Consider the following 57,671-nt stretch of genomic DNA (forward strand, 5'->3'; position numbering starts at 1 on the left):
GTGGGGGATCGCGGTGACCAGGTCGATGAAGTGCCAGCCGGAGCGGTAGGCGGTGGCCATTTCGCGTCGGAAGGACCGGTCGTCGGGAGGGGTGGTCATGTCAGCGTGACCGCCTCAATGGCGTCCCAATGAAGGTCGGTCACCGCCGATTGAGTGGTTGAATCAGCCGGCGCCGTGTCCCAGTGGAGGTCCAGCGTGCCGATCGTGCCGAAGACCAACCCTGCCGAGAAGGCCACAGCAAGTACCGAGCGAAGCATTCTCTTGCACATAGTGGGCTTCGTCCTCACTTCCCCAAGTCTTCTCCCCCGCCCTGAAGACGATGGCTCATCCAGGCACGTCAAAGCCACAGAAGCGATGCATCATGTTCCTGCACGTTCAGGACCCTGGGGGGTGGAGATTTGACGAATAGCAGCACAAAGGGGACACATCGACATGGTCTGGCAGATCTATGCGTCGAGGGAAAGCGTCTTTATGCCGACGCTTTGCGCCTAGGGCGCATCTCTCGCGCAGAGGTCGATCCAGCACCGTGCCTCGAGGAGTTCGGTCTTCTGCACACCGATCCCGACGATGCGAACTGGCTGCGTCCGGTTCCGCCCGTGGCGGCTCTCGCACAACGCCTTCACCCCATCGAGCGCGAGATCCAGGAACGCAGGCATGTGGCCGTCGAGCTGGCCGACGCCTTCGAACCGTTCATGGCGATCAGCGCCCAGGCACGGCCCACCACCCATGCCATCACGGTGCTGGAGGGCTTCAGCCGGATCAACGCGGCCATAGAACAGGCCACCGCCGAGTGCCAGTCCGAGATCCTGACCGTCCAGCCGGGGGGCGGGCGCAGCGAGAACGCCCTCAACGCGGCGCTCGAACTCGGTCGCAATGTGATCGAACGCGGCATCACGATGCGCACCCTCTACCAGCACACGGCTCGGCACAGCCAGGGAACCCTCGCGTACGCCGAGCAGATGCAGCAGGGCAACGTCGAGATACGCACCCTGGAGGAGCTCATCGAGCGCCTCATGATCTTCGATCGCACGGTGGCGTTCATCCCCGCCCGGGACGACCGCAGGGTCGCGCTCGAACTGCGCCATCCAGGTCTGGTCGAGTATCTGGTCAAGGTGTTCGACCAGCAGTGGCAGCGGGCTGTTCCCCTCCTTGAGGAGACCCCGTACGCTCCCCCCACCGACGGCATCACCGGCGTCCAGCGCTCCATCGCCAAGCTTCTGATCGAAGGCCACGTCGATGAGGCGATAGCCCGACGGCTCGGTATGAACGTGCGCACCTGCCGGGCCCACATCGCGAAACTGGCGGCCGCCCTCGGCAGCGGCAGCCGCGCCCAGCTGGGGTTTCTCATAGCTCAGTCGGGGATCCTGGACCACGATCACGAGAGTTGAGGCCAACCCGCCGGCAACCGAACATCACGAAGGGAACGGTCGAGTGACCCCGGCGTCGCACCCGGAGCACGGTGTCGATGAACTCTGCGCGGCAGGAACAGAGCTGTACCGACGTGCCCTGCGCCTGGGAAGCGTGAGCCGCGCCGACCTCGACACGGCTCCCTGCCTGCTGGATCTCGGGCTGCTGCACCCTGCCGTCGGTGACGGGGACGACCTGGAGCCCGTCTCCCCTGCCGTCGCGCTGCACCGCCTCCTGCGCACCACCGAAGAGCGGATCGCGCGCGAGCGCAGGCGAGAGGAGCGGATGGCGGAGTTCTTCGCACCGCTGATGCGCCTCGACAGTGAGGTCACGGCCGCCCTGAGCACCCCACCGATCACCGTCCTCAGCGGGCTCGACCGGATCAACGGGGCCATAGGCGAGACGATGGCCGACGCGACCACGGAACTCCTCGCCATCCAGCCCCACAACAGGGCCCCGGCGGAACGGCTGGCCGCCAGCCTGGAGCGCGACCAGGCCCTCCTCGACCGCGGGGGCCGGATCCGCGCCCTCTACCAGCACACGGTCCGCCACTCGGCCGCCGTCGTCGCCCGCTACGAACAGCTCACCGGCGACGCCGAGGCCCGCACACTGGACGAGATCACCGACCGTCTCATCGTCGTCGACCGGACCGTCGCCTTCATCCCCGCCAGCAAGGACCGCACACTCGCCCTCGAGGTCCGCCACCCCGCCCTGATCGACTACTTCGTCACGACCTTCGACCGCCTCTGGCGCCTGGCGACTCCGATGTACCCCGAGGCCGTCCAGCAACCCACCCTCAACGGCATCACCCCCCGCCAACGGGCCATCGCCGCGCTGCTCATCGAGGGCCACACCGACGCCGTGATAGCCGACCGCCTCGGCCTCAACATCCGCACCGCCCGCGAACACATCGCCAAACTCGCCTCCACCCTCGGCAGCGACAGCCGCGCCCAACTCGGCTACCTCATCGCGGAGTCAGGCATCCTCAAGCAGGGAGGAAGAGTCGAGTGAGCCGGGTTACCTCATCGGACGCTCGGGGATCCTTGATCAGGAACAGTGAGCCCGTGCCCGCCGATCTCGGCCGAGCGGGTCGGGCCGTCCAGGCCGACCTGGGCGATGCGGACGCCCAGTTGGGTGCGGCTCGCAGCGCCCAGGGTTTCTGACAACCTCGCGATATGGGCCCGGCACGTCCGGACGCTTATGCCAAGACGCTCCGCGATCACCGCGTCCTGGTGGCCCTCCGCCAGCAGGGCGGCGATGGACTGCTCGCGGTGGGAGATGCCCTCGATGCCCGTGTCCGGCAACGGGGCCGTCAGCGGGATCGCCAGGCGCCACAGGCGTTCGAAGACCGTCGCGAGGAACCCCACCAGCGCCGGGTGGCGGAGCTCCAGCGCCAGCGTGCGGTCCTGGTTCGCGGGGATGAAGGCGACCGTGCGGTCGAAGAGGATGAGGCGGTCGATGACCTCGTCCAACGAACGGGCCTCCACCGCTTCGCCCATCAGCTCCAAATAGTTCAGCAGGCCCTGGCCGTGCCTCGCCACGTGGGTGTACAGGTCCCGCATGCGGACGCCCCGGGCGCGTAGGGCCAGCGCGCGGTGCAGGCCTTCCGTGAGCTCATGCTCAGGCCGGATGCCGCCGGGCTGGACGGTGAGGACCTCGGTCGTGCAGGCCTCCGTCGCGGCGTCCATGGCGGCCTGGATGCGGGACAGGCCGTCGAGGACCCGGATCGCCGAGCCGCCCTCCCCGGAGGACGTCAGCGCCTGCGGGCCCAGGCCCGCGTACCACTCGAACGCCGCCACCGCCGAGCCCATCCGCCGCTGGCTCTCGCTCACCTCGTCGTAGACCCCGCGCAGGAGCCTGGTCATGACCTCCTGCGGGGACGTCGGGACGAGGTAGTCCATGTCGTCCGGGTCCGGGTGCAGCAGCGCCAACTCCAGGAGGCAGGGCACCGGTTCCGCGTCCACGCGCGGCACGCGGCCCCGTCGTACGGCCCGGGAATACACGCGATCCCCGGCCTCGCACAGTCGGTCGGCACCGTGGGGATGCTCCTCCGTCCCGTGCCCGGCCATCGCCCAGTCCACCCCCGGTTCCAGCCTCTCGTGCCCGGTGTGCCGACGCTCGTGGCAGCAGCACACCCCTTCGGCTCCGCAACTATGCGCGGACCGGACCTGCTCCGCAACACGGCTCCGCCCCCTGTGACCGAGGGAAACCACCGATATACGGCGGTATATACGCGCCTCCGGCCGTCGAGTTGCAACAAGCTGATGCCCCTCGGACCGGTTCGCCAAAGCCCCGCCAACGATCAGCAAAGAGCCGGCGAAGACCCCGCGAACAGCCTGCGAAGGGCCCGCGAAGAGCCCACCCCATGTTCCCGCAAAGGGAACTCCGCTCTCCGCGTGCGCTGCCGGAAATCGGCCAGTGATCGGCCCGTTACCTCCCGCATCTAACGTCCCCTCATGGCGGACATATTTGACGCATACGCGTTGGCCGACGCGTGGGACGAGATGTTTGTGCGGCCGGGTGAGGTCAGGACCGCCTATGAGCCGGTGCTGGCGGCACTTCAGCCGATCGAGCCGAGCGAACTGCGGTTCCGGGCCGACCAGATGGCCCGGGCCTTCACCGACCGGGGTGTGACGTACGCCTTCGCGGGCGAGGAGCGGCCGTGGCCGCTCGACCTCGTGCCCCGGATTCTCGACGCGATCGAGTGGGATCTCATACAACGGGGGGTCGCGCAGCGGGTGCGGGCCCTGGAGGCCTATCTCGCCGACGCCTACGGGCACTGCCGGGCCTTCGAGGACGGTGTCGTGCCCTGGCGGCTGCTCCTCAACTCCCCCCACTTCCACCGGGCCGCCCACGGGGTCGAGCCTCCCGGCGGGGTACGGATCCACGTCGCCGGCATCGATCTCGTACGGGACGAACAAGGCGACTTCCGGGTACTGGAAGACAATGTGCGGGTGCCCAGCGGGGTCTCGTACGTCATCGAGAACCGGCGTGCGATGACCCGTATCTTCCCCTCGCTCTTCGCCGAGCAGCATGTGCTCCCCGTTGACGCGTACGGGCAGCGGCTGCTCTCCGCGCTGCGCGCCGCCGCGCCGCAGGGGACGCAGGATCCCCGGGTCGTCGTGCTCACCCCCGGGCCCAGCAACGCCGCCTACTTCGAACACGCGCTGCTGGCCCGGCTGATGGGCGTGCAGCTGGTCGAGGGGCACGACCTGGTGTGCCGCAACAACCGGGTGTGGATGCGGACCACACGCGGCGAGGTGCCCGTCCATGTCGTATACCGGCGGCTCGACGACGACTTCCTCGATCCGCTGCACTTCCGGCCCGACTCGGTGATCGGCTGCCCGGGGATCATGAGCGCCGCGATGACGGGGAACGTCACACTCGCGAACGCCGTCGGCAACGGCATCGCGGACGACAAGCTGCTCTACACCTACGTACCGGATCTCATTCGGTACTACCTCGGGGAAGAACCGATTCTTCCCAACGTCGAGTCCTTCCGGCCCGATGAGCCGGGGCAGTTGGACGCCGTGCTCGACCAGATCGACCAGCTCGTCATCAAGCCCGTCGACGGGGCAGGCGGGCAGGGGATCGTCATCGGGCCCAAGGCCGACAAGGACACCCTCGAACGCACTCGCAAAGCCGTGATCGCCGATCCGCGCGGGTTCATCGCGCAGCGGCCGGTCGCCCTGTCCACCTCCCCCACCCTCGCCGGTGAGCGCATGGCACCCCGCCACATCGACCTCAGACCGTTCGCCGTCAACGACGGCAACGATGTCTGGGTCCTGCCCGGTGGTCTCACCCGGGTCGCCCTCCAGGAGGGCAACCTGATCGTCAACTCCAGCCAGGGCGGCGGCTCCAAGGACACCTGGGTACTGGCCGAGGGGCCGGCGGAACATCTGGAGGAGCAGAGCACCGGCGGACTCCCCGAGGTGGCGCCCCGCCAGCTCGGACCCGACGGCAACCCCACCTTCGTACAGGAAGGGGCACAGCAGCAGTGAGCGATGTGATCCTCTCCCGGATAGCCGAGGCGCTGACCTGGACCGGGCGCTATGTCGAACGGGCCGATGCCACCGGACGCATCCTCGACGCCTACCTCCACCGGATGCTGGAGGACCCGTGGCGTGACGAGGACGCGGCCTGCCGGTCGTTGTACGCGATCCTCGGCGTCGACGCGGGCGACCAGCGCGTCGACATGCAGCAGGTCCTCGACCAGCTCGCCTTCGACGCCCGCTCCACCTGCTCCATCGAGGGCGCGCTGGGCGCGGCCCGGCTCAACGCGCGCAGTGCCCGCGAGGCCGTGTCCTCCGAGATGTGGGAGTGCCTCAACTCCACCTGGCACGCGCTCGCCGACCAGCGGCGCGCGGCCCGGCGGACCGGCCCGTACGCCTATCTGGAGCTGGTACGCGCGCGTGCCGCGCTGTTCTTCGGGCTCGCGGACTCGACCATGAGCCGCGACGACAGCTGGCGGTTCGTGGTGCTGGGGCGGAGCCTTGAGCGGGTGGACATGACCGTACGGCTGCTGTCGGTACGGGTGCTGGACGCCGCGCACGCGCCCGACTGGACGACACTGCTGAGCGCGTCGGGCGCCGATGAGGCGTACGCGCGCGTGCACAGCGGGTTCGGGGACAGTGCGCGGGTCGCCGAATTCCTGCTCCTGGACCGGGACTTCCCGCGCTCGGCGCTGCACGCGCTGACCACGGCGGAGGAGTGCCTCAGCGCGCTCGGCCGGCCCCGCCAGGATCCCGCCCGCCGTCCGATCGGCCGGCTGCGCACCCGTCTCGAATACCTCGACCTCAGCGCCCTCCAGGATCAACTCCCCGCCCTGCTCAGGGACTTGCAGCAGGCCTGCATGACCTCGGCGGAGGCGGTGGCGGAGCGGTTCTTCCCGTACCAGGGGCCCGTCGAGTGGGCCCAGGAAGGAGCGTGAGCATGACCCGCCGCCTCCGTATCAAGCACGTCACCCGCGTCTCGTACGCCCAGGCCGCCGTCTCCTCGCACAACGAGGTCCGGATGACCCCGCTGACCCTGCCCGGCCAGACCACGCTGGACTCCCGGGTCACCGTCACCCCGGCCGCCTCGACCTGGTCGTACTGGGACTACTGGGGCACCCAGGTCACCGGCTTCGACCTGATGGACCCGCACGCGGACCTCACGATCACCGCCTCCAGCCTGGTCGAGACGTCCCCTGCGGACCCGCTGCCGGCCGCCCCCGCGTGGGAGGTGGTGGCCGAACGGACCAGGAACTCCCGCCTGTTGGAGTTCGCGGGCCCCACCGCCCGTACGACGGTCCCCGCGAAGCTGGTGAAGAAGGCGCGGAAGGCCTCGGCCGGGCTCGACCCGCACGAGACCGCCGTCGCCGTGTCCGCGCTGGTCGCCGACCGGGTCACCTACCTGCCCGGCGCCACGAGCGTGAACACCTCCCCCGCCGAGGCCTGGGAGCAGGGCGCGGGCGTCTGCCAGGACATCACCCACCTCACCCTCGGCCTGCTGCGCGGCGTCGGGCTTCCGGCCCGGTACGTCTCCGGCTACCTCCACCCCGAGCGGGACGCCGAACTGCACCGGCCGGTCGCCGGGCAGAGCCACGCCTGGATCGAGTACTGGGCGGGCGACTGGTGCGGCTACGACCCGACGAACCGGACCCGGGCCGACGAGTCGCACGTCGTCGTGGGGCGCGGGCGGGACTACGACGACGTCACCCCGCACAAGGGCATCTATCGGGGGGTGCCGGGCGGGCCGCCGGAGGTGACGGTGGAGTTCACGCGGGTGGCGTGAGGGCGGCGAGCGCGGTGACGGCGGTGACGGCGGTGACGGCGGTGACCGGGGCGCGTCGGCCTTCTCCCTTTTCCGGGGCCGAGGGCGCACAATCGCCGCTATGCCGACAGCGCGCCCGGTTCACCTGGTCCTGACCGCACTGACCGCACTGACCGCATTGGCCTGCGTCGCGGGCTGCGGCGGGGACGGGGACGGGGGCTCCACCGGTTCCCCGTCCTCCGCGTCGCCCTCCCAGGCGCCCTCGCGCCCCCACAAGGACGGGCATCTCACCTTCACCGTCCTGTCCCTGCGCTGCGGGATCACCGGCGTGACGGGCTCGCACGCCGACGCGCCGCCGCAGGGGCAGTTCTGCTCGGTCCGGCTGCGGGTGGAGAACAAGGACCCGAACTACCACGTCTACGAGACGGAACGGCAGCACCTCGCGGGCGTCACCGGGGACCGGGCCCGCCCCGACTCCTTCGCGATGGCGGTGCGCCGCCAGTCGGAGAAGGTGAAGATGGGCGGCCACACCTTGATGGAGGTCGAGCTCTGGTACGACGTCCCCAAAAACGCGGAGATCACCGGTCTGCGCGTCTCCGGGGACAACGACCCGTCCAGCTTCACCAGCACCGTACCGATCGGGCGGGCGCCGAACGGGGTGCTGGTGCCGATGAAGCCGGTGGTGACGAAGTAACCGAAGCAGCCGAAGCGGCTGCCGCTGACGGCTACTTGAGCTTGGCGTCCGCGCAGGCCGTGGCGAACTTGGCCGTGCAGATGTCGGACACCTTGAAGATGCCGTCCGCGACGACCGTGCTCTTGATGTTGCTCTTCGTCAGCGCGGACACGGACACCAGCTGCGCCGGGATGTCCTTGGTCGTCGGGCTGTCGACGCTGTCCTGGGTGAGGGACTCGAACAGGATGTCCTTGCCCTGGACCTTGGCGACGGCCATCTCCGCGGCGGCCTCGGCCTCCAGCGGGTAGGACTTGTACACGCTCATGTACTGGTCGCCGGTGAGGATCCGCTGCACGGCCTCCAGCTCGGCGTCCTGGCCGGTGATCGGCGGGATCTTGGTCATGCCCGCCTCCTCCATCGCCTCGATGGCGGCGGCGGCCATGGCGTCGTTGGCGGAGTAGACGGCGGCGATGTTGCTCGCGCCGATCGACTTGATCGCCTGGGCCATGTCCTTCTTGGCGGTCTGCGGCTTCCAGCCGTCGACGTCGTACGTCTCGGCGAGCGTCACCTTGCCGTTGAGCTCGGAGAGCGCGCCCGCCTTGAACTGGCCGGCGTTCGGGTCGGAGGGCGAGCCGTTGAGCATGACGATCTTGTCGGAGGTGTCGATGTCCGAGCCGAGCGCCTCGACCAGGGTGCGGCCCTGGACCTCGCCGACGAGTTCGTTGTCGAAGGAGACGTACGCGTCGATCGGGCCCTCGGCGAGACGGTCGTAGGCGATGACGGGGATGCCCGCGTCCTTCGCCTTCTTGACGGTGCCCGCGATGGCGTGCGAGTCGACGGCGTCGAGCAGGATCACATCGACCTTGTCGTCGATCATCTTCTGCATCTGGGACGCCTGCTTGGCGGCGTCCGCCTCACCGTTGGCGTAGACCGTCCTGCCCTTCTTCTCGGTGAGCTCGGCGACCTTGGCCTTGATGATCGGGTAGTCGAACTTCTCGTACCGGGTGTTCGTCGTCTCCGGCATCAGCACGCCCACCGTGATGTCGTCGCCCTTGGTCGGGCTCGCGTCGGCACTGCTGCTGGACACCCCGAGCGCCCCGCAGGCGGAGAGCGAGAGGGCCATCGAGGACGCGGCCAGACATATGGCGGTACGACGCATTGGGAAGCTCACTTCTGGTGCCTTTTGGGACGCGGGCGCAATTGCGACCATGGTGTCCGAAAAGCCAACGCGGCCCTCCCCTCCGCCGTCAAGCGGAACCACTTAACGAGTAAGCAACGCCACGCTCCGCATCACATGTGAAGAAGAGACGGAACCACCTTCAAACGCCCTTTACGGACTCTCCATTCAACGGGAGCCCATGGGGAGACCAAGATCCGTACAACCAATGCCAATCCTCGCGAGTCGTGATCACAGCGGCCTCCAGCCGCTGTTCCAGTCCCGATCAGAGGATCGAATGAACCCAGCCAGACGTACGACGGCCCTGGCCTCCACCGCCGTCGTGCTCGCCACCGCGGGCACCCTGCTCACGATGACGCCCGCCTCCGCCGCGACGACCTGCACATCCCCGGTCTTCAAGCGCCAGCTCTTCGCCAACACCACCTTCTCCGGCACCCCGAAGAAGACGGACTGCGACAACGCCGTCGACGAGAACTGGGGCACGGGCGCCCCGGCTTCGGGCCTGCCGTCGAACAACTTCGGCGTGCGGTGGTCGGTGACACGGGACTTCGGCTCGGGAGGCCCCTTCGCCCTCGCGGCCTCCGGGCTCGACGGCATCCGCGTCTACGTCGACGGCGTACGCAAGATCGACCTGTGGAAGAACGTGTCGACGACGGTGAGCAAGACGGTCAATGTCACCGTCCCCTCCGGCAAGCACACCCTCCGCGTCGACTACGCCAACTGGACCGGATCGGCGAAGGTCAAGTTCGGCTACACGCCCCGCACTTCGGCCACCGTGGACCAGGTCAAGCCGCTGACGCCGACGGGCGCCTCGGTGTCGTACGACTCGGCGACCGGCAAGGCGAAGGTCTCCTGGGCGAAGAACAAGGAGATGGACCTCGCCGGGTACAAGCTCTACCGGCGGCTCAAGGGCGCGTCCTTCGGGAGTACGCCGCTCGCGACGACCACCTCGACGTCGTACACGGACGCGACCCTTCCGGTGACCGGTGACGCGTACTACTACGAGGTCCGCGCGTACGACAAGGCGGGCAACACGTCGTCCGGCAGCGCGGATCAGCTGGTCACCACGGTCGACCGCACCGCGCCCGCCGCGCCCACCGGCCTGGAGGTCACGAGCCAGTCCGACGAGCTGGCGCTCGGCTGGAGCGCGGTGCCGGGGGCGGCGTCGTACCGGGTGTACCGGGCGGCGAGTTCGACCGGCACGTACAGCGCCATCGGGAGTACGGCCACGCTCGCCTATCAGGACCTGACCGGTGAAGAGGGGGTCACGTACTACTACCGGGTGGCGGCCGTCGACGCCGCGGGCAATGTGTCCGCGCGGTCCGCCGCGGTCTCCGGCTACCGCCGGGACGACACCCCGCCGTCCGCGGTGACCGGGCTGGTGGCGACGCCGACCGAGTACGGCTTCGCGCTCAGCTGGGACGCGAACCCCACGCCCGATCTGCACCGCTATGTCGTCTACGGCGGTGAGCTCATCGGGGACGAGGAGGAGCAGGTCTGCTACGCGGGCGAGGTGGAGTGGCTGTCCGCCGACACCACGTCGTACGAGTACCAGACCACCCCGGACGGGGAGGAGCGCTGCTTCTGGATCGACGCCGTCGACGACAACTGGAACTCCCACTACGAGTGGACCCGTTCGCCGAACATCGTCGTGGCGACCGAGCTGGATCTGTCCACCGGGACGACCTCCTGACCCCGTCCTGACCCCGTCCGCCACCCCGGAAGGAACCGATCCCCTGCCGACAGGCGACTGGACAGGCAGAGCACCGAACTCCTGACGACCCCACGAGGACGGTATGACCATCACCGAGAGCCCCGTCACGGACGCCCTGTTCGGCCCGCTCACCGTCCGCCTGAACACCTGGCGGGGTGAAGTCGTCGTCGAGGGCGAGGCGATACCGCGGGTCGTGCTGAGCAGGGCGACCGGCACCAAGGCCAACGGGGACATCCCCATCGGCACCCGGAACGCCGGTCTGCTCGTCCTCACCGTGGGAGGGGAGGCGGCGGCCCTGTCCCCCGGCCGGGGGCGGCTGACCCGGAGTTCGTACCGGGTCGACGTCCGGCACGCGGGCCGGCACTGGCGGCTGGTCCCGCACTCCATGCCGGCCAGCCGCCTCCTGCGCGACGGGCGCCGGCTGGGCGACTTCCGCTCGAAGGGCGACGGCGAGGTGAAGCAGGCCGAGTGGCGGTCGGACGCCAAGCCGGACGCCATGGACGCGGCCGTCGGCTACGCGCTGGCCGCCGCGTTCGGCACGGGCGCGGAGTCGCTGTGGTCGGAGGCCGCCGACCTGGTCCTCGACCTGTTTCCCTGAGGCTCAGCCCGTTTCCCGGAGATCCGCTTCCGCCGTACAACCAATCGACGTTCCGGTGGGTCCTGATCATCAACGGCTTTGCCTGCTGTTGACGATCAGGACCGAAGGAACCGATGAACCCAGCCAGACGCACGACGGCCGCGACCTCGGCCGCCGTCGTGCTCGCCACCGCGGGCACACTCCTCGCCATCACGCCCGCGTCCGCCGCGACCACCTGCAACTCTCCGGTGTTCAAGCGGCAGTTCTTCGCGAACACCACCTTCTCCGGCGCCGCGAAGAAGACGGACTGCGACAACGCCATCGACCAAAGCTGGAGCGGCGCCCCCGCCACCGGCCTCCCCTCGAACAACTTCGGCGTGCGGTGGTCGGTGACACGGGACTTCGGCTCCGGCGGACCCTTCTCCCTCGCCGCCTCCGGGCTCGACGGCATTCGCGTGTACGTCGACGGCGTACGCAAGATCAGCCTCTGGAAGAACACCTCGTCGACCGTCTCCAAGACCGTCAACGTCACCATCCCGTCCGGCAAGCACACCCTCCGCGTCGACTACGTCAACTGGACCGGCGCCGCCAAGGTCAAGTTCACGTACACCCCGCGCACGTCGGCGTCCGTCGACAAGGTCAAGCCCCTCACCCCGGCCGGGGTCTCCGTCTCGTACGACAAGAGCGGCAACAAGGCCAAGGTCGGCTGGGCGAAGAACAAGGAGATGGACCTCGCCGGGTACAAGCTCTACCGGCGCCTCAAGGGCACCTCGTTCGGCAGCAAGGCGCTCGCGACGACCACCTCCACGTCGTACACCGACAGCCCGCCGCCCACCGGCGCGACGTACTACTACGAGGTCCGCGCCTACGACAAGGCGGGCAATGTCTCGGCCGGCACCGCCGACCAGGCGGTGACGAGCGTGGACACCACCCCGCCCGCCGCGCCGTTCGTCGAGATGGACGCGTGCCCGGTGGACCAGCCCTACGCGGCCCCGGAGTTGATCACGACCGCCGAGAACAAGGCCGACATCGCGCTGTACGAGATGCAGCGGCTGAACACCTCCACCAACACCTGGACCACCGTCTACACCGGCACCAAGGGCGCGATCTGCGACACCGGTTACGCCGCCGACGGCAGCAAGGTGACGTACCGGGGCCGGGCGCGGGACGCGGTCGGGAACTGGTCCGCGTACTCGCCCGCCGCCACCTTCACCACCTCGGACCTGACGCCGCCGGCGACCGCGGCCGACGCGCACGTCGAGTACACGGCGGGCGTTCCGCACGTGGTGTGGTCGGCGGTCGACGGGGCGGCCTCGTACCAGGTCCTCCAGTACGACGCGGTGACCGGCGGCTGGCTGGACGCGCTGCCCGGCGCCACGGACGACTCCTCGGCCACCACCCCGACCACCACCACGGGCACCGACGCCGTGCCGCAGCAGCGGGTCGCGGTCGCCGACAGCTACCGGTACGCGGTGCGTTCGGTGGACGCGAAGGGCAACGCGGCCGCGCCCGTGGAGGTCACGCTGACGATGGCGGACCGGCCGGAGGCGATCGCGCCGTTCCGCACCACCGCGAGCCGGTTCGACGAGGGGGTGATGATCGAGTGGAGCAGCGCCGACCCGTGGACGTTCGGCGACGGCGACCCGCTCCTCACCTACCGGATCACCCGCACCGACAAGGCGACCGGCGAGAGCAGCACGGTCACCGCCTGCAAGCCCAACAGCTCGCAGGACCTGCCGCTGACCGACCCCGAGACGTACTGGACCTGGAACACCGGCGACGCCCCCGACTACGCCGGCGCCCGGCAGATCAACGGCGTCTGCTGGGACGTCTCCGGCGCCTCCGAGACGACGTACGACTACACGGTCGTCACGATCGACCCGTACGGCCATGAGTCGGGGCCCGGTCCCGCCGCCACCGCGACCACGCCGGACACCGTGCGCCCGGCCCCGGTGGAGAACCTGGCCGCCGAGCAGATCCCGCTCGGGGTGCGCCTGACCTGGACGCCGCCGGCCGACGACGACGTCACGGGCTACAAGGTGTGGCAGGGCGTGACGGACCCGGAGACCGGTGAGACGGAGTGGAAGGAGAACTGCTGGACCGGCAGTTCCCTGGCCGCGACCGAGATCCTCTGCCCGACCGTCCCCGACGGCGCCGCGCACACATACAAGGTGGCCGCGACCGACGGCTCCCCTCTGATCCCCTGGTACGCGGGCCCGGAGGCCTACCACCCCGCCGAGCTGTCCGTCACCCTGCCCGACACCCGCCCGCCGGGCTGGACGGGGACCGACATCAACGAGGACCAGTACCCGGAGCTCTACGTCGGCTGCTCCGAGAGCTCCGGCCTCGGCGACTGCTCCCGCTTCGCGACCTACCGCGTGGAGCGCTGGGACCCGACGTCGACCTCCTACGTCACCCTCACCGAGGGCACGATGTACGACGCCGTGTTCTACATGGACAAGACGGTCCACGAGGACACGCTCGGCCTGTACTACTACCGCGTGGTCCGCCTGGACGCGACCGGCGCGGAGGCCGCGACCACGCCGACGGCGTACGGCATCTGGGACTCCTGGCTCTGAGCCCGCACGCACAAAGAGAAGGGGGCCCGGAGAGAGATCTCCGGGCCCTCGCCCTCCGTTGACCACTCGTAACCACCTGGACCGAAAGAACCGATGAACCCAGCCAGACGCACGACCGCGGCCACCGCGACCGCCGTCGTCCTCACCACCGCGGGCACACTCCTCGCCATCACGCCCGCCTCCGCCGCGACCACCTGCACCTCCCCGGTCTTCAAACGGCAGTTCTTCGCGAACACCACCTTCTCCGGCACCCCGAAGAAGACGGACTGCGACAACGCCATCGACCAGACCTGGAGCGGCGCCCCCGCCTCCGGTCTGCCGTCGAACAACTTCGGCGTCCGCTGGTCGGTGACACGGGACTTCGGCTCCGGCGGACCTTTCACCCTCGCCGCCTCCGGCCTGGACGGCATCCGCGTCTACGTCGACGGCGTCCGCAAGATCGACCTGTGGAAGAACGTGACGAAGACGGTGAGCAAGACCGTCAACGTCACCATCCCCAAGGGCAAACACACCCTCCGCGTCGACTACGTCAACTGGACCGGCGCCGCCAAGGTCAAGTTCACGTACACCCCGAGGACGTCGGCGTCCGTCGACAAGGTCAAGCCGCTCGCGCCGGCGAACCCCACCGCCGACTGGTGGGACGAGGAGTACTCCTCCAGCGCCATCCTCGGCTGGGCGAAGAACAAGGAGATGGACCTCGCCGGGTACCGCGTCTACCGGCGGGTGCAGGGCACCAGCGCCTGGACGAAGGTCGCCACCACGACCGGTACCACGTACACGGACGTACCGCCGCAGACCGGCCAGTACTACATGTACGAGATCCGCGCCTACGACAAGGCGGGCAACGAGTCCTCCGGCAGCACCGACGTGGGGCCGATCAGCACCTGGGACACGACCGCGCCCGCCGCTCCCGTCGTCACCGCCGAGGGCGTGGAGGCATCCAACAACCTCACCTGGACGGCCTCCACGGACGCGGTCACGTACCTGGTCCTCCGCAAGAAGGCCACCGCGACCTCGTACACGCAGCTCGCCGAGACCACCTCGACCGCCTACGCCGACACCACCGCGAGCTACGGCACCGCCTACAACTACAAGGTCACCGCGGCCGACAAGGCCGGTAACCAGGCCACCTCCGCCGTGGTCAGCAGCACCCGTACCATCCTCCCGCCGCAGAACGTGACGGCGACCGTGCCGAGTTACGGCGCGGTGTTCACCTGGACCGAGGCGGCCGGGGGCGACACCGCCGACTACGAGGTCTACCGGTCGACGACCTCCCCGGTGGAGATCAGTTCGGAGAACCTCACCGCCTGCCGCAGCCGCAAGACGAGCACGGACGCGGCCGGCAACACGGTCCGCTCCTGCGTCGACTACGACGGCGACCAGGGTGCCACGTACCACTACGTCATGATCCGGAAGAACACCGCGGGCCGCTGGTCCACGGGCTCGGCGGACCTGACCGTCACCCGCCCCGGCGACGAGATCCCGCCGCCGAACGTGACCGGCCTGACCGCGGAGCCACTGGCGTACGGCGTCAGGCTGGACTGGGACGACAGCACGGCCACGGACCTCGCGAAGTACTGGATCTACGAGCAGCCGAATTCGTGGCAGGACCCGGAGTACATCGGCAGCGCACCGGCAGGCACCTCCGAGTTCGTCGTGGGCCCCGAGCGGGCGGACGGCGAGTCCACGACCTACGTCGTGGTCGCAGTCGACATCTACGGCAACTCCCGTACCTACGAGGACTCGAACGATCCCGACGTCACCGCGTGGAGCCAGCCCGTATCCAAGGTCGCCGTCACCGAACTCGACCTCACCCCGACGGTGATCCCCGAGGACACCGCGCCCTGCACCCTGACCGCATGGACGGTCCTCGGCAGCGAGGGCGGCATGTACATCGACTGCGCCGACTCGGTGGCCACCGAGGCCACCGGCATCAACGTGTACCGCTGGGACCCCGCGACGAGCACCTACGTCCGCGTGACGGACACCCCACTGGCGCCCACGGTCACCCGTTACGTCGATTCCACCGTGCCCCGCGGCACGACCGTCTACTACGTGCTCTCGGTCGTCGCCGCGGACGGCTCGGAGACCTTCAGCAACGTGGACTCCAGCGTGTCCCTGCCGAGCGGAGCCTGACCCCAGATGAGACCCACCCTCCCCGCAGCCGCAGCCGTGGTGCTCGCCACCACGGGCGGCCTGCTCACCCTGGTCGCCGCGCCCGCGTCCGCCGCGACGACCTGCAACTCCCCGCTCTTCAAGCGGCAGTTCTTCGCGAACACCACCTTCTCCGGCACCCCGAAGAAGACCGACTGCGACAACGCCATCGACCAGAGCTGGAACGGGGCACCCGCCTCCGGCCTGCCGTCGAACAACTTCGGCGTCCGCTGGTCGGTGACACGGGACTTCGGCTCCGGCGGACCTTTCACCCTCGCCGCCTCCGGCCTGGACGGCATCCGCGTCTACGTCGACGGCGTCCGCAAGATCGACCTGTGGAAGAACGTGACGAAGACGGTGAGCAAGACCGTCAACGTCACCATCCCCAAGGGCAAACACACCCTCCGCGTCGACTACGTCAACTGGACCGGCGCCGCCAAGGTCAAGTTCGCGTACACACCCCGGACGTCGGCGACCGTGGACAAGACCAAGCCCCTTTCCCCGACCGGGACTTCGGTCTCGTACGACTCCGCCACCGGCAAGGCGAAGGTCTCCTGGGCCAAGAACAAGGAGATGGACCTCGCGGGCTACCGCGTCTACCGCCGCCTCAAGGGCAGTTCCGCCTGGACGAAGGTCGCCACCACGACGTCCGTCTCCGCCACCGACGCCACCCTCCCGGTGACCGGCGCGGCGTACTACTACGAGGTCCGCGCCTACGACAAGGCCGGCAACGAGTCCGCGGGGACGGCGGACCAGCTGGTCACTACCGCCGACCGCACCGCGCCCGCCGCCGCGACCGCAGTGGCGGCCACGGGGACGACCGCGGGCAACGCCCTGACGTGGCAGGCGTCTTCGTCGACGGACGTGGACCACTACCTGGTGTGGGCCGCGCCGGTGGGGCAGAGCGACCCGGACGGGCCGCAGCCCGTGTTCGGGACGTCGTACACGGATGTCATCGCGGACGCCGGTACGGCGTACTCGTACACCGTGCAGGCCGTCGACGCCGCCCAGAACCTCTCTCCGGTCTCCGAGGCCGTGACGGTCACGCGCCCCGTCGCGTCCACGACGCCCGCCCCGACCGCCCTGGAGGGCGAGCCCGGCGACGCGTCCACCCATCTCACGTGGACGCCGTCGGAGGACGGCACGGTCACCGGGTTCCACATCTACCGCCGCACCTCCGCGAACGGCGCCTGGGCGCTCCTGGGCAGCACCGGGGCGTCGGCCTGGTCGTACGAGGACACCTCGGCGCCGAAGGGGGCCGCGTACTACTACGTCGCCGCCGTCGACGCCTCGGGAGTCGAGTCGGTACCCGGCGCCCAGCTCACCGTCGACCGCCTCACCCCCGCCACCCCGACCGGCCCCACAGCCCCGCAGCTGACCGTGGTCTCCGAGGGCGGCACCCGGGTCCCCATCCAGGTCGGCATCAAGCCCGGCGCCGGTGACGAGGGACGCGTGCTCCAGGGGTACTCCTGGGAGATCAGCGGCGCCTGCGGCTCCAGCGGCACGCGGACCACGACGTCGGACTCCCTCTCCTGGACCCCGCAGTACACCGGCCCGTGCACGGTGACCGTGTCCGCTGTGGACGCGTACGGCCGTACGGGCGAGTCGGGTTCCGTGGAGGTCATGGTCTACCGGTGAGTCACCGGCTCCGGTAATTCACAGGAGATCGATTACAACCAACTCCCGTCCCCACAGGTCGTGTCCGTCGGCGGCGCGTTCTCCGCGCGTCACCGACGGACACGACCGAGGGACGGAATGAACCCAGCCAGACGTACGGCGGCCATCACCTCCACCGCCGTCGTGCTCGCCACCGCGGGCACCCTGCTCACCGTCACACCCGCATCCGCGGCGACGACGTGCACTTCTCCCGTCTTCAAACGGCAGTTCTTCGCGAACACCACCTTCTCGGGCACCCCGAAGAAGACGGACTGCGACAACGCCATCGACCAGAACTGGGGCACGGGCGCCCCGACTTCGGGTCTGCCGTCGAACAACTTCGGCGTGCGGTGGTCGGTGACACGGGACTTCGGCTCCGGCGGACCCTTCTCCCTCGCCGCCTCCGGGCTCGACGGCATTCGCGTGTACGTCGACGGCGTACGCAAGATCAGCCTCTGGAAGAACACCTCGTCGACCGTCTCCAAGACCGTCAACGTCACCATCCCCAGCGGCAAGCACACCCTTCGCGTCGACTACGTCAACTGGACCGGCGCAGCCAAGGTCAAGTTCACGTACACCCCGCGCACGTCGGCGTCCGTCGACAAGGTCAAGCCCCTCACCCCGACCGGGACTTCGGCGGCGTACGACGCCGCGACCCGCAAGGCCAAGCTCACCTGGTCCAAGAACAAGGAGATGGACCTCGCGGGCTACCAGGTCCACCGCCGTCTCAAAGGCAGCGGCTCCTGGACGAAGGTCGCCACGACCACCGCCACGGCCACCTCGTACACCGACACCCCGCCCGCGACCGGCGAGACCTACTACTACGAGATCCGCGCCTACGACAAGGCCGGCAACACCTCCCCCGGTACCGCCGACAAGCCCGTCACCACGGTGTTCGCCGCACCGCAGGGGCTGACGGCGACGTCGTCGAACAAGGCGAACTCCCTTACCTGGCAGGCCGCTTCGGGTGTGAAGTCGTACGAGGTGTACCGCGCCTTCGGGGACACCGGGAACTTCGGGCTCCTCGCGGTGGTCGACTCCCCCGCGTACGCGGACTCCGAGGTGACCGCCAACGTGCCCTACACCTACAAGGTGCGGTCGCTGAACGCCGCCGGCGCCGCGTCGCCGTACTCGAACGTCGTGTCGGCCACCGTGGACACCGTCGCGCCGCTGAAGCCCGAGGGCCTCACGGTCGCCTCGGCGGACGAGGGCGGGATCACGCTGACCTGGCAGAAGCCGGGTGCGGACACGGTGAAGTACAACGTCTACCGCGGGACTTCACCGCTCAGCGGAACCCTGATCGGGTCGTCGTCCACCACGGCCTACCGGGACACCGGCGCCGAGGCCGGGCAGCTCTACTCCTACATGGTCACGGCCGTGGACGCGGCGGGCAACCAGTCGAGCGTGAGCACCCCCGTCAACGCCACGCGGCCTGTCGGACCGAGCAGCGTTCCCCGGAAGCCCTCCATCATGAACCCCCAGATCGTGGGCGACCAGCTCTCCATGAGCTTCGAGAACTCGGGGTACGTCCCGGTGTCGTCGTACGAGGTGTACCGCTCCCGCACCACCCCCGTGGACACGACCGTCGCCGCCAACCACTTCGGCGGTTCGACCGGGACGTTCACGGCCACGGTCGCCGAGGACGAGCGGGACTACTACTACGCCGTCGTCGCGGTGTCGTCGTACGGTGTGCGGTCCGCGCCCTCGAACTCGTTCAAGCCGCAGGTGGTGGAGGTGTCGGACACTCCGCTGCCCACCGCGGTGTCCGATGTCATCCCGGGTGACGGGCAGGTACGGCTGATCTGGGGCACCCCGCCGAACAGCCCGGGCAACCCGGCCGTCGTCGCCTACCGCGTGTACCGCTCGACGACCCCCGGGGTCACCAAGGAGAACGCCGAGTCGGCCGTCCTGACCCAGAGCAGCGACTACACCGACTCCGGGCTGACCAACGGCACGACGTACTACTACGCCGTCGCCACCGTCAGCGTGTACGGCGTGGAGTCCGCGCTGTCCGCCGAGGTGTCGGCCACCCCGGCGGCCTGACCAGCAAAAAGAAAGGGGCCCGGCGCGATGGCGCCCGGCCCCTTTCACCTACTGCTCACGTCAGTCCTGGCGCCCCTTGGGCCGCCACACCACCAGCGCGCTGGTCTGCTGCACTTCCTGATACGGCACCAGATCCCGTCGGTACGACGCGTGTACCGCCGCCTCCCGTTGCTGCATCGCCGCGGCGGCGCCCTCCAGGGCGGCCTCCATCTCGGCTACGCGGGACTGGAGGGCGGCTACCTGGTTCTCCAGCTCGATGATGCGTTTGATGCCGGCGAGGTTGATGCCCTCGTCCTGCGACAACTGCTGGACGGTGCGCAGCAGTTCGATGTCGCGGGCCGAGTAGCGGCGGCCCCGCCCTGCGGTGCGGTCGGGGGAGACCAGGCCGAGGCGGTCGTACTGACGGAGGGTCTGCGGGTGCAGGCCGGACAGCTGGGCCGCCACCGAGATGACGTAGACCGGGGTCTCCTCGGTCAGTTCATACGGGTTGCGTCGACGGCCGTCCATCTCGATCATGCTCCCTTCGCGGCCTGGAACAGCTCCGCCCGCGGATCCTCGTCCGCGGTCGCCTCGCGATACGCCTCCAGTGCGTCACGAGCCTTCCCCGTCAGGTCCTTCGGGACACTCACCTCGACGGTGACCAGGAGGTCGCCGCGGGTGCCGTCCTTGCGGACCGCGCCCTTGCCGCGGGCGCGCATGGTGCGGCCGTTGGGGGTGCCGGGCGGCAGTTTCAGGGTGACCGGCGGTCCGCCCAGGGTCGGGACCCTGACCTCGCCGCCGAGGGCCGCCTCCGTGAAGGTCACGGGGACGGTCACCGTGAGGTTGTCGTCCTTGCGGCCGAAGACCGGGTGGGCGTCGACGTGGACGGTGACGTACAGGTCACCGGCCGGGCCGCCGCGCTCGCCCGGCGCTCCCTTGCCGCGCAGCCGGATGCGCTGGCTGTCCGTCACCCCGGCGGGGATGCGGACCTGCATCGTGCGGGACGACTTGGCGCGGCCGCTGCCCTTGCACTCCAAGCAGGGGTGCTCGGCCATCAGTCCGCGGCCCTTGCAGTCCGGGCAGGGGTCGGTGAGGGAGAACCCTCCGCCGGAGCCCCTCGCCACCTGACCCGTGCCGACGCAGGTCGGGCAGACGCGCGGTGTGCCGTTCTTGTCGCCGGTGCCGGAGCATGCCTTGCAGGGGGCCTGCGAGGACATCCGCAGGGGGACCGTGGCGCCCTCGATGGCCTCCGTGAAGCTCAGCGTGACCTCGGTGTCGATGTCCTGGCCGCGGCGGGGCTGGGTACGGGTCGTCCCCGCGCCGCCGCGGTTGAACAGACCGCCGAAGACATCCCCGATGCCGCCGCCGAAACCGCCGGAACCCTGGCCGCCACCGCCCTGGGCGCCGCCTCCGAAGAGGTCGCCCAGGTCGAAGTTGAAGGAGCCGCCGCCCGCGCCCGGCCCCGGGCGGAAGCCGCCGTTGCCGAAGAGCGCGCGGGCGTCGTCGTACTCCTTGCGCTTCTTGGGGTCACCGAGGACGTCGTTCGCCTCGGAGATCTCCTTGAAGCGCTCCTCGGCCTTGACGTTGCCCTTGTTGGCGTCCGGGTGGTACTCGCGGGCGAGCTTCCGGTACGCCTTCTTGATCTCGGCCTCGGTGGCGTCCTTGGGGACGCCGAGGACCTTGTAGAAGTCCTTCTCGATGAAGTCCTTGGTGCTCATCCTCGACGCGCCCCCTTTCCGGTGTCCTGCTCAGTGTCGACCTCAGCCCTCCTCAGGGCCGTTGTCCTTGTCGTCGGCCTTGGAGTCCTCCTCGGCCTTGACCGTCTGCGCGCCGGGCTGCGGCTCGGCGACGGCCACCCGCGCGGGGCGGATGGTGCGCTCGCCGATGCGATACCCGGGCTGCAGGATCGCCACGCACGTCGTCTCGGTGACGTCGGGCGCGTAGCTGTGCATCAGGGCCTCGTGGATCGTCGGGTCGAAGGGCTCGCCCTCCTTGCCGAACTGCTGCAGACCCATCTTCGCCGCGACGGTCTCCAGCGACTCCCCGACGGACTTGAATCCGCCGACGAACTCGCCGTGTTCGCGCGCGCGGCCGATGTCGTCGAGCACGGGCAGGAGTTCGGTCAGGAGGTTCGCGATGGCGATCTCCTTGACCGTGATCCGGTCCCGCTCCACGCGGCGGCGGTAGTTCTGGAACTCGGCCTGGAGCCGCTGGAGGTCCGTGGTGCGCTCTTCGAGCGCCTTGCGGGACTGGTCCAGCTGCGCGGTCAGACCGGCGATCTGTGCTGTTGCGTCCCCGGCCGGGGCCGCCCCCTCGCCGTTGGGCGAGGTGGCGGCCTTCGACTCGGCGTCGTCGGGGGTGGCGCCGGAGGGGACGTCAGGCTTCTCGTCGAAGCCCGGGGTCTCCTCCGTCACGCGGCACCGTCCTTACGGTCCTCGTCGACGATCTCGGCGTCGACGACGTCGTCGTCGGCCTTGGGGGCCTCGGTACCGGCGCCACCCGCGGCCTGGGCCGCCTGGGCGTCGGCGTACATCGCCTGGCCGACCTTCTGCGAGACGGCCGCGACCTTCTCGGTGGCGGTGCGGATCTCGGCGGTGTCCTCGCCCTTGAGCGCGGCCTTCAGCTCCTCGACAGCGGCCTCGACCTCGGTCTTGACCTCGCCGGGGACCTTGTCCTCGTTGTCCTTGAGGAACTTCTCCGTCTGGTAGACGAGCTGCTCGCCCTGGTTGCGGGTCTCGGCGGCCTCGCGGCGGGCGTGGTCCTCCTCCGCGTACTTCTCGGCCTCCTGGCGCATCCGGTCGACCTCGTCCTTCGGCAGCGAGGAGCCGCCGGTGACGGTCATCTTCTGCTCCTTGCCCGTGCCGAGGTCCTTCGCGGTCACGTGCATGATGCCGTTGGCGTCGATGTCGAAGGCGACCTCGATCTGCGGGACACCGCGCGGGGCCGGCGGCAGACCGGTCAGCTCGAACATCCCGAGCTTCTTGTTGTACGCCGCGATCTCGCGCTCGCCCTGGTAGACCTGGATCTGTACGGAGGGCTGGTTGTCCTCGGCGGTGGTGAAGATCTCGGACCGCTTGGTCGGGATCGTCGTGTTCCGCTCGATGAGCTTGGTCATGATGCCGCCCTTGGTCTCGATACCGAGGGACAGCGGGGTCACGTCGAGGAGCAGGACGTCCTTGACCTCACCCTTGAGGACACCGGCCTGGAGGGCGGCGCCGATGGCGACGACCTCGTCCGGGTTGACGCCCTTGTTCGCCTCGTTGCCACCGGTCAGCTCCTTGACGAGCTCGGCGACGGCGGGCATACGGGTGGAGCCGCCGACGAGGACGACGTGGTCGATCTCGTTGATGGAGATGCCGGCGTCCTTGATGACGTTGTGGAACGGCGTCTTGCAGCGCTCCAGCAGGTCGGCCGTCAGCTGCTGGAACTGGGCGCGCGTGAGCTTCTCGTCGAGGTGCAGCGGGCCCTCGGCGGAGGCGGTGATGTAGGGCAGGTTGATCGAGGTCTCGGTGGACGAGGACAGCTCGATCTTCGCCTTCTCGGCGGCCTCGCGCAGACGCTGGAGCGCCATCTTGTCCTTGGCGAGGTCCACGCCGTGGCCGGCCTTGAACTGCTGCACCAGGTAGTCGACGACGCGCTGGTCCCAGTCGTCACCACCGAGGTGGTTGTCACCGTTGGTGGCCTTCACCTCGACGACGCCGTCGCCGATCTCCAGGAGGGACACGTCGAAGGTGCCGCCACCGAGGTCGAAGACGAGGATCGTCTGGTCGTCCTTGTCGAGGCCGTACGCGAGCGCGGCCGCGGTGGGCTCGTTGACGATACGAAGGACGTTGAGACCGGCGATCTCGCCGGCTTCCTTCGTCGCCTGACGCTCGGAGTCGTTGAAGTAGGCGGGAACGGTGATGACCGCGTCGGTCACCTTCTCGCCCAGGTAGGCCTCGGCGTCCCGCTTCAGCTTCTGCAGGATGAACGCGGAGATCTGCTGCGGGTTGAAGGGCTTCCCGTCGAGCTCGATCTTCCAGTCGGTGCCCATGTGACGCTTCACGGAACGGATGGTCCGGTCCACGTTCGTGACCGCCTGGCGCTTGGCGACCTCGCCGACCAGCACCTCACCGTTCTTCGCGAAGGCGACGACGGACGGCGTGGTCCTGGCACCCTCGGCGTTGGTGATGACGGTGGGCTCGCCGCCCTCCAGAACGCTGACGACGGAGTTAGTCGTGCCCAGGTCGATGCCGACCGCACGTGCCATGGTGATTTCCTCCAGCTGACTTGAGTGGAACGGACTCAAGTGTGCATGACGTCCGCCGCCCGGTCAACAGACCTGAGTCGAGGCCACTCAACTCTTATCCGTTCCTTACACGCAACTGGCCTCTGACCTGCGGAGACGCGGATCGAGCCGCACTGGAGGGCTTGATACGCAGCAGTCCGATCACGCCGACGAGGGCACCGACGACGACCCAGAGCGCCCCGGACGCGGCGATGGTTCCGAGGTGCACGAGAACGGCGACGAGTACCCCCGAGAAGGCAACAAGTCCGAGGACGACGACGATCCCCTGCGGAGTGAGCCCGAGCCGCCGCAACCGATGCCCGAGCCGCACCCCCCTCCCCCCACCCCGCCGGGACAGCACCACCAACAGCACATCGGCGGCGACCACGATCCCGAGCCCGGCGAACACGGCCGCGGTGGAGGCGAGCCCGTACCCCGCCCGTGCCGTCACGGCCGCCGAGGCGAGCAGGAACCCGGCGAACATCGCCCCGCACGAACCGAGCCCCGCGCGCGCGGGCGGCCAGTTGTGCATGAGAAACCCGGTCAGCGCGGCGGCCAGCACACTGAGCAACACGGCAAGCCCGTCCATGACTTCGGCGGCGGCACAGGCCCCCACCCCGAAGGCGGTGAGCACCCCGACGGCCCCGGCGAGCCCGTCGACATGATCAAGCGCCCGAAACCCCAGCACGACGAACACGATCCACCCGACGGCGAGCACCCCACCCCCGACCCCGGTCTCCCCGTACGGCACCACGAGCGCGGCGGCGACGGCCGTACCAGCGCCGAGAAACCGCGGCTTCACACGCCGCACATCGGCGAGGAACCCCAGCGAGGCGACCCCGGCCGCGGCGACGAGCAGCTCCCCGACCCCGTCCCCGAGCGGCGCGACACCGGTCCGGTCACCGGCCACCGCGACAAGACACGTGGCAACCACGACGGCCACACCCCCGGCCACCGGCACCTTCCGCTGCCGCCGCCGCTCGACGATCCCGAGCTTCAGGGCGGGGAGACGGAGCAGGGCGGCGAGGAGCGCGGTGAGGAGCAGGGCGGAGGTGGCGGCGGCGATTCCGTAGAGCACGGATCCAATTTAGGGCTGAATGTAGCAATTCGGTACGAATAACACGATCGGATCGGTTGTCGGGTTGCGGTGGGTCACCGGAACCTCTCCCCGCGTGGCGTCCACCGTGGGAATCTGGAGCGGCTCGCGAACAGGGCGGGGCACGGGGGAGGCTCCATGTGGGGCGTGCTGATCGGGCTGGGCGGCTTCTTGGCCGGGATTCTCGTCCTGGCACTCAAAGACTGGCTGACCGCGAGGGCGAAGCAGCTGCTGGACCTGCTGTACGGCCGTTTCGCGGGAAGCCGCTTGCTACGGCGGCGGGCGCTGGCGAACTACACGCGCGAGCTGTACGAGCGCCACCGGGAGTTCCCCGTCAGCTTCCAGGCGGACGAGGCGCTGAAGCTGCCGATGGAGTCGGTGTACGTACCGCTGCGGGGCGGCCCGGACCGCACCGAGGTCGCGACGACGCTGCGGCGGGCGCGGCGGAGCGTGGTGCTGGGGGCGCCGGGGGCGGGCAAGACGCTGCTGCTCCGGCACGAGTCGTGGGCGTGGGCCCGGCAGCGGGTGGAGTCGGAGGGCGTCGGCGACGGGCGGGCCGTTCCGGTCCTGCTGGATCTGCACCGCCTGAACCTGGACCCGGAGATCGGCCTGGAGCAGCACGTCGTACGCCACTTCGCGCGGCATCGCTTTCCGGGGGCGGGGAGTTGGGTGTCGGCCGCGCTCGGCCGAGGCGATGTCGCCCTGTACTTCGACGGCCTGGACGAGGTGGCGACTGACCTCCGCCCCCGCGTCGTCGAACTCATCAAGGAGTTCACGGAGACGCACCGCAAGTGCCGGGTGGTGGTGACCTGCCGGGCGGCGGTGTACGAGGGCCAGTTCGTCGACTTCGACCAGACACTGCGGATCCAGGACTTCGACGAGCACCTGATCCGGCGGTTCCTGGGCGGCTGGCCGTGGCAGGCGGGGGATGTGGACCAGCTGGTGGGGGCGCTGCGGGACACTCCTCAGATCATGCAGCTGGCGCGCAATCCGCTGCTGCTGACGCTGATCGCGTACCTCTACGACTTCAAGTACGCCGAGAGCGGGGAAGCCCTGCCGCACACCCGCGCCGAGTTCTACCGCCAGGTCGTCGACGATCTGTTCCGCCGCCGCGAGTCGGCGTTCCCGCGTCCGCTGAAGAAGGCGGTACTGCAACGGCTGGCGCTGACCGCCCAAGACGTCCCAGCGGGGACACGGGACCGGCTGGCGCTGCCGGAGGGGGAGGTACTGAAGGTCGTAAGAGCCGTGCTGGAGGAGCAGGGGCGGGAGGTGGGGCTCGCGGACGCCGTGCTCAGGGAGATCGTCGAGCGGAGCGGGCTGCTGCTGGCCGTGGACGGCGGGGATCGGTATCAGTTCGCGCATCTGACCTTGCAGGAGTACCTGGCGGCGGTCGCGCTCAGGGAGGACGCCGAGGGGCTGATACGTCGGTACGAGGCGGACCCGGGAGTGTGGCGGGAGACCGTACGGCTGTGGTGCGGGGTCGTGGGGCGGGACTGCACGGCGGTGGTACGTCGGGTGCACGCGCGGGATGCCGTACTCGGGTTCTTGTGCCTGGCGGATGCCGAGCGCCTGGAGGAGGGGTTCGAGCGGGAAGTGCTGGCGGAGTTCAAGGGGCGGCTGCGGGCGGGAGAGGCGGGGGACGAGGTCGTCGCCGCGTTCGGGCTGGTGGCGGGGGATCGACGCCGGGGGGAGCTGTTCGGCTTCCTTGTGGCACAGGCCCGGTCCGGCAATCGGGCGGCCGCTGCCGCGCTGGCGGCGACGAATCTGCCGAGGGCCGCTCAGGAGTTGGCCGGCATGAGGCGACAGCTCGGAGACACCGCCTGGACGGCTCTGGGCACCATGGGCGACCTGGCGGTGCCCTACTTCGAGAGGTCGGCCCGCCATTACGACAGCGCGGTGCACATGCTGTGGCGCATCCGAACGCCGAAGGCCGCTCTCGCGTTGAACCGATGCCTCTGGGAAGCCTCCGACTCGGACGCAACAATCCCCTACCACCTCGGGGAACTGCTGACCGTCCCGGAGATCGCCGACGCGCTGCACACCGCGCCCACCGACGAGGACAAGCCGATACTCCCCTGGGTCTGGCGTCCGTTCGCGCACGGCCCGGACGACTCCCTGATCAGGATCGCCGGGAGAATCGCCTACGTCCTCGAAGCGGCGCTCCCTTACGGGGTGCCCGAGGACTTCCCAGCGCCGGATCCCCGCATCACGGCCGCCATCACGGTCATCGGCGTATCCGTCCTGCCCGAAGTGCGCGTGCCCGATGAGGTCGCCGAAGACGTCGCCGGGCTCGCTGGCCCCGCGCTGTTCTTCCTCGCCGACGGCCCTCGCCTCGGCGTCAAGACATCGCAGTTCGCCGAGCAGATAGAGGAGAGACACCTCTCAGGCCCGACCCAGGCGCAAGCGCTGGACATCTCGATGGCCCTGCTCGCCGCGGCCGGCCTCGACCCCGACCTACGCGGTTTCCTCCAGCTCCTCCCGCCCAGCCTCCGCCTCCGCGCCTGCCTCGCCCTCCTGCACGCCAAGGAGCCCGCCAGCCACGCCACCTGGGACGTCCCGCCGTCCAACGCCAGGCACGACACCCCGTACCGCAAGGCCATGAGCCCGGCGCTCTACGCAACGCTCCTGATGTGGTTCGCCCTCTCCGCCCTCGCCGCATGGCACGCGATGACCACGGCCTGGGGACCCCAGTGGCTCGGCTGGACGGTGACAGGGGTGATCGGTCTCGGCTGGCTGGGCATCCTCTCCATGCCGTTCATGGAGGAGCCGTCGGCCATCTGGTCCGGTTCGGTCTTCTACGCGCTGCTGTCGATGGCCCCCGCCGTGGGCCTCTACGCCTACCTGGCCGCCCTTCACCCCTGGGGCGTCGTCTCCGCCACGACCTGCACCGCCGCCGTACTCGCCGTGCTCCTGCCGACAGGCGCCCGCGCGTACCGCCACGACATGCGCGCCTACGCCCACTCCCACCCCGTACGCCGTCTCGTCCTCGACCCCCTCCGCGAGCTCCCCTGACCAGCCCGGCCACGCCACTCAGGCAAGCCTCAGCGATCCAGATCACCTCGCCCCTGGCTACAGTGCGATGGAAGATACGGGTAGTCTCAGTCGGACTGCATAAGTTACCGCTTAGTAATCTCGAAGAACCCCCTCGCAGGCCCGAGGAGCCCCCAAATGCAACTCGCCGCGATCATCGTGTCGATGGTCACCATGACGGTCGGCGTCGCCCTGTTCGGCCGGGCCATCGTGCAGATCGTCCGCTTCATGATGCTCGGCCAGCCCCTCCCCGCGGGGGCCAGGACCAACGACCCCGTCCTGCGCACCATCACCGTGGTCAAGGAGTTCCTCGGCCACACGAGGATGAACCGCTGGGGCGTCGTCGGCATCGCGCACTGGTTCGTGGCGATCGGCTTCTACACGCTGCTCCTGACGATCGTGAACGCCGTCGGCCAGCTGTTCCAGGCCGACTGGCTGCTGCCGATCATCGGTGACTGGGCGCCGTACAACCTCTTCATCGAGCTCATCGGCACCCTCACGATCGTCGGCATCGTGACCCTGATCGTCATCCGGCAGCTCAACCGTCCGGGCGGCGCGGGCCGCAAGTCCCGGTTCGCGGGCTCCAACACCGGTCAGGCGTACTTCGTCGAGACGATCATCCTCATCGTCGGCGTCTGCATCTTCATGCTGCACGCCCTTGAGGGCGCCCAGCACCACGTGGACGGCTACGAGGCCTCCTTCTTCATCTCGTACCCGGTGGTGCACGCGCTGGAGAACGTGGACCTCTCCACCCTCCAGACGCTCACCTACTTCTTCGCCGGCCTGAAGATCGCGGCCTCCTTCATCTGGATGATCACGGTCGCCCTCAAGACCGACATGGGTGTCGCCTGGCACCGCTTCCTGGGCTTCCCGAACATCTGGTTCAAGCGCAACGCCGACGGCGCCACCTCCCTCGGCGCGCTGCTGCCGATGACCTCCGGCGGCAAGCCGATCGACTTCACCGACCCCGGCGAGGACGACGTCTTCGGTGTCAGCCAGGTCGAGCAGTTCTCCTGGAAGGGCCTGCTCGACTTCTCGACGTGCACCGAGTGCGGCCGCTGCCAGTCGCAGTGCCCCGCCTGGAACACCGGCAAGCCGCTGTCTCCCAAGCTGCTGATCATGTCCCTCCGGGACCACGCCCACGCCAAGGCGCCCTACCTGCTCGCGGGTGGCGGCAAGACCATGGAGGGCGAGGAGAAGGCGTCCGAGGAGCAGCTCAAGGACGTACCCGCCGCCGCTCTCGCCGAGGCCGAGCGGCCCCTCATCGGCACCGCCGAGGAGAACGGCGTCATCGACCCCGACGTCCTGTGGTCCTGCACCACCTGCGGCGCCTGTGTCGAGCAGTGCCCCGTCGACATCGAGCACGTCGACCACATCGTCGACATGCGCCGCTACCAGGTCATGATCGAGAGCGCCTTCCCCTCCGAGGCGGGCACGATGCTCAAGAACCTGGAGAAGAAGGGCAACCCCTGGGGCCTCGCCAAGAAGCAGCGCCTTGAGTGGCTCAAGGAGCTCGACTTCGAGGTGCCCGTCGTCGGCAAGGACATCGAGGACCTCTCCGAGGTCGAGTACCTGTACTGGGTCGGCTGCGCGGGCTCCCTGGAGGACCGCGCGAAGAAGACGACCAAGGCCTTCGCGGAGCTGCTTCACATCGCCGGGGTCAAGTTCGCCATCATGGGCGGCGACGAGAAGTGCACCGGTGACTCCGCCCGCCGCCTCGGCAACGAGCCGCTGTTCCAGGAACTCGGCATGGAGAACGTGGCCGCGCTGAACATGGCGTTCGGCGAGGAGATGGACGACGACGGCAATGTGACGCCCGAGTCCAAGAAACCGCGGTCGGCCAAGAAGATCGTCGCCACCTGCCCGCACTGCCTCAACACCATCGGCAACGAGTACCCGCAGCTCGGCGGCGACTACGAGACCATCCACCACACCCAGCTGCTCCAGCACCTCATCGACGAGGGCAAGCTGCTGCCGGTCACCCCGGTCGACGGTCTCATCACCTACCACGACCCCTGCTACCTGGGCCGCCACAACAAGATCTACACGCCCCCGCGCGAGATCATGTCGGCCGTCCCGGGCCTGCGCCAGCAGGAGATGCACCGCCACAAGGAGCGCGGCTTCTGCTGCGGCGCCGGCGGCGCGCGGATGTGGATGGAGGAGCGGATCGGCAAGCGCATCAACAACGAGCGCGTGGACGAGGCTCTCTCCCTCAACCCGGACATCGTCTCCACCGCCTGCCCGTTCTGCCTCGTCATGCTGACCGACTCGGTCAACGGCAAGAAGAACGAGGGCAAGGCCAAGGAGTCCATCACCGTCGTCGACGTCGCCCAGCTCCTGCTGGAGTCCGTCAAGACCCCGGTGGACCCCGAGGACACAGCCGAGACGGAGAGCGAGCCGGAGCCGGAGCCGGTGAAGTAGTTCCTACGGCAGTCCCTACGGAAGTTCTTACGGCAGTTCGTACGGCAGTCCCGACGCCCCCTGTCCGATCCCTCGGCAGGGGGCGTCGTCGTCGCTCAGTTGAAGCCGCGGATCGACGTGCCGAGGTACGTCAGCGGGACGAGGACGAAGCCGCCCGCCGCGCACAGCATCTGCGGCACATTCGGCTCATGTCCCAGCAGAATCGGGGCCCAGCCCCAGAACATCGCCGCCGTCAGGGCGGTGCGCACGGTCTGGAACGGCGCCGACCAGGCCAGCTTCTGGACCTCGCCGTGGTCGGGCGAGAACGTGAACACGGCTCCCAAGAACAGCCAGACGAACATGACGAGGACGAAGCTGAAGAGAGCCGCGTTGCCCAACTCGTCGTCTTGGAAGGCCTTCCACCGATTCACGGCGAGGGTGTCCAGATCCTTGGTCTCGTTGACGTAACCGCCCAGGCCGGGATCCGACCGGGCCCACAGCACATCGACCTCGGTCCCCTTGCCCGGCTTCTCGTACGTGTAGGCGCCGCGCACGGTGAGCCGTTCGGCCCCGCCGGGCACCGGCACCGAGACGACGAGCCGGGAGGCGTACCCCTTGACGACGTCGTCGCTCAACTCCTCCCGCACCGACCCGCGTTCCACGACCGTCGCGGTACTGACCTCGGCCCCCGCCTCGCGCAGCGAGTCGAGCTTCTCGCCCGAGTTGGAGGAGGTCAGCAGGGCGACGAACATCGCGCCACTGACGAACGCGACGAGCAGCCAGAGCAGCCCGGTGCGCCCCTTGACCCAGAACTCGTCGGAGAACTCGTCGTCCGGCACCGCGCCCCGCAACCGCCACAGCGCCACGAGCCGCACCACCGCGCACCCCACGGCCACGGCACCCCACACGAACGGCTGGACCCACGGCCGCACCATCGCGGTCGCCCCGAGCAGCCACACACAGGCCACCGCGGTCGACACCCACCCCGCCGACGCGCCCAGCCGCACCGTCCAGACCAGTCCGGCGCGTACGGGCGCGCCGTCCTTCCCCCGCTTCTCCATGATCGAACAGATGCACTATCGCCGGGCTCGCTGTCAATGAATCGGGGCGATGTCACAGGCGCGGTCGCCGACTTGTCGTAGAGGGCGAAGGCAGGCAACGCGCAAGGACGCGCAACCCACAACGACACGCAACTACACGCAACACACAAGGAGTCGACTATGAATCTCGCCCTGTGGATCGGTGCCGCACTGCTCGCCGCGGTCGCCCTGGCCGGCGGCATCACCAAGACGTTCCTGCCCCGGGAGAAGCTCGCCGTGGCCCCCGGCGGGGAGTGGACGGCCCATGTGGGCCCCGGTTTCCTCCGGACCCTCGGGGTGGTCGAACTGCTGGCCGCGGCAGGCCTGATCCTCCCCGCCGTGACCGACATCGCACCCGCGCTGGTACCGGTCACCGCAATCTGCTGGATCCTGCTGATGGTCGGTGCGATGATCACCCACGGTCGGCTCGGCGAAGCCAAGTTCGCGGTGCTGAACGCGGTCTACCTCGTACTCGCGGTGTTCATCGCGTGGGGCCGGTTCGGCCCCGAGTCCTTCACCGGCTGACGAGGCAGGGTGGGAGAACATCTGCGGCCGAGGGGGAACAGGCATGACCAGGACCGAGGAGTTCGAGGAGCTGCGACCGCTCCTGTTCTCGATCGCCTACCGGATCCTGGGCAGCGTGAGCGAGGCCGAGGACGCGGTCCAGGAGACCTGGCTGCGCTACGAGGCCTCGACGACCGAGCCACGATCGGTCAAGGCCTACCTCTCCACCGCGGTCACCCGCGTCTCGATCAACGTCCTCCGCTCGGCCCGGGTCCGCCGCGAGGCGTACGTGGGCCCGTGGTTCCCCGAGCCGCTCCTCGACGACCCCTACGAGGACCCGGAACGGGCGGCGGAACTCGCGGACTCCGTCTCGATGGCGGCCCTGCTGCTCCTGGAGCGCCTCAGCCCCCTGGAACGGGCCGTCTTCGTCCTCCGCGAGGTGTTCGACTTCGGCTTCCCCGAGGTCGCGGAGGCCGTGGGCCGCTCGGAGGCCGCGTGCCGACAGCTGGCGGTACGGGCCCGGCGCCATATGACCGAGGGCCGCCCCCGCTTCGAGGCCGACCGCAAGGAACGCGAGGAACTGGCCGCACGGTTCTTCGACGCCCTCCGCGAGGGCGACGTCCTCGGCCTCCAGGACCTGCTCGCCGCCGAGGCCTCCCTGGTCGGCGACGGCGGCGGCAAGGCCCCGCAGCTGGCCAGGTCCGTCGTCGGCGCGGAGAACGTGGCCCGCCTCCTGGCCGCCGTCTTCCCCCGCATGGCCCGCGCCGCCATCACCTTCGAGCCCCACGAGGTCAACGGCGCACCGGGCGCGATCTTCCGCGACCGCGACGGCAAGGTCCTCCACGCCATGGTCCTCGAGTTCCTCGACGGCCGCATCGAAACGATCCGCACCGTCATCAACCCCGACAAACTCGCCCACCTGGGCCCGGTCGCGGACGCGTGGGAGATCCACCGCGAGGTACGCGAAACCCGCTGACGCCCGCACCTGGTGGGGGGCTTCCGATGACGTGACTACATCGGCAACGACCACAGCCGCGCGGGCCCGTCCGGCCATACGGCTTCGTCGTCCTCGCCCAGCGGTATCCACAGGGTGTGCAGCGGATGGTCGATCACCCCGCCGGGCTGCTCGACCCGCATCCCCCCGTCCAGCACCCGCCACCCCAGCCTCTCGTACAACGGCACCCGGTCCGGCAGACAGAACAGGATCCCGAACTCCGCCTCCGTACCCCGCGCATGGGCGACGGCGGCCCCCACGACCGCCCGCGCCAGCCCGTGCCCCCGCATCCCGGGCGCGACGATCACCCCACCGAGCCCCGCCACCCGCAACGACCTGTCCCCGACGCTGACCGCCACCTCCACCAGCCCGGCATGCGCCACGAGCCGCCCCTGCCGCAGAACCCCGAAGTGCACATCCTTGTCCCGCGACCGCACCCCGAACTCGGCGACCTCGAAAGGATCTCGGGCCCCGCCGGAGATCTCGTCCAGGTCGGCCTTCGTGTACTGAGCCAGCCGTACGACGACGGGGGCCACCGCACCCCGGGGTTCCGACTTCCGCGCATTCTCGGTCATGCACCACCGCACGTCACTCAAAGCTCCCCGCCCATCCCCGTACCAGCCCCCATCCCTTGCCCGGCCATCTCCCCGCCCCCAGTTCGGCCATCTCCCCGCCCTCCCCCTTAACCCCACCGTCGAACGCGTGCATCATTACCGGGGTTCGTTGTCGATGATGCTGACGAGGTGTGCGGTGCGTGTGCGAAGAGCCGGGTCGGTCACGGCGTTCCTCTGCGGCGTCCTCCTCCTCGCCGACTGCGGCCCCACCCAGCACGACGCCGGGAGCGCGGACCACTCCCCGTCCGTGCACGCCGCGGACGCGCCCGCGAAGCTCCCGGTCCCGCGCGGCGAGGGCAGCGAGGTGGACGACGACTTCAACGGTGACGGCCACCGTGACCTCGTACTCGACGACCTGGTGAAGGCGCAGGCGCACGCGGACGACGCCGGTATCGGCATCGTCTACGGCGGCGCGCGCGGACTCATGTCCGGGGCACGGCAGTTGCTCAGCCCGGCGAAGCAGGCGGCCGCCACCCGGGGCCAACTCCCCGCCGTCTTCGAAGCGGAGGCGACCTGCGACCTGGACGGCGACGGCTTCACCGACCTGGTGGTGTCGACGGACCCGCCCTTCGACGGCCAGGGCCAGCCCCCTGTGCCGTTGCAGATCCTCTTCGGCTCCCCGGCCGGCCTGACCGGCAAGGCGGTCAAGCTCACCGTCCCGGGACGCGCCCGCGCCGGCAACGACTGGCCGGACCAGCCGGTGTGCGGGGACTTCGACGGCGACAAGGCCGCCGACCTCGTCCTGCACGCCTCCGGCTCCCAACTCACGTATTTGCGCGGCCCGTTCACCCGCAAGGGCGCCGCGCACGCCGCCGGCGCCCCCATCGAGGCCCCCGGCGAGGTCCCGACGGCGCCCGCCGTCGACGTAAACCTGGACGGGTACGACGACCTGATCGTCCGTACCGCCGAAGGCACCGCCCGCTCCGCGCTCGTCCTCGGCGGCCCCGACGGACCCACCCGCACCGGCACCGTCCTCCCGGCCGGCATCGACACCGCCCTCGGCCGCTTCGGCGAGGGCAAGGCGCTGGACGCGGCGGTCGGCGCGATGAACGGCACCGCCCTGCGCTACGACCTCCCCACCCCCACCCGCGCCACCCTCTCCTCCCCCGGCTCCATGCTCGACACCGGGGACTTCGACGGCGACGGCCGCGACGACCTCGTCTCCAGCGGCTCCCGCCTGAAGATCTTCCGAGGCCGTACGGCGGGCCTGTCCGCGTCCGGCATGATCACCGTCGCCCCGCCCGCCGTGGGCACCACCCGCGTCCTGACCGTGGCCGACTTCGACGGCGACGGCCGCGCGGACCTCGTGGTGCGCACGTACCGGGGCGAGACGAAGGACACGGTGGCCGTGTACGCCGGCGAGAAGAAGGGCGTGGTGAGCGCGAAGCCCACGCTCACCTTCTCGACGTCCGCGTTCCTGACCCCTTGACCCCCTGACACCCTTTTCGTCGGTGGGCAAGCGCACGATCCGAACTCCCGTACAACCCTTGCCGATCGGCAGAGGTCTCCTGATCACCGACCGACTGTCCCAGGAGCCCACCGTGCGCAGAAGCACCGCCGCAGCCCTGACCACCACCCTGCTGGCGACCGGCCTCACCCCGCTGTTCCTCGCCGCCCCGGCCTCCGCCGCCGTCGCCAAGCACTACGACGACTTCAACGGCGACGGCTACCGCGACCTGGCGTACGGCAACTACTCCAGTGGCGTCTCGGGCCCCGGCGGCTGGACGGGCGGCGCCGTCACCGTCGTGTACGGCAACGCGAGCGGCCTGGACACCTCGCACACCCAGGTCGTCCACCAGGACAGCCCGGGCGTGCCCGGCACCGGCGAGGACGACGACATGTTCGGCGACTCCCTCGCGAGCGCCGACCTCAACAAGGACGGCTACGCGGACCTGGTCGTCGGCAACTCCATGGAGAAGGTCGGCAGCGCGGTCCACCGCGGCACGGTCACCATCGTCTGGGGCTCCCGGTCCGGCCTCTCCGGCGGCACCAACCTCGCCCCGAAGTCCGGCGCCGGCCGCTACTTCGGCCGCGACCTCGCCACCGGCGACTTCAACGGCGACGGCTCCCCCGACCTGGCGGTCATCGGCGGCGACGAGACCTGGCTGTACCGCGGCGGCTTCACCAAGTCCGGCACCACGGGCCGCGTCAGCAAGATCGACAAGAAGGACCAGGGCTGGTACTCCTCCGGCCTCGCGGCCGGCAAGGTCAACGGCGACGGCAAGACCGACCTGGTGATCCTCGGCGACCAGTTCATCGACAACAAGCCGGTCCCGCGCATCTGGTTCCTCAAGGGCTCCACGGGCGGCCTGACCTCGGGCGCTTCGAAGACGTACCGCAGCGCCCCCACGAACGCGGTGATCGGCGACTTCGACAGGAACGGCTACGGCGACATCGCGGTGGGCCTGCCCGACAACAACGACGGCAAGGGCATCGTCAGCGTCTGGCGCGGCACCTCGTCCGGCCCGAGCGGCTCGATGACGTACAACCAGGCCTCCTCCGGCGTCACCGGCAGCCCGCAGGCGGACGACAACTTCGGCTACTCTGTCTCGGCCGCCGACACCAACGGCGACGGCTACGCGGACCTCGCGGTCGGCGTCCCGCACGAGGACGTCGACGGCAAGGAGGACCAGGGCGGCGTCCACCTCTTCCGCGGCGGCTCCGGCGGCCTGACCGGCACCCGCTCCACCTGGATCCCCGCGACGGTCCTCGGCCCCGCCGACTCCTCCACCTCCTTCGGCGCCGCGGTCCGCCTCCGCGACCTCACCCGCGACGGCAAGGCCGACCTCACGGTGGGCGCGGCAGGCGACGGCCTCCTCCTCCCGGGCACCACCACGACCCCGACGACGACCGGCTCGCTCCACCTGCCCGAATACGGCGGCGGCTTCCTCGACTGACCTCTGTCCCCCCTCCCTGGAGCACCCGGAAATGCATCTCATGCGAACCACCCTCGCGACGGCCGTGGCGGCCACGCTCACGGGCGGTCTGCTCACCCTCGCCGGCACGACGCCCGCGTCGGCGGCGGCCGCCAAGTACGCGGACGACTTCAACGGCGACGGCTACCGCGACTACGCCGCCGCCTGGAACGCGGACACCAAGGGCGGCGGTGTCCTGATCACCTTCGGCACGGCGGCCGGCCCCGGCACCAAGACCCAGTTCATCAGCCAGTCCAGCTCCGGCGTCCCCGGCGCCGACGAGACCGACGACGGCTTCGGCACCGACCGCGCCGCCGCAGACTTCAACGCCGACGGCTATGCCGACCTCGCCGTCTCCGCGCCCGGCGAGAACGTCGACGGCCGCACGGACCAGGGCGCGGTCACCGTCCTGTGGGGCAGCGCGAGCGGCCTGTCGGGCGGTACGGCCGTCCCGGCCAAGGCGAAGACCTCGTACGCCCGCATGGGCTCGGACCTGGCCGTCGGCGACTTCAACGGCGACGGCAAGAAGGACCTGGCGGTCGTGGCGTACGGCAAGACGTACGTCTACCGCGGCGTCATCAACCGCACCGGCGTCCACGGCACGGTCTCCACCCTCGACAAGACCTCGTTCTCCTCCACCGCTGTGATCGCCGGCAGTGTGAACGGCGACGGCAAGACCGACCTCGTCCTGATCGGCGACGGAGTCACCCCCGAGGAGATCTGGTCGGAGGCCTGGTTCGTCAAGGGCGGCACCACCCTCTCCTCCGGCAAGACCCTGCGCCTGGAGTCCCAGTCGGGCAACGGCGGCAGCACCGACCGCGGCGGCGACGGCGTCATCGCCGACTTCGACAAGGACGGCTACGGCGACATCGCCATCGGCACGTCCCTGTACGGCGGCTACAAGGGCCGCGTCTCCGTCTGGTACGGCGCCAGGTCCGGCCCGTCGACGTCCGCCCGCATCACCCAGAACACCAGCGGCATCGCGAACACCGCGGAGGCGTACGACTACTTCGGCGACAGCGTCTCGGCCGGCGATGTCAACGGCGACGGCTACAAGGACCTCGCGGTCGGGGCGTACGGCGAGACCGTCAACGGCAAGGAGTACGCGGGCATCGTCCACGTCCTCTACGGCCGCGCGTCGGGCCTGACCGGGACGGGCTCGCAGACCTTCGCCCGCAACTCGGCCGGAATCCCGGGCGCGTTGGAGGCGGACGACTACTTCGGCGCCACGGTCCGCCTGCGCGACACCGACCGCGACGGCAAGGCCGACCTCTTCGTGACGGGCACCGTGGGCTCACTGCGCCTGCCGGGCACGGTGAAGGGCGTGACGACGACAGGGGTCACGTCGGTGCAGGGCGACGGCCTGATCAGCGGAATGCTCCAGTAGAACTCAGTAGAACCCCCTTAAGGGAAATCCTTAGGGGATGTCACAGCTCGGCAGCAAAGCCGGGCCCGGACCACCGGGCCCGGCACGCCGATCTCCAGGACCAGGTACGTTCGAAGGCGTGGCTGGATTCAGGATCGGACGCGGCCGGGACAACGGCGCTCCTCACACGCGACCGCAACAACCTCCGTACGGGCAGCAGGCCCCGCAGGGACCGTCGTACGGCGGCTACCCCGCGCCGCAGCAGCCGTACCCGGGACAGCAGCAGTACGGCGGCACCCCCCGGGCCGGCGGCTACGACGAGCCGGAGTACTTCGGCGACGGCGGATACGGCCCCCAGCAGGGCGCAGGCCAGGGCCATGACCCGTACGCGGCGAACCACCCGGGCCACACCCAGGCCTTCCAGGTGGGCGAGGACCCCTACAACCAGGGCGGCACCTACCGCGCGGGCTCGACCCAGCCCCCGCCCCCGTCGGGCCCGGTAGGCCCCCGCCTCCACTGGAAGGACCTGCTGAGGGGCATCGTCACGTCCCCCAACCAGACCTTCCTCCAGATGCGCGACTACACGATGTGGGGCCCCGCCCTCATCGTCACCTTCCTCTACGGCCTGCTGGCGGTCTTCGGCTTCGACGGCGCGCGGAAGGACGCGATCAACGCGACCCTCTCGAACGCGGTCCCGATCGTCCTGACGACCGCCGTCGCGATGGTGATCTCGTCCTTCATCCTGGGCGTGGTCACCCACACCCTGGCCCGCCAGCTCGGCGGCGACGGCGCCTGGCAGCCCACGGTCGGCCTGTCGATGCTGATCATGTCCCTGACGGACGCCCCCCGCCTGGTCTTCGCCATGTTCTTCGGCGGCGACGCGACCTTCGTCCAGGGCCTGGGCTGGGCGACCTGGGTGGCCGCGGGCGCCCTGCTGACCCTGATGGTCTCCAAGTCCCACGACCTGCCGTGGCCCAAGGCGCTGGGGGCGTCGGCGATCCAGCTGATCGCGTTGCTGTCGATCGTGAAGCTGGGCACGTTCTAGCCGCGGCGCAGTCAGGATTCGAGGCGGGCCATCACCGCCTCGAAGATCACGGAGAAGCCGGCCGCGCGATGCTGGTCGGGGGTCAGCGCGTTCATGTCCCGCAGGACGTCGGCGAGCCGCGGAAGCTGGGCACGGATCTCCGTGTAGAGGTCCATGTCCTCCCGGAAACCGTGCAGATGGGCCGCCGACACGGACTTGAGCGCCTCGTCCAGCTCCCGTATCTGCTCCTCCCAGTACCGCACGTAGGCGACACGGTCCTGCGGCCGCTGGATCCGCGCGTCGGGGAGCACCACCGGGAACACCCGGTCCCGGAACTCCCCGTGCGCGGCGACCTTCAGCAGCTCGAACAGACAGCTCTGCGACTTCAGATAGGCGTCGCTGATCACCAGGACCACGCACTTGCCCCGCCCGATCCGCTCCATGAACCGGCTGATGGACGCCTTGAATCCGGCATCCCGCCGGTCCCGCACCAAGGTGACGCCCCGCGCCTGGAAAGCGGCGTCCAGTTCGTCGGCGAGGGCGTTGCTCTCCTCACTCCAGGAGTACGACAGGTAGACGTCCGCGGTGTGCTCGGCCGCCGGCCCCGTCAGCACCGCGCGGTCCGCCTCCTGTCGTACCCATTCCAGCCGCAGCGCGTCCCGCAGCGCTTTGAACGCCGGCTGGTTGAACGGAATGGCGTACAGCGTCAGCACCAGGTCGAACAGTCCGACGGCATACCGGGTGTCGTCCAGGAATTCGCCGGCCACCAGTCCGCGCAGCTCCGCCGGGCAGGCCGTCTCGACCGTGCCGGCGCGCAACAGCGGTACGACGTTGGGCGTCCGGCCGTCGGGGGCCCGGCGGCGTGCGCGGATCAGGGCGGCGTCGGCGGCCAGCCCGCCCGCCGACCGGACGAAAGCGTGCCCGTAGGCGGGCGTGACGACCGCGAGTACGACGTCGCCCTCCCGCACCTCGTGGGCGTCGGCCACCACCAGCACACCGGCCTGTCGCAGGTCACGGGCCAGCTGCTCCGACCACCCCGCGTCCTCGGGCAGATGGCTGATGTAGCAGCGGGGCACCGCGCGGTCGGCGCGGAAGCTCTTCACTCGCACCAGATGCGTCTCGTACGCGCTGCGCAGCCGCGCGGCAGCCTGGTCCCGCCCGACGCGCCGGGTGTCCTCCGCGCCGAAAGCGATCGGTCCCTCGATCTCGGGCAGGGTGATGCGGTCTCCGCATCGGAAGCAGAACATGGTCCGCATCTCGTCACGCAGGGAGTGGATCACCGCCGTACGATCCTGCTTGTGCCGGTTGGCACAGACCACCGACGGAAAAACGGTCACCGTCACGTCTCGCTGGTAGAGGAAGCTCTCGAACAGGCCCTGGAACATGCTCCGGCCGTACGGGGGCACGTCCTCGCTGTAATGGAGGACGAGCTCGATCTCACCCTCACGTTCCTGGAGGAGCCGGAGTCCGCAGATCTGCCCGCTGCCCATCTCGAACTGGGCCTGGTTCTGCCAGTAGTTGACCCGGGTGAAGGTGGGGGTGTGGCCGAGCAGCACCACGAGAGCGGGGTAGACGTTCTCCACCTGGCCGCGGACGACGTACGTCATGTCGTCGGCCGTCTCCACGGCGTCGAACAGCGGCCGTTTCTGCTTGATCAGCCCCGGGAAGATCAGCAGGATCTCCGCGCCGAGCGTGTCACGGAAGCAGAGATTGTGCTCCAGGAACCGGACCACCGCGGCGTCGAGGAGGACCTGCCGTTCGGCCGGTGACAACTCCTCCAGTTCGGGGAACCAATGCTCCCCTCCGAGCAGCGCGGCCTCGCTGATCGCGCCGAGTTCCTGCGGGTGCTTGTCGGCCTGGAGGAAGACCGACGAGGCCAGCTCGACCAGCAGCCCGGGGGTGAGCAGGACGGCCTGCGCGCCGTGGGAGTTCCGCAGCACGCACACATAGCCGTGGTTCTCCAGATGACCGACCGCGGTCATCATCTCGGCGTCGCTGAACTCCCAGTCGGGGTCCGTCGACTGGAGCTGTCGGCGCAGATCCGCGGGGAACACCAGGACCCCCGCGGGGTCCGGCCGTTCCTTCAGCGCCAGGACGAACTCCCTGATCCGCTTGAACGTGACGGTCGTGACCGTGGTGGTCATCCGCTCCCACTGGATCTGGCCCCGCACCAGCTCCATCAGCTCGGCGACGCCCGCGCCGGTCGCCGCGCTGGTGCTGACGTATCCGCCGCTGATCTCGTGCCGCTGGCAGAACTGTTCCAATTCGGACCGGGGGATCGCGGGGGCACCCCGGTCCACCCGCGCCCCCACCAGGACGGCCGGGGGCAGCCGATGCCCGCCGGACAGCTGCCGCAGCCAGAACCGCACGCCCTTCAGCGGCTCCTGCCGGTTGGACGGGTCGAAGAGCACGAGCGCGAGGTCGACGTTGTCCAGGAAGATCGCGTGCACCGGCCGGTAGACATGCTGCCCGGCGAGATCCCACAGCACCGCCTCGCAGTCCGTACCGTCCGTCCGCTGCGTCCGTATGTCGTCCACGACCCAGAACTGCTGCCCGTGCGTCGAGGCGTGCTCCCGGAACTCGTCGTAGGCCAGTCGCCAGCCGAGTCCGGTCTTCCCGACCCCCGAGTCGCCGACAAGTACGACCTTCGCCGTCATGTACCGGACGGACTCATCGGCCCCCTGCTGGGCGAGGAGACGGTCCAGGTCGTAGTCCCAGAGGGAAAGACCGGACTGGTTGGTCCAGACGGCGAGGCGCGGGAGGGTGGGGTGGAACGCCAGGGCCGGTCTGGCTGCTTCTCTGCTCCAGTTGCCCCAGTCGCTCGAGTGCCCAGCGGCCAGGAAGCCGCTGTCACGATCGGGGTCGGCATCCGGATCGTCCTCGGCGTGGGGCAGCTCCAGGACTGCGACCGTGGTCCAGTCGTCCGTGCGCCAGAGCCGGACGGTGTGGTCATCCGCCGCCGTGGCGAGGAGCTTGCCGCCCGCCGAGAACATGGCCTGCTGAACGTGGTCGGTATGCCCCTCCAGGTTCACGACGCCTTGGAGAAAGCCCTCGTCGTCGACTGCCAGGCACCTGGCCTCCTCGCCGGCACCGGCGACCAGTGTTCCGCCGTCCGGGGACCAGGCCAGGCAGGTCACGATGTCCGGTGCGCGCGCCGAGCTGACGAAGACTCCGTCAGGGACCTCCCAGGTGGTGACGGTCTGCTTCGATGATCCAGCCGCCAGCACCTCGTCGTCCGGTGACCAGGCGAGACCGTTGATGTATCCGCCGATCGGGAACTCGCACATGAGCTCCTCACCGCGTGCGTCCCAGACCATCGCCGTACCGTCCTGGGCGCCGGAGGCGAACAGATCCGAGGAACGGGACCAGGCGACCTGGCCCACCCACCGTGTGTGGGCGGTCAGATGCCAAGGGGGACCGGGCCGGTCGAGGTTCCACACCCGGACACCGTCGTGCCCGCAGGCGGCGACGAGCCGCGAGCCGTCCGGGGACCAGGACACGGTGTTGACGTAACTGTTCGTACCGTTGGCCCGCAGAACCGTGAGGTCCGTATCGCTCTCGGTGTCCAGGATGCGCACGGTCCGCTGGTCGTCAGGAACGGCCAGCAGGCGTCCGTCCGGTGACCAGACGACATACCTCCCGCAGTACTCGGCCGGCGCCCGCCCCACACCCTCGCTGAGCCATAACCCGTCACTGGACGAGACCCCGAACTCCACCCTGTCCCCCGCGCTCCCGCACATCCGCCCCGGCCCACTCCATCACCGAGCACCAGGGTGCCAACCACCGCCTCCGCCTGTCGAGCAGAAAGCACAGGCCGGCCCCGAGCGCCGCCGCCCGCCCCACTGCCCGGCAGCGATGAAGTCGGCCGTCGCGTGGACCGCGAATCCGCAGGGGGTGTGATCGGGCCACGTCTCTTGAACGCAGTTCTTGGGGAAGGCTTCCGCGGCGGATCAGAAACGGCTCAGGCGTCGAGCACCTGCCCGGCGCGTTTGATCACGGGGGGTTCGACGGACCACGGGAAGTTGATCCAGTCATCGGTCCGCTTCCACACGTACTCGCACTTCACCAGCGACTGCGTCTTCTCGTAGATGACGGCGCTGCGTACCTCGGCGACGGTGTCGAGGCAGAAGTCGCGGACCAGTTTCAGGGTCTTGCCGGTGTCGGCGACGTCGTCGGTGATGAGGACTTTCTTGGAGGAGAAGTCGATGGCGTTGGGGACGGGGGCGAGCATGACGGGCATGTCGAGGGTGGTGCCCACGCCGGTATAGAACTCGACGTTCACGAGGTGGATGTTCTTGCAGTCCAGGGCGTACGCCAGGCCGCCCGCGACGAAGACGCCGCCGCGCGCGATGGAGAGGACGATGTCGGGCTCGTAGCCGTCGTCCGCGATGGTCTGGGCGAGTTCGCGGATGGCGGTGCCGAACCGCTCGTAGGTGAGGTTCTCCCGTACGTCGCTCATGGCGTTCAGACCTGCGTCCGGTGGAAGTTGAGGAAGGAGCGGGAGGCGGTCGGGCCGCGCTGGCCCTGGTAGCGGGAGCCGTAGCGCTCGCTGCCGTAGGGGAACTCGGCGGGGGAGGACAGCCGGAACAGGCACAGCTGGCCGATCTTCATTCCCGGCCAGAGCTTGATCGGAAGCGTGGCGAGGTTGGAGAGCTCCAACGTCACGTGACCGGAGAAGCCGGGGTCGATGAAGCCGGCGGTGGAGTGGGTGACGAGGCCGAGGCGGCCGAGGGAGGACTTGCCCTCCAGACGGGACGCCAGGTCGTCGGGGAGGGTGATGACCTCGTACGTCGAGGCGAGCACGAACTCGCCGGGGTGGAGGATGAAGGGCTCGTCGCCCTCCGGCTCCACGAGGCGCGTGAGGTCCGCCTGCTCGATGGAGGGGTCGATGTGGGGGTAGCGGTGGTTCTCGAACACCCGGAAGAAGCGATCGAGGCGCACGTCGACACTCGACGGCTGCACCATTGATTCGTCGTAGGGATCGATCCGTACCCGCCCGGCGTCGATCTCGGCCCGGATGTCCTTGTCTGAGAGAAGCACGCCCCGAGGATACGCAAGGCGCGCGGACCGACCACAATCGGACGGTCCGCGCGCCGGGGTGCTACTCCTTCACGACCTCTCGTACCGCTTCCCTTGCTGCTTCTCCAAGGTCACCGGAACGACGCTGCGAAGCCGGGCACACTTCGGGCACCGGACGAGCCGCCCGGGGCCGAGCCGCTCGGCCTGCTGCATCGGGAACGAAGCGGTGCTGAACACGTGCCCATCGGCACAACGGACGACAGTGCGCTCCATCAAGTTCTGGAGTCCCTTCCCCAAGAGCCTCGTCCGGCTGCTGCTCGCCGGACGACAAATGCCACATTACGGGATCGAAGGGACGGCTCTCCAGGCGGCACTCCGACCCCGCCCAGGCCCTCTTCCACCCCTCCACCGTACGCCCCAACTCCGGTCCCCCGCAGCCCCATCGCACCCCTTCAACGCACACAGACCCCTCGGCTTCGGCGCCGGGGGTCTGGCATGAGGTAGAGTGACAGAGCGTTCCGACACCGGTCCTGACCGGCGTCTTACGCGGGTGTAGTTTAGTGGTAGAACATCAGCTTCCCAAGCTGAGAGTGCGAGTTCGATTCTCGTCACCCGCTCTTTTTGAAGCCCCAGGTCAGTGGCCTGGGGCTTGCGTATTGGCGAGGATTTCTCCGCCGGAACAGGCCGCTGGGCGCACGAAGATCGGGCACGTGGAGGGCACGGGTTCTCGGCGGTCATGGGAGCCTCACCGGATCTGACCGCGAACGGTGCCCCTGACCTGCGGCTTCACTGCATCAACCACGTCGGTCCCGCCTGCGAGCCCTCAGCCTGCCGGTCCCTCTGCACACGTGCCGGATGGCGTGGGCGGACATCGCAGTCCTGCTGGTTGCCCAACTCGTGCCCGGTGGACGGGACTTCAACGATCCCGCCGCTGTACAGCACCCCTCAGGCGACGTCGTGGATGTTGTGCTCGGTGAGGTCGGATGCGTGCTGGGCGATGGCACGGTAGTCGGCGTCGTCATGGAGGACAGTCAGGCCGTGGTGGGCGGCGGTGGCGGCGATGACGAGGTCCACCGCCGACGCGCTGCGATGCTCCCCCGCCTGGGCCATGCGGTGCTGCACCGCACTGATCCAACGCCCCGCGTTCTTCGGTACCGCCGCATCGGGATAAAGGTCGGTGAACATCTCCGCGATCTCGTCGTACTCGCGGCCATTCCGGGCGCTGTACAGGAACTCGGCTCGCTGCACGTAGCAGGACGCGATGGCACCGGCGTCGATCGCGTCGTGCCAGGCCGATTGCAGCTTTGGGTCGCGCAGGAGCCGGACCAAGCCGGAGGTGTCGAGCAAGTAGATCACCGGCCGTGCTTCTCCGTCTGGTGCAGACGCTCGGCGTCCTCGACGGCACCCCACTCACGCGCACGCTCGAAGTGACGGCTGATGCGCGCCGCACGCTCCTGCGTTTCGGCGTAGAAGTGCAGAGCCAGGTTGACCGCCTCCTTCTTGGTCCTGACCTTGGCCAGAGCCATGGCGCGCTCCAGGGCATCGTCATCGATGTCGATCTGGGTCACAGACACACGAGCACCTCCTACTCCATGTTGGTGATGTACATAGAAGCGTATGTCACCAACATGGACGATGCCACATTTTGCCCAGAACATGCCCGCAAGAACGGACAACCACTGTCAACAGTGGTGCGAACAGGCCCGCAAGCCGGCGAGCACTACCGCCGCACACGGTTACCGCTCCTGCCCCGCCCTGATGACCGTCCCAGCCCCCAGGAGCGTTCCCGCCCCATGACCGACGCCATCACCCGTGTCCGCGAACTCAACCTCTACCGCCAGTACTTCGACCTCGCCGCCGGCGACATCATCCGCTTCCGTATCAAAGGCACCGATGCGACCTGCGCGGTCAGAGTCGGCCGGGTCACTGAGTACGTCGACTTCGCGGCGCTCCTCGATGGCGAAGGGGCGGCCAACGTGAACCCGACCGCCACCCGCGACGAGCAACTGGCCGACATCCGCGCCATCTACCCGCCCGAGAAAGAAGCCCTCGGCGCCCTCGCCATCGAAATCGTCCTGCTCTAGCCCCGCGTGTAACTGACCTGGGCGCTCTTGGGCCTAGTGGTTGTCGAGGACGCCGGAGGTGTCGTGCACGACCACGCTCTGATGCAGCGGGATGCGTCCCATACCGATGTCATGCATGGGTGATTTCTGATCGCCGAAGCCGAAGGCGATGCCGAACAGCAGCTTGAGTTCCTCGGGGACGCCGAGGGACCTGCGCACCGTGTCGGCGTAGACGCCGAGGACGGCCTGCGGGATGCCGTGGTATCCGCGTGCGGTCAGCGAGAGCAGGAAGTTCTGGGCGTACATGCCGATGTCCCCGGCGGTTCGCACCCCGTCGCCGAGCAGCGGCATGAAGAGGAGGGCGACGTGTGGGGCTCCGTAGAACCTCAGGTTCTCGCGGATGACTTCCTTTCTGCCCTCACGGTCCGAGCGCTCGACGCCACGGGCCCCATAGACGATGGCCGCGTGCTGGTGCGACCGCTCCCGGTAGATGCCTTCGCCATAGCCGGAAGTGAAGTCGGGGGAGGTCCGGTCTTTCTCGTACGCCGTGAGGAGGTCATTGCTCAGGGCGTCCCGTGCCGTGCCGGAGACGATGTGGACGTTCCATGGCTGGGTGTTGCTGTTCGAGGGGGCTGTCTGCGCGTCTTCAAGAACGCCGCGGATGGCTGTGGCGGGCAGCGGAGTGGGCAGGAACTGCCGGGGCGAGTGCCGGGTCCGCGCGAGATCGGTGAAGCACGAGGTGGTGGGGGTGGGCAAAGCGGTCCCTTCGAGAATGGTCCGGCCGGTTGTCGCCGTATCAGCTGGGGTTACCTGGCCGGTGAGACGGGGGTGACGTCGAGCACCTGGGCCAGCAGGGCGCGCGAGTGCGCCCGGGCTTGGGGGTCCGAGATGATGTCCTGGATCATTACTTCCTCGACGCCGGTGGCCTTCACCATCTGTTCGAGCTGATCGCGGACGGTGGAGGGGCTGCCGGCGATCTGGCGTGGCCAGTGGCCGTCGGTGATGACCGTGGGCGCGTCCTTCTCGGCTTGGGTGAGTTCTCGCGCGGCCTCGTCGACGGTGGGGACTTGCGCGGCGGTGCCGGTGCGGGCCAGGCGCGCCATCAGGGCCGTTCTGGACCAGTTCAGCCGTTGTGCCTCGGCATCGGTGTCGGCCACCACGGCGCTCACGGACAGAATTCCGCCGTGGCCGGCGTACGCGCCGTGGCGGAGCAGGGCTCGGGTGGCTCCGCCTGGGTTGATGAAGCCCGCGAAGGCGTAGCCGAGGCCGAGTTCCGCGGCCATCAGGGCGCTGGTGCCGGAGGAGCCGAGGATCCATACCTCGGGTCGGGTGGGGATGCCGGCCGTCGGGTTCAGGCGTGCGAACGCGTGGTCGGCCGGGAAGCGGCGGTCGAAGTGCGCGAGTACCTCTTGGACTTGGAGTTCGAAGTCGTCGGCGGGCGGTGTGTTGCGGTCGCGGCGCAGGGCGAGGTCGGCCACGGGGCCGGTCGTGGCCCGGCCGAGGCCGAGGTCGATGCGGCCCGGTGTGAGGGCTTCGAGCTGGAGGAAGGTCTCGGCGACCTTGTAGGGGCTGTAGTGGTTGAGCAGCACCGCGCCGGATCCCACCCGGATGCGTGAGGTGGTGTGGGCCGCCAGGGCGATGAGGATCTCCGGCGCTGAGGACGCGGCGCTGGCGGCGTCGTGGTGTTCGGCGTACCAGATGCGGTGGTAGCCGAGGTCCTCCGCCTGACGGGCGGCGTTCACGGCGTCCTGGAGCGCCTGCGGTTTGTCACCGCCGGGGGTCACGGTGGCCAGTTCGACGAGGGAGAGCTTCATGGTCGGTCTGTCCTTGTTGCTTCAGGTGTCCAACGGTGTGGCCAGCGGTGTGTGGGTGCCGAAGGAACGCTGGTGGTAGGTGAGGGGGTTCGGGTTTCCCGGGCCCCGTTCGGCGGCGACGGCATGGGCGAGCAGGACCGTGTGGTCCCCGCCGGGGACGTAGGCGTCGACCTCGGCGGCGAGCCATGCCGCCGAGCCGGGCAGACGGGGCAGGTCCTCGCTCGGTGACCACGGGATTCCCTGGAACTTGTCCCGGCCTGTGCGTGCGAACGCGGTGGCGAGGTCGATCTGGTGGGAGCCCAGGACATTGAGACCGAAGCGGCGGGTGCGGCGGATGATCGCCAGTAGTTGTGACTCGTTGTCCAGCGACACCAGGATCATCGGGGGTGCCAGAGACAGGGAGGTGAAAGCGCTGACCGTGGTGCCGTGCGGGCGCCTGCCGTCCAGGGCGGTGACCACGGCGACCGGGGAGGCGACGGCAGCCATGGCGTCACGCAGCGCCTGTTGGGCGGAGGCGTCGGATATCGGGGTGGCGGTCATGGCCGCGGCGGTTCTGTGAGGCGGGGGTCGGGCCCGTACTGGTCCCGGGCTCCCAGGTGGTCGCGCAGGGTGGGGCCTTCGTAGTCGAGGTGGAACAGGCCGCGTTCCTGGAGGAGGGGGACGACCTGGTCGACGAAGGCGTCGACGCCGTCGTGGTAGCCGTCGATGGCCAGCGAGAATCCGTCGCAGGCTCCGGCCTCGAACCACTCCTGCATGTGGTCGGCCACGTCCGTGGCGGTGCCGGCCACGACCGGGTGGTAGTCGATGACACCGTGGGCGATGACGTCGCGCAGGCTCCATCCATCCCGGGCCACCTGGAGGGCGTGTGCGGAGCGCGGGTCGTGCGGGCTCGGGACGGCGTCGGCCAACTGCCGGGCGTTCAGGGGCTCGTCGATCTGGTCGTAGGCGAGCGGCAGGCCAATCATCGCGCCGAGGTAGCGCACCCGCTGGCGCAGGTCGACCGACTCGTCCAGGAAACGGCGCCGTTCAAGGGCGGCGGCACGGGAGGAGGCGATCGTCGGCATGAAACCGGCGAACATCTTCACCTCGTCCGGGTCGCGTCCGGCGCGTTTCGCGGCGTCCCGCAGGGCGTTGCGCTGGGCCTGGCCGTCTTCGACGGTGTGCGGGTTGGCGTAGACGCCGTCGGCGTACCGGCCCGCCAGTTCCAGGCCGTAACCGCCGCCGCCCGCCTGGAAGATGACCGGCTGGCCCTGCTCGGACGGCGGGATGGGCAGCGGGCCGCGGGCGGCGACGTGGCGGCCCTGGAGGCCGACCGGCTGGATCTTGTCCATGTCGGCGAACCTCTTGCCGTCAACGTCCCGGACCCAGGCGTCCTTCTCCCAACTGCCCCACAGGGCCTGCACGATCTGGACGACCTCGTGCGCCCGCTCGTACTTCTGAGCGCGTGGCGGAACGGGGCGGCCGAAGTTCGCCGCGGCGGCGGGGTCCGAGGTGGTGACCGCGTTCCAGCCGGCCCGGCCGTGGCTGATCACGTCCAGGGCCTTGAACTGGCGGGCCAGCGTGTAGGGCTCGTTGAAGGTGGTGGAGGCGGTGGCGACCAGGCCGATCCGCTCGGTCTCGCGGGCGATGGCGGTCATGACCAGCAGCGGGTCGATCGGGAAGTGCGGGGCCTGGTCTTCGAGGTCCACGTCCAGGACCGGGGTGTCCGCGAAGAACAGCAGCTGGATCTTGCCGCGCTCGGCCGCCTGCGCGTACCGCACGAACTGGTCCATGTCCGTGTAGCTGGACAGATTCGCCCCCGGCAGGCGCCATGCGCCGGGTTCGGCGCCGTAGCCGCTGGTGAACTGCATGCACAGGAGCATCTGTCGGGGCGTCATGGGCGCTCCTTCGAAGGAGGCGAGAAGAGGAGGAAGAAAGGAAGGGGGGCGCCGCGGCACGCCGTACGAGAGGGGCTGTCGGGGGCTTCTCGTACGGGGCCGACGGCAGGCGTGGTCACCGGTGGGCGGCGCGGTTCATCTCGACGACGTCCTCCAGGGTGGGCTCGGCACCGAGGGCGGCGAAGCGCTCCCCCATGCTCTCCCGCACTGTCGCGTCCTTGACGCGGTCGGCCGCGGCCAGGGCGGCCGGCAGCTCCTCCAGCGTCAGCTCGGTGCAGTAGGCGGGGCCCATCGGCTGCTGACGCCAGGACTCGGCCAGCGGGCCGGCGTCGTAGGGGTCGAATCCGGTGTCGTCCACCAGGCGCATGGCCACGCGCTTGGCTTCCTCGGCGTCGCCGGCGACCGGGATGGCGATGCGGCCCGGAGTGCCCGCCGGGAGGCCCTTCGTCCGCTGGGTCTCGGCCAGGGCGGCGTTCCATGCCTTGACCACGGGGCGGCCGAGGAGCTGGGCGGTGTGCTCGCTCTCTATCGCGCCGCCCTCCACCGCCTCGATCCGGCCGCTGAGATGCGGGTAGTAGTTGGAGGTGTCGATGACCACCGTCTCGGCGGGGACGGTGGCGAACAGGTCGGCCAGCTGTCCCGCCGCTCCGAAGGGGATGGCCAGGACGACGGCGTCCCTGTCCTTGACGGCGTCCTCCAGAGCAACGGCACGGGCGCCGGTCTCGAGTACGCCCGGCGCGATGGCCTCGGGACCGCGGGCGTCCGCGACCTGGACGTCGTGACCGGCTGCGCTGAGCTTGCGGGCGAGGTTGCCGCCGATGGCACCGGCGCCGATAACAGTTATTTTCATGATTTGTCCTTCCAGAGGGCGCGCCGACCCTGCCGAGGCGGCGCGATGTGATCAAGCGGAACGAAGGCGCGGGGCACCGCCCGAAGTCCAGGGACCCCTGGAGGTTCGGGTGAGCGTCGGGCGAAGGGTTACGCCTGGGGCTCCTGTTCGCGGTAGCCGGCGGCGATGAGCGCGCGAACGCGGTCCAGCGACTCCTCCTCCGCGGCGCCGGCTCCCTTGAGCCAGGCGACGGAGATGGCCGCGAGGAACAGGTCGTACCCCTTCACCGACTGGCGTACGCACCCCGTCCGCTGAGCGGCCCGCACATACCCCTCGGTGGCGGTGATGACGGTGTCGCAGGGCAGCGTGAGCGGGTTGTCCGGGTCCTGCGCCCTGGCCGCGGCCATGAGCGGCTCGGGCAGTCCGCTGAACGCGCTGAAGTACTCCTCCAGCGCGCGCAGCCACTGCTCCAGCGCCTTGTCGGCGTCACCGAGGCGGGCGATCTCCTCCTGGCGCGCGACCAGTTCTTCGGAGCGCGTCTGCAGTACGGCCGCCAGCAGCGCTTCCCGGGTGGGGAAGTGCCGGTAGAGGGTGCCGGGCCCGACGCCCGCCTCCTTGGCGACCGCCTCCAGGGACGTACCGACGCCGTACTTCAGGAAGTGACGCTGCGCCGCTTCCAGGAGGGCGACACGGTTGCGCTGGACGTCCGCACGGGGCTTGCGTCCCTGCTGGCCGCTGGCGCTCATGTGCCCTCCTGGTCACGCGGTCCTGTGGCTTCCACAAGACGGCTTCGATAAAACGGAGGCTACCTCCGTACTGGTTCCACAGTAAAACGGAGGCAGCATCCGGTCAAGTCGGAGGCACTACGGGCAAGACGATCCGGGACGGCCGGGCGGAGTCATGGAAGACCTGCTGCCGGGCCACTCGGGCCGTCGTCGCGCTGTCCTCGGGTTCGCCTGTGTTGAGGTTGCGGTCCCAGCGGGGGAAGTTGCTGGAGGTGACCTGGATCCGGATGCGGTGGCCTGCCCGGAAGACGATGCTGGTCGACCACAGGTCCACCACGCGCTCGGACACCTCCCCCGGCGTCGCCGCCCGCACCCGCACGATGCCGTCGGTCACATTGCGGGAGACACCGTGCTCGTCGACGTCGCACAGGCGGGCCACCCAGTCGGTCGAAGGGCCGTCGGTGGCGGCGAAGAGCACCGCCTTGACGCGGCCGGTCACCTCGATGTCCTCGGTGAGCGGTTCGGTGGTGAAGACCAGGACGTCCTCGCGCGCCTCCACGGGAGCCTGGTCGAGTGGACCGGGAGGGAAATCGTCGGCCATAAGGAGGCCGCCACCCATGAGGATGGCCCCGCCGGTGGTGGGTACCGGGTCCAGCGGGTCGTAGGTGAACTCCTCGGCCTGCTCAGCGATGGGCGGTGGCTCAGGGGTCAGGCGTCCGTCCGCGCGCAGGTGGAAGTCCGTGTCCACCCCGCGCGACAGGGGCCATTCCGTCTCCTCGCGCCACCGGTTGACGCCCATGACGAACAGCAGCACCCTTCCCCTGTCCGGCTCCAGCGGTTCGCCGTCGCCGATCGTGCGCCGGAACCAGTCGAACTGCATGTCCGTGAGGCGTCCGCGCATGCCCATGAAGTCGGAGTGTGCGGTGAACCCGAAGTTGACGTCCCCGACCACGTGCCCCCAGTTGGTGTGGGTCCAGGGGCCCATGATCAGGGTGGCGGATCGGCCCGCCCGGCGCATGGCGGTGAAGTTGTCGAGGGTGCCCTGACTGAAGATGTCGTACCAGCCCCCTACCTGGAAGGTGGGCAGATCGACCTCGTCGTGCCGGCCGGCGACGCGGCTGGACGTCGCCCACTCCGGCTCGCGGCGGGAGCGTTCATAGCCGAGTTCAGGCAGGTCGTGCCGGGCGAACGCGGGGAACCGGCCGGCGGGCAGCTCCTCGTAACCGCCGTTCGCCAGGCCGTCGAAGTCCTGGATGAGCCCGGTGAGGCCGCTCACGAGCCCGTCGAAATCGGTGGCATGACGACGCATCAGCGTGTCGGCGCCCTGGAGCAGTGACCAGGGGACGGTGATGCCGAGTTCGATCGCGCCACCGCGCGTCCACAGCCCGTCGTCCGGATCGGACCACGTGATCATCGGCGCGATGGCCTTCAGCTCCGGCGGCTTCGACAGCGCCGCCGTCCACTGGGTGTTGCCGAAGTAGCTGCCGCCGATCATGCCGACCGAGCCGTTCGAGCCGGGGAGGGCGGCGGCCCACCGTACGGTGTCGTAGCCATCGCTCTCCTCGTACGTGAACGGCTCCCACTCCCCCTCGGAGGCGAACCGGCCGCGCGTGTCCTGGATGACCACCATGAATCCGCGCCGGGCGGCCGCCGCCGGGTCGAGCATGACGGTCATCATGGGCGTCCGCTTGCCGTACGGCAGCCGGCTCAGCAGCACCGGCCACGGCCCTGTACCGCCGGGCCGGTAGACATCCGCGCGCAGTACCGTGCCGTCGCGCATCCGCGCCGGTACGTCGAGCTCGATCCGGATCTCCGCCATGCTCCGCTCCTAGAGTCAGTGGTGCCGGTCGTCAGGCCGCCGCGTTCAGCAGGTCGGCGAGTACGTCGGGGCGTTCCAGGGCGATGAAGTGGCCGGCCTTCGGCACCTGCGTGAACTCGGCGGCGGGGAGCAGCCGCTTGTTGGCCTCCCGGTCCGAGGGGCGGGACCAGTCCTTCTCGCCGTAGACGAGGTGGACGGGCGCCTTGACCTCGGGATAGCGCGGGCGGGCCGCGATGAGGCTGGGCAGGGCCTGGTACACGGACCGGGCGACGGTCGGGTAGCCGGGGCGGGTACCCACCCGGAGGAGCTCGTCCACGTAGTCCTCGCGCAGCGCGCTCTTGTCGCCGAGGCCGCCCTGAAGGATCGCGCGGAGGGCGGGCTTGGGCTCCACCCCGGCGATCACCGGGCCCACTCCGGGCGCGAGGACACCGCTGACCACCACGCGGGCCAGGAGGCTGGAGCGGGCGATGCCGCCGCGGAAGTCGTAGGTGTTCACCGCGACAACGCGCCGTACCCGCTCCGGGAGATCGGCGGCGGTGGTCAGGGCGAGCACCGCGCCCATGGACTCCCCCACCAACGTCACGTCGCGGAGGTCGAGTTCGGTCAGCAGCCGCTCGACGCCCGCACGCATCGCGGGCTCGTCGTACGACGCCCCGGGCACGATCTCGGAGTAGCCCATCCCCGGCAGGTCCAGGGCGTACACGGTGTAGTGGTCCTCGATCAGCGGGATGAGGTGGCGGAAGTGCTCGGCCTGGGTGCGCACGGTGTGCAGCAGGACCAGAGGAGCGCCGGTGCCCGCCTTGAGGTAGCGCAGTTCACCCTCCCTTCCGTCGCGAGGGGGGATCGTGTGGCTGGTGGTCCCCGGGATGTGAATCGTGGGACGTGACTCTTGACTGGGCATCTCGCCGGCTCCTTGTAGGTGAGGGATTACCAAAACGGTCAGGACTCTCACCCGAGAATGAGAAACCGATCGGTTTCCATTAAGGTAAACCGATCGGTTTTCCAGCGCAACCCCGGCAGGCCCCCAGCTTCAGCGGGGCGTTCCGTACCCGTGGATCCCGGGGATGACGAGCCGCCCGCCGGTCTGTCCGGCCTGGTCGATATCTGCTTCGTCGAGGACGAGCCGGAGCTTGAGGCCCAGCTTCCCGACCGTGTCGTAGAGCCACTCCGGGACGGTGTCGGGGGTGAGGTGGAGGCGGAGGACCGGGGGCAGGGGGATGCCTTCGGCGCCGGAGAGGGTGCCGGCCAGGCTCTCGACGTACATGGTGATGCGGTCGCCGTGCAGCGTGGACGTCGAGCCGGGCGCTCCGTCGATGTGCTGGATCTGCGGGCCGACGGATACGGCCATCTTCAAGCCGCGGATCGTGACGGCCGCCGCGGAGAACTTGAGCACCCGCTTGGGCCCGGCGGCCGTGTCCACGGTTACCACGCCACCGAAGACGAGGTCACGCAGTTCGAGGCGGCTTCCCTTCATGTTCCAGGACTCGGCGGCGAATCGACCGGCGGTCGTGTCCTCGGGAGCCTTGAGATCGCTGATGTCACAGGCGCGGGAGGCCCCCGTGGTGGCCGACGGTCGAGACGACGGCTCGGTGGTCCGGTGGCCGCGGGTGGGCGACGCGTGGGGTGCTGCGGTCGGCGGCGCGTCGGACGGTTCCGACGTCGTCGGCGTCGGAACGGCCGGGATCGGTGAGGGGCTCGTGTCGGGTGATGAACTCTGCTCCTCGGTGTCGCCGTGGAGGAGGGAACCGAGGAGGTCCGCGAGACCGGTGGTGGCGGGGGTCGCGCTCGGTGAGGCGGTCGGAGTCGGGGCCGGGGTCGTTTCCTCGTCGGTCGCGCGCTCCGGCGGTTCGACGGGTTCATCGCTCGTGGGGGCGCTGGGCGTGCCGGGAGCAGCGGAGGGAGTAGGGGTAAGGGCCGCGGTGTCGTCAGCGCGGGAACAGTCGACGCCGCCGACGGACTCTTCTTCGGGAGTGGAATGAGCCGCGGTGGCGCTCGTGTCGGCCGCGGGCGGACGCTGGCTCGCCAGGACGAGGACGGTCGGCAGCGCGGTGAGTGCGAGGGCCTTCCCGAGCGGCAGGCGCAGTCGGGTCAGCGCGGACGTACGGGGAAGGGCGTGACGGCCTCTCGTCGACCGCGCGTAGTGAGGTGCTGCGGCCTCGCCGCGGAGGCCGGGCGACGGGTCGGTCATTCCCCGGTCCTCCCCGACGGCCCCTCGGTGTCCTCGGTGGCCTCGGCGTCCTCGGTCGTGTTCACCGGGCCCCACGCCAGGGCCAGGAGTCCACCCGTACTCGCGAGCAGTGTGCCGACGAAGAATCCGCCGAAGTTGGAGATGGGGAGCGACAGGACACCGAGGAAGACGGCCACGCAGCCGGCGAAGAACCTGATGATCGGCTGGAACCACAGGAGTCCGCCGAGGACGATCAACGTCAGGCCGATGACGAGGGACCCCGCCCCCGCGGTGGTGGACATCGCCACGGACAGGGCGCCCAGGGAGAGGTTGAAGTACGGGAAGTAGATGATCGGCGCGGCGGCCAGGAGTACGAGCAGGCCCGCCCAGAAGGGGCGGGTGCGCCGCCAGGTCCTGAACGTCCGGCGAGCACGGGCGAAGCCGCTGCTGCTCTTGCCGCTGTGAGGGTGCGCGGGTGCGCCGACACTCGTCATGTGGAGGTTCCCAAATCGTCGGCGGGCGAGGGGAATTGAGGGAGGTCAGAAGCAGTCGTGGCGGCCGGCCGCGATGTTCATGTGCAGGCCCGACAGTTCGAACGTGCCGGCCGAGCTGGCCCAGACCGTCTGGTGGGCGTCGATGATCTCGACCGAATCCGCCTGCTGCGCATAGCCGTTGGGGTCCACATGGTCCTTCGGGTTGACCTGGCCCTTGGTCATGGCGCCCACGGCGACGCCGATGTCGACGTTGTTGAACGTGCCCTTCTTGGCCTGGAGGTCGGTCATGTCGATGTACAGGTTCTTGGCCTTGACGGCGGTGCCCTCTCCGCCCGCCTTGAGCGACATCGTGTAGGTCCCGAGCACGGGGATGTCCACCGGGACGGACTGGCACATGTCGACGATCGTCGCGTCCTTGATGGACGACACGGCGACGGGTACGTGCTTGCCGTTCTTGGCGACGTCGACCGTGGCGTAGTTGCCGAACCCGGAGCCGCTCAACTTCCCGGCCGAGACCTTGAAGTCGGAGCCGGAGATGCTGAACGAAGCAGCCAGCGCGCCCTGGGCCATGGAGACGGCGACGGCCGCCGTGGCGATCACCGTCGGCACCGCGCCGATGGCGAAACGCTTCCAGTGGGTTCTGCCTTTGCGCTCGGACATGCGTGGACCTCCGTTGTCGGGGTGTACGGGGCGTACGAGGTGAGTCGAGGCCGGGTGCGCAAAGAGGGCACACCGGAGGAGCACTTGATAGCTCCACTATCGAGTGCCTGATAGTGGCACTATCGAGCCCGGTGGGGCAACCCCCGGTAACGCGATACTGGAGGGACAGTTGAGCGTGAGGGAGCGCATGAGGATTTCGGAGCTCAGCCGACGGTCCGGGGTGCCGGTGGCGACCATCAAGTACTACCGACGGGAGGGACTGCTCCCCGAGGGCCGCGCACTGAACCCGACCACGGTCGAGTACGACGAGGAGCACCTCCAGCGGCTCCGTCTGATCCGTTCCCTCATCCAGCTCGGCGGGCTGTCAGTCGCCCGTACCCGGGAGGTGCTCGATGCCGTCGAGCAGCCGCTGGACGCGTTCGAGACCCTGGCCGTCGTCCATCACGCCCTGCCCGTTCCTTCCGCGGAGGCGAACGTGAAGGGCGGTGAGGGTGAGGAGGGCGCCGCCGAGGAGGCGACGTCCGGCGGAGCCGTCGAGCGGGTCGAGGCTCTCATCGAGGGCATGGGCTGGCAGATCTCCGACGCGTCGCCGCACCGCCCGGCGCTCGCCGAGAGCCTCGCGGCACTGAGCCGCATCGGCACCGACTACACGGCCGCCGACCTCGTCCCCTACGCACGGCTCGCCACCTCCACCGCGGACCTGGACTTCGCACAGCTCGAAGGGGTCGAGGACCAGATCGCCCTCGCCGAACGGGCGGTGGTCCTCAGCGTGCTGTTCGAGCCGGTTGTCAGACTGCTGCGGCTGCTGGCCCAGGAGGACGCGAACCATCGTCGCCACGATCGCCGTGCGTGCGGGCGGGGGGAGCAGCCGGCGAAGTGAGCCCCGGTGGGGTGCAGAGGAGTCACCGGCACCCCACCCGCAGGACTCAGTCCGCGGCGGCGACTACGGGCTTGTCGGCGGGGTCGTCGGCCGGCGCGTCGGATTCCTTGATTCCCATGCGGCCGTAGAAGCGCACGGGCGGGCGCACACCACCAGCACGTCCACCGGGCCGCAAGCACCCTGTCGACACCGAAGTGCCTGACGGCTGGCACATCACTCATCTCTATCGCCCGCCGCTTCGTGGGCAGATCAGCCGTGTCGCGACACGGGCAGCAATGGCTTGTCGACGGCGCCGTCAGCCTGCGCGGACTTCGACCTCGCC

At 69.5% G+C, this 57,671-nt stretch carries 49 protein-coding genes and 1 tRNA gene (1 of these 50 cut by a window edge); 23 read left to right on the plus strand and 27 right to left on the minus strand.

Annotation, left to right across the window (positions count from 1 at the left end; translation table 11 throughout):
* Positions 1-99, minus strand: partial view of a hypothetical protein gene (locus ABZ928_RS10020; RefSeq protein ID WP_353692756.1) — the start only. The gene continues 237 nt to the left of window position 1, outside the view; only the first 99 of its 336 coding nucleotides appear in the window; it begins with the start codon at positions 97-99; the stop codon falls past the left edge of the window.
* 299 nt (positions 100-398) lie between these two features.
* On the opposite strand from ABZ928_RS10020, the gene ABZ928_RS10025 reads away from it, so the two are divergent.
* Entirely contained in the window at positions 399-1,388 is a 990-nt protein-coding gene (locus ABZ928_RS10025; RefSeq protein ID WP_361516617.1) for a helix-turn-helix transcriptional regulator, read from the plus strand.
* Between the two features lie 43 nt (positions 1,389-1,431).
* Positions 1,432-2,418, plus strand: coding sequence for a helix-turn-helix transcriptional regulator (locus ABZ928_RS10030; protein ID WP_361516618.1), 987 nt, complete (start codon positions 1,432-1,434; stop codon positions 2,416-2,418).
* A gap of 11 nt (positions 2,419-2,429) precedes the next feature.
* Here the strand turns inward: ABZ928_RS10030 and ABZ928_RS10035 are convergent, their stop codons facing one another.
* Positions 2,430-3,476: a helix-turn-helix transcriptional regulator gene (locus ABZ928_RS10035; RefSeq protein ID WP_361517620.1), complete on the minus strand. Its 1,047-nt coding sequence runs from the start codon at positions 3,474-3,476 to the stop codon at positions 2,430-2,432.
* Between the two features lie 387 nt (positions 3,477-3,863).
* Here ABZ928_RS10035 and ABZ928_RS10040 point away from each other — a divergent pair, with 387 nt between their 5' ends.
* The 4 genes from ABZ928_RS10040 (at position 3,864) to ABZ928_RS10055 (ending at position 7,855) form a co-directional block, all read left to right on the plus strand.
* Complete coding sequence (locus tag ABZ928_RS10040; RefSeq protein WP_361516620.1) at positions 3,864-5,408, plus strand: circularly permuted type 2 ATP-grasp protein; 1,545 nt, start codon at positions 3,864-3,866, stop codon at positions 5,406-5,408.
* Positions 5,405-6,337: an alpha-E domain-containing protein gene (locus ABZ928_RS10045; RefSeq protein ID WP_361516622.1), complete on the plus strand. Its 933-nt coding sequence runs from the start codon at positions 5,405-5,407 to the stop codon at positions 6,335-6,337. The genes ABZ928_RS10040 and ABZ928_RS10045 overlap by 4 nt, the downstream gene beginning before the upstream one ends.
* 2 nt (positions 6,338-6,339) lie before the next feature.
* Entirely contained in the window at positions 6,340-7,182 is an 843-nt protein-coding gene (locus ABZ928_RS10050) for a transglutaminase family protein (RefSeq protein ID WP_361516624.1), read from the plus strand.
* 100 nt (positions 7,183-7,282) lie between these two features.
* On the plus strand, positions 7,283-7,855 hold the full coding sequence (locus ABZ928_RS10055) for a hypothetical protein (protein ID WP_361516625.1): 573 nt from the start codon (positions 7,283-7,285) through the stop codon (positions 7,853-7,855).
* A gap of 31 nt (positions 7,856-7,886) precedes the next feature.
* Here ABZ928_RS10055 and ABZ928_RS10060 read toward each other — a convergent pair whose 3' ends face one another.
* Positions 7,887-8,993 (minus strand): substrate-binding domain-containing protein, encoded by a 1,107-nt coding sequence (locus ABZ928_RS10060; protein WP_361516627.1) that lies wholly within the window; start codon positions 8,991-8,993, stop codon positions 7,887-7,889.
* Positions 8,994-9,288: 295 nt separating this feature from the next.
* Between ABZ928_RS10060 and ABZ928_RS10065 the strand changes: the two genes are divergently transcribed.
* The 6 genes from ABZ928_RS10065 to ABZ928_RS10090 all read left to right on the plus strand — a co-directional run bounded on the left by ABZ928_RS10065 (position 9,289) and on the right by ABZ928_RS10090 (position 19,734).
* Positions 9,289-10,704 (plus strand): PA14 domain-containing protein, encoded by a 1,416-nt coding sequence (locus ABZ928_RS10065; protein ID WP_361516628.1) that lies wholly within the window; start codon positions 9,289-9,291, stop codon positions 10,702-10,704.
* A gap of 103 nt (positions 10,705-10,807) precedes the next feature.
* Positions 10,808-11,323: a hypothetical protein gene (locus ABZ928_RS10070; RefSeq protein ID WP_361516630.1), complete on the plus strand. Its 516-nt coding sequence runs from the start codon at positions 10,808-10,810 to the stop codon at positions 11,321-11,323.
* A gap of 113 nt (positions 11,324-11,436) precedes the next feature.
* Positions 11,437-13,881 (plus strand): PA14 domain-containing protein, encoded by a 2,445-nt coding sequence (locus tag ABZ928_RS10075; RefSeq protein WP_361516632.1) that lies wholly within the window; start codon positions 11,437-11,439, stop codon positions 13,879-13,881.
* A gap of 93 nt (positions 13,882-13,974) precedes the next feature.
* Complete coding sequence (locus ABZ928_RS10080) at positions 13,975-16,017, plus strand: PA14 domain-containing protein (RefSeq protein WP_361516634.1); 2,043 nt, start codon at positions 13,975-13,977, stop codon at positions 16,015-16,017.
* 6 nt (positions 16,018-16,023) lie between these two features.
* Positions 16,024-17,673 (plus strand): PA14 domain-containing protein, encoded by a 1,650-nt coding sequence (locus ABZ928_RS10085; protein WP_361516636.1) that lies wholly within the window; start codon positions 16,024-16,026, stop codon positions 17,671-17,673.
* Between the two features lie 117 nt (positions 17,674-17,790).
* The gene (locus ABZ928_RS10090) at positions 17,791-19,734 is read left to right on the plus strand and encodes a PA14 domain-containing protein (RefSeq protein WP_361516637.1); all 1,944 of its coding nucleotides are present in this window, start codon (positions 17,791-17,793) and stop codon (positions 19,732-19,734) included.
* A 60-nt stretch (positions 19,735-19,794) separates the two neighbouring features.
* On the opposite strand, the gene ABZ928_RS10095 is transcribed toward ABZ928_RS10090, so the two are convergent.
* From ABZ928_RS10095 to ABZ928_RS10115, 5 genes are all read right to left on the minus strand, one after another.
* Positions 19,795-20,241, minus strand: a complete 447-nt coding sequence (locus ABZ928_RS10095; RefSeq protein ID WP_289920736.1) for a helix-turn-helix domain-containing protein — start codon at positions 20,239-20,241, stop codon at positions 19,795-19,797.
* 5 nt (positions 20,242-20,246) lie between these two features.
* A complete protein-coding gene (gene dnaJ / locus ABZ928_RS10100) occupies positions 20,247-21,431 on the minus strand; it encodes a molecular chaperone DnaJ (protein ID WP_361516639.1) in 1,185 nt (394 codons plus the stop codon).
* A 42-nt stretch (positions 21,432-21,473) separates the two neighbouring features.
* Entirely contained in the window at positions 21,474-22,127 is a 654-nt protein-coding gene (gene grpE, locus ABZ928_RS10105; RefSeq protein ID WP_361516641.1) for a nucleotide exchange factor GrpE, read from the minus strand.
* Positions 22,124-23,962, minus strand: a complete 1,839-nt coding sequence (dnaK, locus tag ABZ928_RS10110) for a molecular chaperone DnaK (protein WP_361516642.1) — start codon at positions 23,960-23,962, stop codon at positions 22,124-22,126. Before dnaK ends, grpE begins: the two co-directional genes overlap by 4 nt.
* Before the next feature lie 94 nt (positions 23,963-24,056).
* Positions 24,057-25,058: an undecaprenyl/decaprenyl-phosphate alpha-N-acetylglucosaminyl 1-phosphate transferase gene (locus ABZ928_RS10115; RefSeq protein ID WP_361516644.1), complete on the minus strand. Its 1,002-nt coding sequence runs from the start codon at positions 25,056-25,058 to the stop codon at positions 24,057-24,059.
* 156 nt (positions 25,059-25,214) lie between these two features.
* Here ABZ928_RS10115 and ABZ928_RS10120 point away from each other — a divergent pair, with 156 nt between their 5' ends.
* Positions 25,215-28,088, plus strand: coding sequence for an NACHT domain-containing protein (locus ABZ928_RS10120; RefSeq protein ID WP_361516646.1), 2,874 nt, complete (start codon positions 25,215-25,217; stop codon positions 28,086-28,088).
* A gap of 156 nt (positions 28,089-28,244) precedes the next feature.
* Positions 28,245-30,527 carry a (Fe-S)-binding protein gene (locus ABZ928_RS10125; protein WP_361516648.1) on the plus strand — a complete coding sequence of 761 codons (2,283 nt, stop codon included), beginning with the start codon at positions 28,245-28,247 and terminating at the stop codon, positions 30,525-30,527.
* Between the two features lie 95 nt (positions 30,528-30,622).
* On the opposite strand, the gene ABZ928_RS10130 is transcribed toward ABZ928_RS10125, so the two are convergent.
* Complete coding sequence (locus ABZ928_RS10130) at positions 30,623-31,567, minus strand: hypothetical protein (RefSeq protein ID WP_361516650.1); 945 nt, start codon at positions 31,565-31,567, stop codon at positions 30,623-30,625.
* Positions 31,568-31,726: 159 nt separating this feature from the next.
* Here ABZ928_RS10130 and ABZ928_RS10135 point away from each other — a divergent pair, with 159 nt between their 5' ends.
* Both ABZ928_RS10135 and ABZ928_RS10140 read left to right on the plus strand, forming a co-directional pair.
* On the plus strand, positions 31,727-32,110 hold the full coding sequence (locus ABZ928_RS10135; RefSeq protein ID WP_361516651.1) for a DoxX family protein: 384 nt from the start codon (positions 31,727-31,729) through the stop codon (positions 32,108-32,110).
* Positions 32,111-32,153: 43 nt separating this feature from the next.
* Complete coding sequence (locus ABZ928_RS10140) at positions 32,154-33,065, plus strand: RNA polymerase sigma-70 factor (protein ID WP_361516653.1); 912 nt, start codon at positions 32,154-32,156, stop codon at positions 33,063-33,065.
* A gap of 35 nt (positions 33,066-33,100) precedes the next feature.
* Here the strand turns inward: ABZ928_RS10140 and ABZ928_RS10145 are convergent, their stop codons facing one another.
* Positions 33,101-33,658 carry a GNAT family N-acetyltransferase gene (locus ABZ928_RS10145; protein ID WP_361516654.1) on the minus strand — a complete coding sequence of 186 codons (558 nt, stop codon included), beginning with the start codon at positions 33,656-33,658 and terminating at the stop codon, positions 33,101-33,103.
* A gap of 175 nt (positions 33,659-33,833) precedes the next feature.
* Between ABZ928_RS10145 and ABZ928_RS10150 the strand changes: the two genes are divergently transcribed.
* From ABZ928_RS10150 to ABZ928_RS10165, 4 genes are all read left to right on the plus strand, one after another.
* On the plus strand, positions 33,834-35,126 hold the full coding sequence (locus tag ABZ928_RS10150) for a VCBS repeat-containing protein (RefSeq protein WP_361516656.1): 1,293 nt from the start codon (positions 33,834-33,836) through the stop codon (positions 35,124-35,126).
* A 112-nt stretch (positions 35,127-35,238) separates the two neighbouring features.
* On the plus strand, positions 35,239-36,594 hold the full coding sequence (locus ABZ928_RS10155) for an FG-GAP and VCBS repeat-containing protein (RefSeq protein WP_361516657.1): 1,356 nt from the start codon (positions 35,239-35,241) through the stop codon (positions 36,592-36,594).
* Positions 36,595-36,634: 40 nt separating this feature from the next.
* The gene (locus ABZ928_RS10160; protein WP_361517622.1) at positions 36,635-37,999 is read left to right on the plus strand and encodes an FG-GAP-like repeat-containing protein; all 1,365 of its coding nucleotides are present in this window, start codon (positions 36,635-36,637) and stop codon (positions 37,997-37,999) included.
* Between the two features lie 37 nt (positions 38,000-38,036).
* Positions 38,037-39,023: a Yip1 family protein gene (locus ABZ928_RS10165; protein ID WP_361516659.1), complete on the plus strand. Its 987-nt coding sequence runs from the start codon at positions 38,037-38,039 to the stop codon at positions 39,021-39,023.
* 11 nt (positions 39,024-39,034) lie between these two features.
* Here ABZ928_RS10165 and ABZ928_RS10170 read toward each other — a convergent pair whose 3' ends face one another.
* The 4 genes from ABZ928_RS10170 to ABZ928_RS10185 form a co-directional block, all read right to left on the minus strand.
* Entirely contained in the window at positions 39,035-42,718 is a 3,684-nt protein-coding gene (locus tag ABZ928_RS10170; RefSeq protein ID WP_361516661.1) for a TIR domain-containing protein, read from the minus strand.
* A gap of 245 nt (positions 42,719-42,963) precedes the next feature.
* A complete protein-coding gene (locus tag ABZ928_RS10175) occupies positions 42,964-43,461 on the minus strand; it encodes a phosphoribosyltransferase (protein WP_361516663.1) in 498 nt (165 codons plus the stop codon).
* Between the two features lie 5 nt (positions 43,462-43,466).
* Complete coding sequence (dcd, locus tag ABZ928_RS10180; protein ID WP_361516665.1) at positions 43,467-44,042, minus strand: dCTP deaminase; 576 nt, start codon at positions 44,040-44,042, stop codon at positions 43,467-43,469.
* A gap of 69 nt (positions 44,043-44,111) precedes the next feature.
* Complete coding sequence (locus ABZ928_RS10185) at positions 44,112-44,294, minus strand: hypothetical protein (RefSeq protein ID WP_361516667.1); 183 nt, start codon at positions 44,292-44,294, stop codon at positions 44,112-44,114.
* A 273-nt stretch (positions 44,295-44,567) separates the two neighbouring features.
* On the opposite strand from ABZ928_RS10185, the gene ABZ928_RS10190 reads away from it, so the two are divergent.
* Positions 44,568-44,638, plus strand: a tRNA-Gly gene (locus ABZ928_RS10190).
* A 328-nt stretch (positions 44,639-44,966) separates the two neighbouring features.
* Here ABZ928_RS10190 and ABZ928_RS10195 read toward each other — a convergent pair.
* Together ABZ928_RS10195 and ABZ928_RS10200 are read right to left on the minus strand one after the other, a co-directional pair.
* Positions 44,967-45,377 carry a PIN domain-containing protein gene (locus ABZ928_RS10195; protein ID WP_361516668.1) on the minus strand — a complete coding sequence of 137 codons (411 nt, stop codon included), beginning with the start codon at positions 45,375-45,377 and terminating at the stop codon, positions 44,967-44,969.
* Positions 45,374-45,595 (minus strand): type II toxin-antitoxin system VapB family antitoxin, encoded by a 222-nt coding sequence (locus ABZ928_RS10200; RefSeq protein ID WP_361516670.1) that lies wholly within the window; start codon positions 45,593-45,595, stop codon positions 45,374-45,376. The genes ABZ928_RS10195 and ABZ928_RS10200 overlap by 4 nt, the downstream gene beginning before the upstream one ends.
* Positions 45,596-45,814: 219 nt before the next feature.
* Between ABZ928_RS10200 and ABZ928_RS10205 the strand changes: the two genes are divergently transcribed.
* Positions 45,815-46,105, plus strand: a complete 291-nt coding sequence (locus tag ABZ928_RS10205) for an RNA-binding protein (RefSeq protein WP_361516672.1) — start codon at positions 45,815-45,817, stop codon at positions 46,103-46,105.
* Positions 46,106-46,138: 33 nt separating this feature from the next.
* On the opposite strand, the gene ABZ928_RS10210 is transcribed toward ABZ928_RS10205, so the two are convergent.
* The 11 genes from ABZ928_RS10210 to ABZ928_RS10260 form a co-directional block, all read right to left on the minus strand.
* The gene (locus tag ABZ928_RS10210; RefSeq protein WP_361516674.1) at positions 46,139-46,840 is read right to left on the minus strand and encodes a nitroreductase; all 702 of its coding nucleotides are present in this window, start codon (positions 46,838-46,840) and stop codon (positions 46,139-46,141) included.
* Between the two features lie 50 nt (positions 46,841-46,890).
* On the minus strand, positions 46,891-47,898 hold the full coding sequence (locus ABZ928_RS10215; RefSeq protein WP_361516675.1) for an MsnO8 family LLM class oxidoreductase: 1,008 nt from the start codon (positions 47,896-47,898) through the stop codon (positions 46,891-46,893).
* Positions 47,899-47,919: 21 nt separating this feature from the next.
* The gene (locus ABZ928_RS10220; RefSeq protein ID WP_361516677.1) at positions 47,920-48,438 is read right to left on the minus strand and encodes a flavin reductase family protein; all 519 of its coding nucleotides are present in this window, start codon (positions 48,436-48,438) and stop codon (positions 47,920-47,922) included.
* Positions 48,435-49,775: an NtaA/DmoA family FMN-dependent monooxygenase gene (locus ABZ928_RS10225; RefSeq protein WP_361516679.1), complete on the minus strand. Its 1,341-nt coding sequence runs from the start codon at positions 49,773-49,775 to the stop codon at positions 48,435-48,437. The genes ABZ928_RS10220 and ABZ928_RS10225 overlap by 4 nt, the downstream gene beginning before the upstream one ends.
* Before the next feature lie 115 nt (positions 49,776-49,890).
* Complete coding sequence (locus ABZ928_RS10230) at positions 49,891-50,625, minus strand: NAD(P)-binding domain-containing protein (protein WP_361516680.1); 735 nt, start codon at positions 50,623-50,625, stop codon at positions 49,891-49,893.
* 128 nt (positions 50,626-50,753) lie between these two features.
* Positions 50,754-51,350, minus strand: coding sequence for a TetR/AcrR family transcriptional regulator (locus ABZ928_RS10235; protein ID WP_361516682.1), 597 nt, complete (start codon positions 51,348-51,350; stop codon positions 50,754-50,756).
* Between the two features lie 103 nt (positions 51,351-51,453).
* Positions 51,454-53,148, minus strand: coding sequence for a CocE/NonD family hydrolase (locus tag ABZ928_RS10240; protein WP_361516684.1), 1,695 nt, complete (start codon positions 53,146-53,148; stop codon positions 51,454-51,456).
* 31 nt (positions 53,149-53,179) lie between these two features.
* Complete coding sequence (locus tag ABZ928_RS10245) at positions 53,180-54,049, minus strand: alpha/beta hydrolase (protein ID WP_361516686.1); 870 nt, start codon at positions 54,047-54,049, stop codon at positions 53,180-53,182.
* A gap of 129 nt (positions 54,050-54,178) precedes the next feature.
* On the minus strand, positions 54,179-55,336 hold the full coding sequence (locus ABZ928_RS10250) for a hypothetical protein (protein WP_361516687.1): 1,158 nt from the start codon (positions 55,334-55,336) through the stop codon (positions 54,179-54,181).
* Entirely contained in the window at positions 55,333-55,809 is a 477-nt protein-coding gene (locus ABZ928_RS10255) for a DUF6114 domain-containing protein (protein WP_361516689.1), read from the minus strand. Before ABZ928_RS10255 ends, ABZ928_RS10250 begins: the two co-directional genes overlap by 4 nt.
* Before the next feature lie 45 nt (positions 55,810-55,854).
* Positions 55,855-56,469, minus strand: coding sequence for a DUF6230 family protein (locus ABZ928_RS10260; protein WP_361516691.1), 615 nt, complete (start codon positions 56,467-56,469; stop codon positions 55,855-55,857).
* Positions 56,470-56,656: 187 nt separating this feature from the next.
* On the opposite strand from ABZ928_RS10260, the gene ABZ928_RS10265 reads away from it, so the two are divergent.
* Positions 56,657-57,349 carry a MerR family transcriptional regulator gene (locus ABZ928_RS10265; RefSeq protein WP_361516693.1) on the plus strand — a complete coding sequence of 231 codons (693 nt, stop codon included), beginning with the start codon at positions 56,657-56,659 and terminating at the stop codon, positions 57,347-57,349.
* Positions 57,350-57,671 lie beyond the last annotated feature (322 nt).

It is taken from the genome of Streptomyces sp. NPDC046909 (genome assembly GCF_040644695.1).
Taxonomy (GTDB): domain Bacteria; phylum Actinomycetota; class Actinomycetes; order Streptomycetales; family Streptomycetaceae; genus Streptomyces.

Excerpts from the sequence above, each read along its gene's own strand:
- ABZ928_RS10185 (WP_361516667.1), bottom strand. The coding sequence starts at position 44,294 with ATGGAGCGCACTGTCGTCCGTTGTGCCGATGGGCACGTGTTCAGCACC.
- ABZ928_RS10125 (WP_361516648.1), top strand. The coding sequence starts at position 28,245 with ATGCAACTCGCCGCGATCATCGTGTCGATGGTCACCATGACGGTCGGC.
- ABZ928_RS10090 (WP_361516637.1), top strand. The coding sequence starts at position 17,791 with ATGAACCCAGCCAGACGTACGGCGGCCATCACCTCCACCGCCGTCGTG.
- ABZ928_RS10205 (WP_361516672.1), top strand. The coding sequence starts at position 45,815 with ATGACCGACGCCATCACCCGTGTCCGCGAACTCAACCTCTACCGCCAG.
- ABZ928_RS10040 (WP_361516620.1), top strand. The coding sequence starts at position 3,864 with ATGGCGGACATATTTGACGCATACGCGTTGGCCGACGCGTGGGACGAG.
- ABZ928_RS10225 (WP_361516679.1), bottom strand. The coding sequence starts at position 49,775 with ATGACGCCCCGACAGATGCTCCTGTGCATGCAGTTCACCAGCGGCTAC.
- ABZ928_RS10140 (WP_361516653.1), top strand. The coding sequence starts at position 32,154 with ATGACCAGGACCGAGGAGTTCGAGGAGCTGCGACCGCTCCTGTTCTCG.
- dnaJ (WP_361516639.1), bottom strand. The coding sequence starts at position 21,431 with ATGAGCACCAAGGACTTCATCGAGAAGGACTTCTACAAGGTCCTCGGC.
- ABZ928_RS10255 (WP_361516689.1), bottom strand. The coding sequence starts at position 55,809 with ATGACGAGTGTCGGCGCACCCGCGCACCCTCACAGCGGCAAGAGCAGC.
- ABZ928_RS10035 (WP_361517620.1), bottom strand. The coding sequence starts at position 3,476 with ATGGCCGGGCACGGGACGGAGGAGCATCCCCACGGTGCCGACCGACTG.
- ABZ928_RS10075 (WP_361516632.1), top strand. The coding sequence starts at position 11,437 with ATGAACCCAGCCAGACGCACGACGGCCGCGACCTCGGCCGCCGTCGTG.
- ABZ928_RS10120 (WP_361516646.1), top strand. The coding sequence starts at position 25,215 with ATGTGGGGCGTGCTGATCGGGCTGGGCGGCTTCTTGGCCGGGATTCTC.
- ABZ928_RS10175 (WP_361516663.1), bottom strand. The coding sequence starts at position 43,461 with ATGAGCGACGTACGGGAGAACCTCACCTACGAGCGGTTCGGCACCGCC.
- ABZ928_RS10230 (WP_361516680.1), bottom strand. The coding sequence starts at position 50,625 with ATGAAAATAACTGTTATCGGCGCCGGTGCCATCGGCGGCAACCTCGCC.
- ABZ928_RS10135 (WP_361516651.1), top strand. The coding sequence starts at position 31,727 with ATGAATCTCGCCCTGTGGATCGGTGCCGCACTGCTCGCCGCGGTCGCC.
- ABZ928_RS10265 (WP_361516693.1), top strand. The coding sequence starts at position 56,657 with ATGAGGATTTCGGAGCTCAGCCGACGGTCCGGGGTGCCGGTGGCGACC.
- ABZ928_RS10080 (WP_361516634.1), top strand. The coding sequence starts at position 13,975 with ATGAACCCAGCCAGACGCACGACCGCGGCCACCGCGACCGCCGTCGTC.
- ABZ928_RS10235 (WP_361516682.1), bottom strand. The coding sequence starts at position 51,350 with ATGAGCGCCAGCGGCCAGCAGGGACGCAAGCCCCGTGCGGACGTCCAG.
- ABZ928_RS10165 (WP_361516659.1), top strand. The coding sequence starts at position 38,037 with ATGTCACAGCTCGGCAGCAAAGCCGGGCCCGGACCACCGGGCCCGGCA.
- dnaK (WP_361516642.1), bottom strand. The coding sequence starts at position 23,962 with ATGGCACGTGCGGTCGGCATCGACCTGGGCACGACTAACTCCGTCGTC.
- ABZ928_RS10245 (WP_361516686.1), bottom strand. The coding sequence starts at position 54,049 with ATGCCCAGTCAAGAGTCACGTCCCACGATTCACATCCCGGGGACCACC.
- ABZ928_RS10055 (WP_361516625.1), top strand. The coding sequence starts at position 7,283 with ATGCCGACAGCGCGCCCGGTTCACCTGGTCCTGACCGCACTGACCGCA.
- ABZ928_RS10085 (WP_361516636.1), top strand. The coding sequence starts at position 16,024 with ATGAGACCCACCCTCCCCGCAGCCGCAGCCGTGGTGCTCGCCACCACG.
- ABZ928_RS10060 (WP_361516627.1), bottom strand. The coding sequence starts at position 8,993 with ATGCGTCGTACCGCCATATGTCTGGCCGCGTCCTCGATGGCCCTCTCG.
- ABZ928_RS10240 (WP_361516684.1), bottom strand. The coding sequence starts at position 53,148 with ATGGCGGAGATCCGGATCGAGCTCGACGTACCGGCGCGGATGCGCGAC.
- ABZ928_RS10050 (WP_361516624.1), top strand. The coding sequence starts at position 6,340 with ATGACCCGCCGCCTCCGTATCAAGCACGTCACCCGCGTCTCGTACGCC.
- ABZ928_RS10220 (WP_361516677.1), bottom strand. The coding sequence starts at position 48,438 with ATGACCGCCACCCCGATATCCGACGCCTCCGCCCAACAGGCGCTGCGT.
- ABZ928_RS10250 (WP_361516687.1), bottom strand. The coding sequence starts at position 55,336 with ATGACCGACCCGTCGCCCGGCCTCCGCGGCGAGGCCGCAGCACCTCAC.
- ABZ928_RS10260 (WP_361516691.1), bottom strand. The coding sequence starts at position 56,469 with ATGTCCGAGCGCAAAGGCAGAACCCACTGGAAGCGTTTCGCCATCGGC.
- ABZ928_RS10095 (WP_289920736.1), bottom strand. The coding sequence starts at position 20,241 with ATGGACGGCCGTCGACGCAACCCGTATGAACTGACCGAGGAGACCCCG.
- ABZ928_RS10145 (WP_361516654.1), bottom strand. The coding sequence starts at position 33,658 with ATGACCGAGAATGCGCGGAAGTCGGAACCCCGGGGTGCGGTGGCCCCC.
- ABZ928_RS10065 (WP_361516628.1), top strand. The coding sequence starts at position 9,289 with ATGAACCCAGCCAGACGTACGACGGCCCTGGCCTCCACCGCCGTCGTG.
- ABZ928_RS10070 (WP_361516630.1), top strand. The coding sequence starts at position 10,808 with ATGACCATCACCGAGAGCCCCGTCACGGACGCCCTGTTCGGCCCGCTC.
- ABZ928_RS10130 (WP_361516650.1), bottom strand. The coding sequence starts at position 31,567 with ATGGAGAAGCGGGGGAAGGACGGCGCGCCCGTACGCGCCGGACTGGTC.
- ABZ928_RS10160 (WP_361517622.1), top strand. The coding sequence starts at position 36,635 with ATGCGAACCACCCTCGCGACGGCCGTGGCGGCCACGCTCACGGGCGGT.
- ABZ928_RS10215 (WP_361516675.1), bottom strand. The coding sequence starts at position 47,898 with ATGAAGCTCTCCCTCGTCGAACTGGCCACCGTGACCCCCGGCGGTGAC.